This is a genomic window from Vibrio sp. ES.051 (assembly GCF_002563795.1).
Taxonomy (GTDB): domain Bacteria; phylum Pseudomonadota; class Gammaproteobacteria; order Enterobacterales; family Vibrionaceae; genus Vibrio.
On the sequence record NZ_PDJL01000003.1, the window covers coordinates 1,153,290 to 1,210,960 of the forward strand.

49 protein-coding genes and 3 pseudogenes (2 of these 52 cut by a window edge) are annotated in these 57,671 nt (G+C 45.7%); 24 read left to right on the top strand and 28 right to left on the bottom strand.

Going from position 1 to position 57,671, the window contains the following annotated elements; translation table 11 throughout:
- From ATG66_RS05920 to ATG66_RS05945, 6 genes are all read right to left on the bottom strand, one after another.
- Positions 1–1,694, bottom strand: partial view of a type I secretion system permease/ATPase gene (locus ATG66_RS05920; protein WP_098414417.1) — the 5' portion only. Its footprint begins 424 nt before the window's first position; the window shows 1,694 of its 2,118 coding nt (coding positions 1–1,694); its start codon is at positions 1,692–1,694; its stop codon lies off the left edge, out of view.
- Between the two features lie 15 nt (positions 1,695–1,709).
- Positions 1,710–3,623 carry a bifunctional diguanylate cyclase/phosphodiesterase gene (locus ATG66_RS05925; RefSeq protein WP_098414418.1) on the bottom strand — a complete coding sequence of 638 codons (1,914 nt, stop codon included), beginning with the start codon at positions 3,621–3,623 and terminating at the stop codon, positions 1,710–1,712.
- Positions 3,624–3,628: 5 nt separating this feature from the next.
- Positions 3,629–4,312 carry a transglutaminase-like cysteine peptidase gene (locus tag ATG66_RS05930; protein WP_098414419.1) on the bottom strand — a complete coding sequence of 228 codons (684 nt, stop codon included), beginning with the start codon at positions 4,310–4,312 and terminating at the stop codon, positions 3,629–3,631.
- Between the two features lie 114 nt (positions 4,313–4,426).
- Positions 4,427–5,818, bottom strand: coding sequence for an HlyD family type I secretion periplasmic adaptor subunit (locus ATG66_RS05935; protein WP_098414420.1), 1,392 nt, complete (start codon positions 5,816–5,818; stop codon positions 4,427–4,429).
- 151 nt (positions 5,819–5,969) lie between these two features.
- Positions 5,970–7,196 (bottom strand): sigma-54-dependent transcriptional regulator, encoded by a 1,227-nt coding sequence (locus tag ATG66_RS05940; RefSeq protein ID WP_098414421.1) that lies wholly within the window; start codon positions 7,194–7,196, stop codon positions 5,970–5,972.
- A complete protein-coding gene (locus tag ATG66_RS05945) occupies positions 7,189–9,042 on the bottom strand; it encodes a sensor histidine kinase (RefSeq protein WP_098414422.1) in 1,854 nt (617 codons plus the stop codon). Before ATG66_RS05945 ends, ATG66_RS05940 begins: the two co-directional genes overlap by 8 nt.
- Before the next feature lie 143 nt (positions 9,043–9,185).
- Between ATG66_RS05945 and pdxH the strand changes: the two genes are divergently transcribed.
- A complete protein-coding gene (gene pdxH, locus ATG66_RS05950; RefSeq protein ID WP_098414423.1) occupies positions 9,186–9,821 on the top strand; it encodes a pyridoxamine 5'-phosphate oxidase in 636 nt (211 codons plus the stop codon).
- A 117-nt stretch (positions 9,822–9,938) separates the two neighbouring features.
- On the opposite strand, the gene ATG66_RS05955 is transcribed toward pdxH, so the two are convergent.
- Positions 9,939–10,325 (bottom strand): thiol-disulfide oxidoreductase DCC family protein, encoded by a 387-nt coding sequence (locus ATG66_RS05955; protein WP_098414424.1) that lies wholly within the window; start codon positions 10,323–10,325, stop codon positions 9,939–9,941.
- Between the two features lie 716 nt (positions 10,326–11,041).
- Between ATG66_RS05955 and gltS the strand changes: the two genes are divergently transcribed.
- Entirely contained in the window at positions 11,042–12,277 is a 1,236-nt protein-coding gene (gene gltS, locus ATG66_RS05965) for a sodium/glutamate symporter (RefSeq protein WP_098414425.1), read from the top strand.
- Positions 12,278–12,352: 75 nt separating this feature from the next.
- On the opposite strand, the gene ATG66_RS05970 is transcribed toward gltS, so the two are convergent.
- The gene (locus ATG66_RS05970; RefSeq protein ID WP_179885600.1) at positions 12,353–13,072 is read right to left on the bottom strand and encodes a helix-turn-helix transcriptional regulator; all 720 of its coding nucleotides are present in this window, start codon (positions 13,070–13,072) and stop codon (positions 12,353–12,355) included.
- A gap of 935 nt (positions 13,073–14,007) precedes the next feature.
- Here ATG66_RS05970 and ATG66_RS05975 point away from each other — a divergent pair.
- From ATG66_RS05975 to putP, 4 genes are all read left to right on the top strand, one after another.
- The gene (locus tag ATG66_RS05975) at positions 14,008–14,820 is read left to right on the top strand and encodes an AraC family transcriptional regulator (RefSeq protein ID WP_098414427.1); all 813 of its coding nucleotides are present in this window, start codon (positions 14,008–14,010) and stop codon (positions 14,818–14,820) included.
- 384 nt (positions 14,821–15,204) lie between these two features.
- Positions 15,205–18,336 carry a bifunctional proline dehydrogenase/L-glutamate gamma-semialdehyde dehydrogenase PutA gene (gene putA, locus ATG66_RS05980; RefSeq protein WP_098414428.1) on the top strand — a complete coding sequence of 1,044 codons (3,132 nt, stop codon included), beginning with the start codon at positions 15,205–15,207 and terminating at the stop codon, positions 18,334–18,336.
- 11 nt (positions 18,337–18,347) lie between these two features.
- Positions 18,348–19,055 (top strand): 1-pyrroline-5-carboxylate dehydrogenase, encoded by a 708-nt coding sequence (locus ATG66_RS05985; protein WP_098414429.1) that lies wholly within the window; start codon positions 18,348–18,350, stop codon positions 19,053–19,055.
- A 127-nt stretch (positions 19,056–19,182) separates the two neighbouring features.
- On the top strand, positions 19,183–20,676 hold the full coding sequence (gene putP / locus ATG66_RS05990; RefSeq protein ID WP_098414430.1) for a sodium/proline symporter PutP: 1,494 nt from the start codon (positions 19,183–19,185) through the stop codon (positions 20,674–20,676).
- Positions 20,677–20,739: 63 nt separating this feature from the next.
- On the opposite strand, the pseudogene ATG66_RS21020 reads toward putP, so the two are convergent.
- Positions 20,740–20,876: pseudogene (locus ATG66_RS21020) on the bottom strand (GNAT family N-acetyltransferase); the annotation flags it as partial.
- Positions 20,877–21,023: 147 nt separating this feature from the next.
- On the opposite strand from ATG66_RS21020, the gene ATG66_RS05995 reads away from it, so the two are divergent.
- From ATG66_RS05995 to ATG66_RS06010, 3 genes and pseudogenes are all read left to right on the top strand, one after another.
- Positions 21,024–21,263: an RNA recognition motif domain-containing protein gene (locus ATG66_RS05995; protein ID WP_098414431.1), complete on the top strand. Its 240-nt coding sequence runs from the start codon at positions 21,024–21,026 to the stop codon at positions 21,261–21,263.
- Between the two features lie 437 nt (positions 21,264–21,700).
- Positions 21,701–21,949: a hypothetical protein gene (locus ATG66_RS06000; RefSeq protein ID WP_098414432.1), complete on the top strand. Its 249-nt coding sequence runs from the start codon at positions 21,701–21,703 to the stop codon at positions 21,947–21,949.
- A 314-nt stretch (positions 21,950–22,263) separates the two neighbouring features.
- Positions 22,264–22,542, top strand: a pseudogene (locus tag ATG66_RS06010) (Lrp/AsnC ligand binding domain-containing protein); the annotation flags it as partial.
- An 85-nt stretch (positions 22,543–22,627) separates the two neighbouring features.
- On the opposite strand, the gene ATG66_RS06015 reads toward ATG66_RS06010, so the two are convergent.
- Both ATG66_RS06015 and ATG66_RS06020 read right to left on the bottom strand, forming a co-directional pair.
- Entirely contained in the window at positions 22,628–23,335 is a 708-nt protein-coding gene (locus tag ATG66_RS06015; protein ID WP_098414434.1) for a DUF445 domain-containing protein, read from the bottom strand.
- A 638-nt stretch (positions 23,336–23,973) separates the two neighbouring features.
- A complete protein-coding gene (locus ATG66_RS06020) occupies positions 23,974–25,824 on the bottom strand; it encodes an ABC transporter ATP-binding protein (protein ID WP_098414435.1) in 1,851 nt (616 codons plus the stop codon).
- Between the two features lie 681 nt (positions 25,825–26,505).
- Between ATG66_RS06020 and ATG66_RS06025 the strand changes: the two genes are divergently transcribed.
- The gene (locus ATG66_RS06025) at positions 26,506–27,201 is read left to right on the top strand and encodes a VC0807 family protein (protein WP_098414537.1); all 696 of its coding nucleotides are present in this window, start codon (positions 26,506–26,508) and stop codon (positions 27,199–27,201) included.
- Between the two features lie 326 nt (positions 27,202–27,527).
- Positions 27,528–27,881: pseudogene (locus tag ATG66_RS06030) on the top strand (MOSC domain-containing protein); the annotation flags it as partial.
- Positions 27,882–27,925: 44 nt separating this feature from the next.
- Here the strand turns inward: ATG66_RS06030 and ATG66_RS06035 are convergent.
- The 4 genes from ATG66_RS06035 to ATG66_RS06050 all read right to left on the bottom strand — a co-directional run bounded on the left by ATG66_RS06035 (position 27,926) and on the right by ATG66_RS06050 (position 32,569).
- A complete protein-coding gene (locus tag ATG66_RS06035) occupies positions 27,926–29,164 on the bottom strand; it encodes a DEAD/DEAH box helicase (protein WP_098414436.1) in 1,239 nt (412 codons plus the stop codon).
- Positions 29,165–29,371: 207 nt separating this feature from the next.
- Positions 29,372–30,559, bottom strand: a complete 1,188-nt coding sequence (uxuA, locus tag ATG66_RS06040) for a mannonate dehydratase (protein ID WP_098414437.1) — start codon at positions 30,557–30,559, stop codon at positions 29,372–29,374.
- A gap of 127 nt (positions 30,560–30,686) precedes the next feature.
- A complete protein-coding gene (locus tag ATG66_RS06045; RefSeq protein ID WP_098414438.1) occupies positions 30,687–31,478 on the bottom strand; it encodes an FCD domain-containing protein in 792 nt (263 codons plus the stop codon).
- A gap of 107 nt (positions 31,479–31,585) precedes the next feature.
- Entirely contained in the window at positions 31,586–32,569 is a 984-nt protein-coding gene (locus ATG66_RS06050; RefSeq protein ID WP_098414439.1) for a TRAP transporter substrate-binding protein, read from the bottom strand.
- Positions 32,570–32,891: 322 nt separating this feature from the next.
- Between ATG66_RS06050 and ATG66_RS06055 the strand changes: the two genes are divergently transcribed.
- From ATG66_RS06055 to ATG66_RS06080, 6 genes are read left to right on the top strand one after another with little or no spacing between them, the layout of a single operon-like run.
- Positions 32,892–33,404: a TRAP transporter small permease gene (locus ATG66_RS06055; RefSeq protein WP_098414440.1), complete on the top strand. Its 513-nt coding sequence runs from the start codon at positions 32,892–32,894 to the stop codon at positions 33,402–33,404.
- A 14-nt stretch (positions 33,405–33,418) separates the two neighbouring features.
- Positions 33,419–34,720: a TRAP transporter large permease gene (locus ATG66_RS06060; protein ID WP_098414441.1), complete on the top strand. Its 1,302-nt coding sequence runs from the start codon at positions 33,419–33,421 to the stop codon at positions 34,718–34,720.
- A gap of 51 nt (positions 34,721–34,771) precedes the next feature.
- The gene (locus tag ATG66_RS06065; RefSeq protein ID WP_098414442.1) at positions 34,772–36,235 is read left to right on the top strand and encodes a mannitol dehydrogenase family protein; all 1,464 of its coding nucleotides are present in this window, start codon (positions 34,772–34,774) and stop codon (positions 36,233–36,235) included.
- Positions 36,236–36,247: 12 nt separating this feature from the next.
- Positions 36,248–37,660 carry a glucuronate isomerase gene (gene uxaC, locus ATG66_RS06070; protein ID WP_098414443.1) on the top strand — a complete coding sequence of 471 codons (1,413 nt, stop codon included), beginning with the start codon at positions 36,248–36,250 and terminating at the stop codon, positions 37,658–37,660.
- Between the two features lie 3 nt (positions 37,661–37,663).
- On the top strand, positions 37,664–38,626 hold the full coding sequence (locus ATG66_RS06075; protein ID WP_098414444.1) for a sugar kinase: 963 nt from the start codon (positions 37,664–37,666) through the stop codon (positions 38,624–38,626).
- Positions 38,627–38,635: 9 nt separating this feature from the next.
- The gene (locus ATG66_RS06080) at positions 38,636–39,265 is read left to right on the top strand and encodes a bifunctional 4-hydroxy-2-oxoglutarate aldolase/2-dehydro-3-deoxy-phosphogluconate aldolase (RefSeq protein ID WP_098414445.1); all 630 of its coding nucleotides are present in this window, start codon (positions 38,636–38,638) and stop codon (positions 39,263–39,265) included.
- A 157-nt stretch (positions 39,266–39,422) separates the two neighbouring features.
- On the opposite strand, the gene fghA is transcribed toward ATG66_RS06080, so the two are convergent.
- Both fghA and ATG66_RS06090 read right to left on the bottom strand, forming a co-directional pair.
- Positions 39,423–40,262: an S-formylglutathione hydrolase gene (gene fghA, locus ATG66_RS06085; RefSeq protein WP_098414446.1), complete on the bottom strand. Its 840-nt coding sequence runs from the start codon at positions 40,260–40,262 to the stop codon at positions 39,423–39,425.
- A 69-nt stretch (positions 40,263–40,331) separates the two neighbouring features.
- Complete coding sequence (locus ATG66_RS06090; protein WP_098414447.1) at positions 40,332–41,480, bottom strand: S-(hydroxymethyl)glutathione dehydrogenase/class III alcohol dehydrogenase; 1,149 nt, start codon at positions 41,478–41,480, stop codon at positions 40,332–40,334.
- 316 nt (positions 41,481–41,796) lie between these two features.
- Here ATG66_RS06090 and ATG66_RS06095 point away from each other — a divergent pair, with 316 nt between their 5' ends.
- A complete protein-coding gene (locus ATG66_RS06095) occupies positions 41,797–42,540 on the top strand; it encodes a dienelactone hydrolase family protein (RefSeq protein WP_098414448.1) in 744 nt (247 codons plus the stop codon).
- Between the two features lie 131 nt (positions 42,541–42,671).
- Complete coding sequence (locus ATG66_RS06100; protein ID WP_098414449.1) at positions 42,672–43,541, top strand: LysR family transcriptional regulator; 870 nt, start codon at positions 42,672–42,674, stop codon at positions 43,539–43,541.
- A gap of 85 nt (positions 43,542–43,626) precedes the next feature.
- Here the strand turns inward: ATG66_RS06100 and ATG66_RS06105 are convergent, their stop codons facing one another.
- Together ATG66_RS06105 and ATG66_RS06110 are read right to left on the bottom strand one after the other, a co-directional pair.
- Positions 43,627–44,400 (bottom strand): siderophore-interacting protein, encoded by a 774-nt coding sequence (locus tag ATG66_RS06105; RefSeq protein ID WP_098414450.1) that lies wholly within the window; start codon positions 44,398–44,400, stop codon positions 43,627–43,629.
- A gap of 342 nt (positions 44,401–44,742) precedes the next feature.
- Positions 44,743–45,327: a LysE family translocator gene (locus tag ATG66_RS06110; protein ID WP_098414451.1), complete on the bottom strand. Its 585-nt coding sequence runs from the start codon at positions 45,325–45,327 to the stop codon at positions 44,743–44,745.
- A 114-nt stretch (positions 45,328–45,441) separates the two neighbouring features.
- On the opposite strand from ATG66_RS06110, the gene ATG66_RS06115 reads away from it, so the two are divergent.
- Positions 45,442–45,882 (top strand): Lrp/AsnC family transcriptional regulator, encoded by a 441-nt coding sequence (locus tag ATG66_RS06115; protein ID WP_098414452.1) that lies wholly within the window; start codon positions 45,442–45,444, stop codon positions 45,880–45,882.
- Positions 45,883–46,000: 118 nt separating this feature from the next.
- On the opposite strand, the gene ATG66_RS06120 is transcribed toward ATG66_RS06115, so the two are convergent.
- Positions 46,001–46,621 (bottom strand): HAD-IB family hydrolase, encoded by a 621-nt coding sequence (locus ATG66_RS06120; protein ID WP_098414453.1) that lies wholly within the window; start codon positions 46,619–46,621, stop codon positions 46,001–46,003.
- Positions 46,622–46,687: 66 nt separating this feature from the next.
- Positions 46,688–46,999, bottom strand: coding sequence for a cupin domain-containing protein (locus ATG66_RS06125; protein ID WP_098414454.1), 312 nt, complete (start codon positions 46,997–46,999; stop codon positions 46,688–46,690).
- Between the two features lie 561 nt (positions 47,000–47,560).
- On the opposite strand from ATG66_RS06125, the gene ompW reads away from it, so the two are divergent.
- Positions 47,561–48,205, top strand: coding sequence for an outer membrane protein OmpW (gene ompW / locus ATG66_RS06130; RefSeq protein ID WP_098414455.1), 645 nt, complete (start codon positions 47,561–47,563; stop codon positions 48,203–48,205).
- A gap of 185 nt (positions 48,206–48,390) precedes the next feature.
- On the opposite strand, the gene ATG66_RS06135 is transcribed toward ompW, so the two are convergent.
- The 6 genes from ATG66_RS06135 to ATG66_RS06160 all read right to left on the bottom strand — a co-directional run bounded on the left by ATG66_RS06135 (position 48,391) and on the right by ATG66_RS06160 (position 52,903).
- On the bottom strand, positions 48,391–48,816 hold the full coding sequence (locus ATG66_RS06135; RefSeq protein ID WP_098414456.1) for a VOC family protein: 426 nt from the start codon (positions 48,814–48,816) through the stop codon (positions 48,391–48,393).
- 168 nt (positions 48,817–48,984) lie between these two features.
- Positions 48,985–49,470, bottom strand: coding sequence for a VOC family protein (locus ATG66_RS06140; RefSeq protein WP_098414457.1), 486 nt, complete (start codon positions 49,468–49,470; stop codon positions 48,985–48,987).
- 136 nt (positions 49,471–49,606) lie between these two features.
- Positions 49,607–49,936, bottom strand: coding sequence for a DUF4144 domain-containing protein (locus ATG66_RS06145; protein ID WP_098414458.1), 330 nt, complete (start codon positions 49,934–49,936; stop codon positions 49,607–49,609).
- Positions 49,937–49,960: 24 nt separating this feature from the next.
- Entirely contained in the window at positions 49,961–50,497 is a 537-nt protein-coding gene (locus ATG66_RS06150) for a DUF924 family protein (RefSeq protein ID WP_098414459.1), read from the bottom strand.
- Between the two features lie 65 nt (positions 50,498–50,562).
- Positions 50,563–52,410, bottom strand: a complete 1,848-nt coding sequence (locus ATG66_RS06155; RefSeq protein ID WP_098414460.1) for a M3 family metallopeptidase — start codon at positions 52,408–52,410, stop codon at positions 50,563–50,565.
- A 319-nt stretch (positions 52,411–52,729) separates the two neighbouring features.
- Positions 52,730–52,903, bottom strand: coding sequence for a hypothetical protein (locus ATG66_RS06160; RefSeq protein ID WP_098414461.1), 174 nt, complete (start codon positions 52,901–52,903; stop codon positions 52,730–52,732).
- 234 nt (positions 52,904–53,137) lie between these two features.
- Here ATG66_RS06160 and ATG66_RS06165 point away from each other — a divergent pair, with 234 nt between their 5' ends.
- The 3 genes from ATG66_RS06165 to ATG66_RS06175 all read left to right on the top strand — a co-directional run bounded on the left by ATG66_RS06165 (position 53,138) and on the right by ATG66_RS06175 (position 56,942).
- A complete protein-coding gene (locus ATG66_RS06165; RefSeq protein ID WP_098414462.1) occupies positions 53,138–54,280 on the top strand; it encodes a sugar diacid recognition domain-containing protein in 1,143 nt (380 codons plus the stop codon).
- 156 nt (positions 54,281–54,436) lie between these two features.
- Positions 54,437–55,789, top strand: coding sequence for a GntP family permease (locus ATG66_RS06170; RefSeq protein ID WP_098414463.1), 1,353 nt, complete (start codon positions 54,437–54,439; stop codon positions 55,787–55,789).
- A gap of 16 nt (positions 55,790–55,805) precedes the next feature.
- Positions 55,806–56,942, top strand: a complete 1,137-nt coding sequence (locus tag ATG66_RS06175) for a glycerate kinase (protein WP_098414464.1) — start codon at positions 55,806–55,808, stop codon at positions 56,940–56,942.
- Between the two features lie 95 nt (positions 56,943–57,037).
- Here the strand turns inward: ATG66_RS06175 and ATG66_RS06180 are convergent, their stop codons facing one another.
- A protein-coding gene (locus tag ATG66_RS06180; RefSeq protein WP_179885601.1) for an aminotransferase-like domain-containing protein crosses the window boundary here: on the bottom strand, positions 57,038–57,671 show its 3' portion. It continues 803 nt past the right edge of the window; 634 of the gene's 1,437 nt are visible here — the last part of the coding sequence; its start codon lies beyond the right edge, outside the window; its stop codon occupies positions 57,038–57,040.

Here is a 57,671-nt window from a genome sequence, read left to right on the forward strand (position 1 = left end):
GTAATATTGTCGCGAATAGAGCCAAAGAATAGATTCGCATCTTGCGCGACACAACCAATGTTGCGTCGGATATCGACATGATGAAGCTGCGCGATGTCGGTATCGTCAATACGAACATGGCCTTCTGTTGGCTTGTATAAGCCCATAACCAAGCGTTCTAATGTCGTTTTACCCGAGCCAATTCGGCCTATAATGGCGACTTTCTCCCCTGGATTTATCGTTAAAGAAATCTCCCGAATAGATGCCACTGGGGAATCAGGGTAATGAAAGCTTACGCGGTCAATTTCAATCTTACCTTGTATGATTGGGCGGTGAATGTAGCGTTTTCCTTCTTCTTGCTCGTCTGGCATCTCCATCACTTGATTAATAATTGTCATGGAAGATTTCGCTTGATTATAGCGAGTTGAGAGCAAAGAGAGCTGAACTAACGGGCCAATCGCACGACCGCTCAGCATGGTTGCCGCGATCAAGCCGCCCATTGTGAGCTCACCTTCAGCAATCAGGTAGACACCCAGAATGATCATCCCGACATTACTGCTTTGTTGTACAAAGCCAGCGGAGTTTTGAATACTGTCGGTAATGCGGCGACTTTTAATGTTCCAATTTGCCATGTGTGCGACCGCCTCTTCCCAACGGTATTGGAATTGGCTTTGCGCGCTGAGCATTTTCACGGTTTCTAATCCGGCTAGGCTTTCTATCAAGTTAGCGTATTTTTGCGAGGCAAGACGAGAACCCTCTTCGATAGAGCGGCGAAGAGGTCCTTGAATCAGCAGTGAGTGAATGATCAAAATCACGACTCCTACCATTGGGATATACACCAGTTCGCCTGCCATTAACCAAATGATAATTAGAAACAAAATAGCAAAAGGTAGGTCGATGAGCGCGCTGACGGTCGCTGAGGTGAAAAACTCTCTAATGGACTCAAACTCTTGCAAGTGACGTGCAAATGCGCCGACCGAAGGCGGCTTAGACTCCATTCTTATCCCCATCACTTTACTGAACAATTTAGAGGAGATCAGAATATCGGATTTCTTACCAGCGACATCGATAAAGTAGTTTCGTAATGACTTGAGTATGAAATCAAACAGGAAGACCACAAAGATGCCGCTTGCTAATACCCACAAGGTTTCAAATGCGAGATTTGGTACGACTTTGTCGTACACCAAGCGAGTGAATAATGGCGCGGCTACGGCAAAGAGGTTGATGAGAAGTGAGGCAATCAGAACATCACGGTAGATGCGTTTTGACTGCCAGAAGGTTGACCAGAACCAGTGACCTTGTTTGGTTTTGAGTACTTCAGGAGAGCGCTCATCGAAACGGAATAACTTTTTCACTAAAAAGTAGCGTCCGCTGTATTGCTCGAGTAGGTCTTGTAAGGGAATGGAAACGGGGACCATTCCACTTTCTAAGGTCGTGACTTCGGCTTCTCGCGTTTCTGTATTGATACTATTCAAAACGCATGAGTCGCCCCCTTTAAGCACTAAGATTGCCGGCAGAATAAGGCTGGAGATTCTCCCCAGCTCTGAACGATTTTCTTTAGCAACTAATCCAGCCCTCTCTGCTGCTCGAGGAAGCAGAAACGGAGTTAGCTTGCCATCAGACAGTGGAAGCCCGTTAACTAGGGCTTCTGGCGAGTTGGCTAACCCATGGTAACGGCTTACATAGATAAGCGAATTCAGCAAAGGGTCTTTCATCGTTGATAAACCTTTTTATTCCTTGTCGACGATGAATCCTTGGAATACCTCTACGAAATGTTCGGTGAGGAAGTCCAACTGGATTTGAGTTTCAATACGCGAAGCAATCGTCGTAATACCTAGATTGTGGGCAGTACGCGAGATCGACGTTAGCGTGAACTTCTGTTTTTCGTCGTGCAAATTGTGAGTGAATAGATAATCGAGCTTCACATAGTTTGGGCGGAACTCTTGGATATATTCCAAAGACTGGAAGTGACGACCGTAGTTATCAACACCGAACTCTGCTCCTGATTGACGAATGGCATTACACAATAGCGCCGCATGGTGAGGTTGTTCGATGAAACACTCTTCTGGAATTTCAAAGTGTAATTTAGACGCGGCTTTGGGGTGTTTTTCCAATATGTTGGTGGTCCAACGAATGAACGAAGGTTGAGATAAACTGCTTTGCGCAATATTGATGGCCACTGGGTCAGTAAGTTCTCCGCTTTCTAGCATCCTAATCATCGATTCAATAACGTATTGGTCGAAGATGTTGGTCGCGTCTAACTGTTCTAGTGCAAACAGGTATTGGTTAGCGTGAAATGGTTCTCCCTCTTTCTCTATGCTAGAGAAGACTTCGTTATGGAATACTTTGCCCCAAGTATTCTTTGCTGCTTGGAAACGAAATTTAACCCAGCCACTGTGAATGGCTTCTTCAACCAGTGCTTTCCACTGCTGTTTACCCATCAAGTTAGACGGCGTTTCACTGCCAATAAAGCCGTAAGCCTTATCTGGCTGAGCTTTGGCTTTAGACAATGCGTTATCCACCATTGATAGGACTTCTGAACGTGTTATGTGGTCTTTGCTGTGCGCAACACCCAAGGCGGCTTTGGGGTTTGTCAGACCAGTAGGATCGGTATTTAAACCATTAACACAGTTCATAATACTGTCGGCGATAATGCGCAATTCGCTTTCATCCATGTGCGGAAAAAGTAAGCCGAATTCATCAATAGATAGGCGAGCGATGGTTGCCCCTGGTACATCGATGGTGTTTTTAAGGCGTAGAGATAACTCTTTTACGTGGGCATCAGCACGTTGGTAATCTTTCGTCTCGTAAATATCACCGATGTACTCAGCGTGGAGAAGCGCGATCCCCCCTTGTGTTTTTTCTGCCAACCATTGATCAATCTGGTTAATGTAGAACGAGCGATTACCCAGTTTGGAAATAGGATCGAGATAAGCCTGAGCTCGAAGACGTTGTGCTTCTTTCGCTTGTTCTCTAAATGACAATTCAATCTGAGCAGACATCATGTTGATGCCATCCACAACGGCGATGAGATCTTTGGTTTTAGGACGAGTTAATGGCTCACCAAACTGATTATTAGTAATTTGATGCATCTTATTTACGATCGCGGTCAATGGTTTTAGTGAACGACGCAAAATGTAAGAAATGGCCGCTAAACCCGCTAGGAAGATAATAGCGAATGCTGATAACAAGCCAACAAAGCCTTGCCAAAGCTGTTCATACGCGGCACCAGGGTGGCTGATGATTTCCACTTCTGCCAGTTGCATCCAACCACTGGTCACCACGCGTTTATCGTGAATTGCTTTGAAAAGGTTCATGTTGATAAACCACTCTGGCACCGCGGTTGGTTTTACAGGGTAAGTACGCACAATCTGGTAATCTGAATCCAATGCGGTGAGACGAACGACCGAGTAGGTGCTACCGTCAAACAACGCGTTGATCACCGACTCGACGGCTACCTTGTCTTTGTCTTTTAGGTAAGGAGCCAATGCCAGACCTACGGTGTTGATGGTGTTGTTGACCTCTGAACGTTGCTGTTGCTCTAAGCTGTCTCGAGTCGTATTGAATTGGATTACGAATACTGATGTCAACAAGAGTATAAAGACCGTCACCATTCCCACTACAAGTTTCTTATATAGGGTCATGTTTCTCACTCGTTATAGTTAATTTTAGGTTTATTTAACTGTAACTTACGTTCGCGCGAGCGTAAGTCATTCCAAAGGCTCAACCTTGATGCTTTCCCTGCTAGCTCTCCAGTGCCAGCAGAAGACTTCATCAACCACAGGTTGGTACCATTAAAACTGTATATCGGTAGCAAATCGCTACGCTTAGAGGCTCGGACAATATCAGGATTGATATTGTCGAGAATGAACGGCTCGGAACTTAAGGTAGGGTAGTAGGCGAGTACCATATGAAATTGATTCAATTGGATGGCTTTAACGTAAATTAAGCGCATTTTTGAATCTGGTATTCCTAGCTCGAGCAACGAGAAGTACTTAGCGATGGTGAAATCTTCACAATCTCCGCCATTACTTCCTAAAAACTCGAGTGGCGTCGCCCAATAATCTGTCTTGCCCCACATCTTAATGTCGTCAACGAAATACAGTTGGTTAAAAAAATCGTTAACGCCAGCGAGCTGTTCATGAGTCTCTAATGTTTTAAAAAGGTCGAGGTTTTCTCGCCATGTGTTTATGCGCAATCCGGCGCGTTCGCCATACACAGTGGTGACTGCCTCAACCCATTGTTGTTCTTCGGTGTTCAATGCGCCAAGTTGGAACGAAAAACAACTTAAACTGATTAATAATGTAACTTTACGCTTCAAATTGGATCGCATAATCGACTCACATCACAAGTGTACTCTTCTAATGGAAGCATTCGTGAGAAATAAGTGCTTTTTATTTAATTACTTATCATCCTCTTTTGCCCATTATGAGTGCCTTGGTGTTATTTACTCCTTCAAAGCGTTGGTTTTGGCACTTAAAATTGGTTTAAGCAGATATTCCAAAACGGTTCGTTTTCCTGTGATGATATCGACCGATGCCGTCATTCCGGGAATGATGGGTAAATCTGCACCTTGTCCAAAGTTGGTTTTATTAGTACGAACCCGTACGATATAGAAACTGTTACCCTCTTCATCTTGAGTGGTATCGGCACTGATGTGTTCCAGCTCGCCTTCTAAACCGCCGTATTTCGTAAAGTCGTAAGCCGTAAATTTCACGATAACATGCAAGTCTGGACGTAAAAAAGCGATGTCTTTTGGTGCAATTTTTGCTTCTACCAATAAAGAGTCTTCAGTCGGTACAATTTCGACGATATCCATACCTGGCTGAATCACTCCCCCCACGGTATTGATATTCAATGTTTTGATTTTGCCAGTAACTGGTGAATTGACAACGGTCCGATTTACTTTGTCTTCTAATCCAACCGCAGATTCTACTAAGGCGGAGAGCTGATCTTGAGCGTTGTTGAGCTTTTCTTGTTGTTCTGAACGAAACTTTAACGCGACATCAATACGATTCAGCATCGATTCTCTGATCGCTGATTTTAATACGGGGCGTTTGAGTTCGCTGGAGATCATTTCACGGCGAGTGTCATTCACTTGGCGTTGCAATTTGAGCAGTTCGATACGAGGAACCACGCCTTCATCAGCGAGTGGTTGGGTGATATCTAGCTCTTTCTTCGCATATTGATAACTCTGACGTAAGTTGCGTACTCTCGCTTCAATTTCGACCAAATCTTGTTGCTTTTGTTGTACTTGTTGATCAATGACCGAGAGTTGATTACGTAAGTTATCTAAATCTTCGCGGTATTCTGCTTTTTGACGCTGAGTCAGTTTGGGCCGATTTTCTTCTAAGATAGGTGGAAAGGTCAGTTTGCCGTAATCCAGAATCACACTTTGTCGCCAGTCTTTCGTTTCAAAATCACGATTGACTTGCACGCTAGTGATGGAAGCGGAAAGTTGTAACACTGATGCGGTTAAGTTGGCCACTTGTTGTTCACGTTCACGGAAGTCGGAGCGAAAGCGTGTGTCATCAATGAGAATGAGTTGCTGGCCTTTTTCGACCAATTGACCTTCTCTTACTAGGATTTCTTTAATCAAGCCGCCTTCTAAGTTTTGCACCACTTGGATTTGTGAAGAAGGAATGACCTTACCTTGACCTACCGTGACTTGGTCTATTTCTGCCCAAGAAGCCCAGCCAATAGCCGCAACAAAAAACAACACCATCACCCAAAGCATCAATCGTGCGCTGTTGGGGGTGTTGAGTAGCAATGCGGCCGTTTTGTCATCGACAAAATCCAACTCATCATTGCTGAGTTTGCTGTAGTTATCTCGGTTCATCACTGTTCCTGATTGTATAAAAACGGATTACCTTTTTGAGCGTATTATCTACCGATCATGCTCGGCGAATGCCAATGTAAGACGAGGTATTTCTGTCTCGCATAACGTCAGTCGCTTTTTGAGTTTGAGAAAAAGTGGTTGTGGAGCATGGTTATTGTGCCTTGAACTTAGCTTTATCCAACTGATGTTTTTTTAGTTTGTCGTACAAGGTCTTACGTGATACCTGTAATTCTAGTTGAACCTCTTTGAGTCTGCCTCTATGTCGTTGCAGTGCATCAAATAAAAGACAATATTCAAAGTATTCTGTGCGTTGAGTCATACTCTGAATCTCAATACTTTTTTCACTGCTCCAGTCTTCCATTCGAAAGGTATCCGGTTTAAGTGCTCGCAGTTCGGCAAATTGGCGTAACTGTTTAATATTTTCTGGCCATTCTAAGGTTGTTAGGTGTTTGACTTCTTCTAAGCTGATGTGCGGAGGTTGAAGTTGGTAGCGACTCGCCGTGTGGCGCACAAAGTGTTTGTATAGCGGTCCAATGTCTTCTTTTCGTTCATCGAGGGTGGGTAAATGAATCAGCGTTGCCAGCGACGTTAGAGCTGGGCCAATGTGGGTGGTGGCACCAAATACGCGTTCGATGTTGGGATGGTTAAACAAGCACTGCCATTGTTCAAGTGATATCGATTCAGCGCTATGTAAGTATAAGCTGCAATGGCTTTTTCTTTCGGTTAAACGATGTATGGCTTTGTCGAGCGCTTCTAATGAGAGTTCATCTAAGTCTTCACCAGATACCGCGACTAATTCGCTGTCAGGTGTTGCATGTATATCGTGGGCAAATTGTGCAGCCAGCCGACGCCCTGTTCCATCTTGACCAACAAATATGAGTGGTTGATTCGTTGGAGCGCTGATCAAAGCACGGCGAATGTTCACCATGATTTTACTGTGGCCAATCATTTTAGGACCCACATGCGTTTGCATATCTAGCTCTTTCTTTAACCAAATATTCTCTTGTAAGAGATCCAGTTTATCACTCGCGTTATTGAGCGATTTCATTAATTTCTCTGTTGAAAAAGGTTTTTCGAGAAAGTCATACGCGCCACCTTTCATTGCATCGACTGCGGTTTTGACATCACCGTGCCCTGTCAGCACGATAAATTGAAAGTGCCCGTTTTTGCTGAGCAATGTCCGCATGAATTCCAAGCCATCCATCACTGGCATGTGGATGTCGGTGATGATAATCGCTGGCGTGTTTGGGTCGATAAGGCGTAAGGCTTCGACCGCATTCGGCAAACTGATGACGTCTATCCCTTCGATAAGCAATGCTTGAGAGACGGCATCACGAATATGTGGTTCATCATCAACAAAGAATACGGGATTATTCATGGTTGTTTTCCGTTTCTTGGGTAAGGTTATACTGGTTTTCGATAGGTACCGTCACGATGAACGTCATGCCACCTGCTTGTTGTGATTCGGTACTCTGGTGATTATGCGCACTGAGTGAGCCGTGATAGCTTTCTAAAATACGTTTTGAAATGGTCAACCCTAATCCTAAGCCTTCCGGTTTGGTGGTAAAGAAAGGATCAAACACTTTGGCGAGTGCGTCGTCTGACATGCCTGGTCCATTATCAGAGATCAGAATGTCGCAACTGGCGTGGTGACATTGAATGGCAATGGAGATTTGCGGGTCGATACAGTAGCCTTCCATTGCTTGTGCCGCATTATGGAAGAGATTGATGAGCACTTGCTCTAACTCGACGTTGTGAATCGCCAGTTTTACATCGTAATCAATCGTTGGGACTTTTAATGTTACCCCCTGCTTAATGAGTTTGTTGCTCAAAATGCTGGTGGCATTGTGCACGGCGTCGTGAAGCAACGACACTTCATTATGTCGGTTGTGATGAGAGGTTTTTCGAGTGAATATTTTTAATCGTGCGATCACTTCTGAAATGGTGTCATTGAGCGTCAACATTTTCCCCAAGTTTTCTGCAACCATAGAGTAGCGTTCCATTGCTAATAATCGTTGTGAGTTTTCGGTGTACGTTCTTAACGCAGCAAGAGGCTGATTAATCTCGTGGTTAATACTGGCGGAGAGCTCGCCCAATAAGGCTAACTTCGCCGCTTGGGTGAGTTCTTGTTGCGTTTGTTTCAGCTCTTGTTGGCTTTGTTCATATTGACGAACCGTTTGTTGCAGCTTGTGGTTGGCTTCACTTAATACCAGCGTTCGCTGCACGACTATTTCCTCTAAGCTCACATTTAGGTTTGCTAAGCGTGCTTTGTTTACCAGCGTTTGAAACCATGCCAGTGCAATGAGTGCGATGAGAGCGTATAAAATCAGATAAACGGCATCGGCTTGCAGTACCGCAGCAAGCACCGTGTCGTGATTGATTAGCGCGACAACGCGAAAGCCTTTATCCAGCAGGTGAGTAGCGTAAGCAAGGTAGTCTGGTGATAGAAGCAGTTGGTTATCCGCAAACTCATAAGCATTGCTCTGCGCGGTCAGCTCGCCGTAATACTTGGGTAAGATGTCGCCGTATTGTCGAGTTTCAGTGAGTTCGTTGATGGCGGCGGGTGATAGTGGGAACAGTGCACGATAACGCCAATCAGGTAGATTACTCATAAAAACGATATTGTGCTGATCGGTGATCAGTATGTCCGTCGTGGTTTGAGAAAGACGTTGTTCTAATTGTTCCAAATTCACTTTGACGGTGATCACGCCAGCTACCTCTTCATTTACCCAGAGCGGTGAAGAAAAAAAGTAACCGCGTTTGTTCGAACGAACGCCTAATCCCACGTACTGAGCAGATTCGCCGCGTCGCGCATTTTTAAAGTAGGGACGATAGCTAAAACTAGAACCCACAAACGTATCCGTTTGCTGAAAGTTGCTAGAGGCGATAACTAACCCTGTGCGGTCATGGACGTAAATCGTATCCGCCAAGCTTTGTTTTAACCAATCTGACAGTAAGAGGTTCAGCTCATTGGTTCGCGCGCCACGCTCTACTGCTTTGAGTAATCTTGGATCGTGACTTAAGAGGTTGGGGATTTGCTCAAATTTGGCCAGTTCGTAATCGACTTCTTGTGATACTTGAGCGGCTTGCCTCTCAAGTTTTTGTTGCCACTGATCGTGTTGGTATTGCGTTGCGTAATGGTGGGTAAGAGCAAGCCCTGTAATGCCAATAGCAAATAAAAGCAGTAGAAAATGACGTAGGGCTTTAGGATTAAGTAAGTTCACGATTAGCTCATTGATTTTTTAGCGTCATGATATCAAATCATACTCTGTAATGCTGTGAGCCGCCGCGATAACAAGACATAAGGATGTCCTTGTATTTCCTCATTATCGGGAGCACAATCGAAAAAAAGAGTAAAGGAATAAAGATGGAACTTGCTGATATTCGTCGTGAGTACACCAAAGGTGGGCTGCGTCGTAAAGATTTAAAATCTGATCCGATTGACCAATTCAATCTATGGTTAGCGCAAGCGGTTGAAGCGGGTTTAACCGATCCGACAGCAATGACAGTTGCCACGGTAGATGAAAATGGCATGCCGTTTCAGCGCATTGTGTTATTAAAAAACGTGGATAACAATGGCTTCGTATTTTATACCAACTTAGGCAGTCGCAAGGCACAACAGCTGGAACATAACAGTAACATTAGCTTGCATTTTCCTTGGCACCCGCTCGAACGTCAGGTTCACATTACGGGTGTGGCTGAAAAGCTCACGGCGGTAGAGAACATGAAATATTTCACTTCTCGCCCGAAAGAGAGCCAGTTAGCAGCAATGGCGAGTAAGCAAAGTAGCCGAATTTCAGCACGAGGCATATTGGAAGGGAAGTTCCTTGAGCTAAAACAGAAGTTTGAAAAAGGGGAGATTCCTGTCCCAACGTTCTGGGGCGGTTTTCGCGTAAAACCACAGAGCATTGAATTTTGGCAAGGTGGTGCGCATCGTCTGCACGACCGCTTCCTCTTTTCTCAACACGATGGACATTGGGATGTTGACCGCCTCGCACCATAAGTGTGTCGACTCTACAAACGAAGCTGCACCCAACCTAGTCACGTAAATTGAGCGGGTGGTTATCTTCTTCAAAGCGGAGTCACCTAACGGCTCTGCTTTCTTTAATCAAGACCACTGTTAACGAGAGCAGCGACCTGAGTCACATCGAGAAGTGCCTGTAAGCCAGTATGAGACTCGATACCTATTGTTAGCAAAGCGCAGATAAACCCAATCGGCGATTGGTTTGACCAGCGACCAACGCAGTGGCGCATACAGCCATCCTCTTCCTACCAACTGCCACGCTCGATATGTCACATCAAGACCGAGTATTAGCTCGTTATTGTCATCTAACCCATGCAAAATCGTATTTGCTTTTTCAGCATCAATTTGTGGGTAGGCAGAAAACGCTTCGCTGTAGATATCAATAATTTTAATGTCATGATTCGTATCTCGCTGTGTCAATGCGTTCATCTCTTTGGCGCACAGTGGACAAGTACCGTCGAAAAATATGGTGAGTTTGGTCATGGATCCGCTCTTGGTTGTAATGTGACTTGCTGTTTGTACGTGAAGATTTTTCTTTTAGTTCATTACTTTGCATCATGTGCACTTAATATGAGGCATTGTTTTTTTTAATCTGTGTTTTCTCCTTAAGCTAGTTAATAGCGTTGGTGTTTTGCGGTGAGAAAAGCGAATGCCACTGAAATGAAGAAAATTATCAGTGATATGTTATAATCCGGCTCCGTTGTGACGAAAACTTTTGTTGCAGCTTGAGAATTTCCTTGGATTCGGTTCGTATACCTCACCATGAACCAGAGTTGAAAAACTACGACAGGAACAAGCAAACCCAATTGTTTGAGCGCGATCTCGGCGTTTAAAGGTTATAACGGGAAGGAACTTTGTTCGATATAGCAATCGACACATTCTGTTTTAGTAAGGGAGCCCATAGTGGCTCAGAAAGTGTCACCAGAACATACTCACAACAGCCCAGCGCATTAACTTGACAATTTTTGTTACTGCTAAGGGTATTAAGGAGCTTGATAGGCTCCTTTCACATTTAAGGGCTAGCCTAACAGCGAACACAGATACGTCGCTTAAGGAGCGCCCTTGAACTAGCCTAAGGCGCACTTCCAACACCTCTTGAGTATTTTCGAAAATGAAAGCGAGAAAATTTGCTAGCGAACGAAGGTTAAACTAACACTCGATCATTATGGAGGATGAAGAGAACAATAATAAGAGGCGATATGAATCATTTAATATCTGTAGGTGCACTGGAGTCCTTCTTGGTGGCCATCAGTGTGCTTTTTCTGGGGCATTTTATTAATGCTAAGCTACCGATTTTAAAGAAATTCAACATACCTGAGCCAATTGTAGGTGGCCTTATTGTGGCCTGCATGATTACTGCTCTTCATTTCAACGGCATCGACTTGGAGTTCGACTTGCCGTTACAAAATACATTTATGTTAATGTTTTTTGCGACAGTTGGTTTAGCCGCAAACTACACTCAGTTGATGAAAGGAGGTGCGAAGGTTTTCATCTTCTTAGCTATCGCATCGGTCTATATCATCATCCAAAACGGTATTGGCGTATCCCTTGCGACAGCGCTCGGTTTAGATCCTTTGATGGGGTTAGTCGCCGGTTCGATTACTCTATCTGGTGGGCATGGCACTGGGGCGGCATGGGCACAAACATTCCAAGACGTATATGGATTGGATAATGTTTTGGAAATTGCTATGGCGGCAGCTACTTTTGGTTTGATTATTGGTGGCATCATCGGTAGTCCAGTCGTGCAACGCCTAGTGGAAAAAAATCGGATTGAATCGGAATATGGTCGTGGTGGTCGTGATGCGAAAACTCACGAGAAATTCCCTGAGTTAGTCACCTACAACGAGTATGAAGAGGATAAAGTCACCGCTAAAAAAGTGGTTGAGAAACTCTTCTTCCTTTTGATTTGTGTGACGGGCGCGAAATATGTAGAGCAATGGGTAAGCACATATGAAATCTCATGGTTGATGATTCCGGATTTCGTTTATGCGCTATTCATTGGTGTGATCATTACTAACGTCTTAGAAGTGACGAAACTTCGCAAACTGGATACAGAAACCATCGATATGCTTGGTACGGTATCCTTATCACTGTTCTTAGCGATGGCATTAATGAGCTTAAAGCTATGGAATATCTTTGATTTGGCAATTCCGTTCTTGGTCATTTTGGCTGTGCAGTCAGTGGTTTTGGCTATCTTCACCTACTACGTTACGTTTAAGGTGATGGGAAGTAACTATGACGCTGCGGTTATTGCTGGTGGTCATTGTGGTTTTGGTTTAGGGGCGACGCCAACGGCTGTCATGAACATGGGCTCGATAGTGAACCGATTTGGTCCGTCGCCACAGGCATTTATGGTAGTCCCAATTGTTGGTGCTTTCTTTATCGACATTGTTAACTTAATTGTCCTGCAGGGCTATATCTCTTTCATCGGTTGAGCTGAGCAAAATGGAAAAACGGTCACAACAGTTGTGTTGTGACCGTTTTTTTATCTCATCTCATCACTGTTGTAACTAACGCTCTCCATTCAAAACCACAGAGAGCTGATGTTTTAGCAGCGTTTTTGGCACCACAGAACCATACCCAGCTTCCATCGCTTTATCGACTAGCTCGTTTTTACTGTTCGCTTCAAATTTATTGCGCAAGCGCGCAACATGGCCTTCGACGGTTTTGGTTGAGATCCCCATCACCATGGAGATGAATTGTGGTTTTTTACCGTACAGCAGAAGAAAAAGCGTTTCTTGCTCGCGACACGTTAACTTTTCTGGTTTGGGCTGTAAGTTTGAAAAGCGGAAGATAGATTCTTGATTAGGGTTGTTGCTGATTGCGCGGCAAACCCAATAACCAACTTCTATCACGGCGGTGTCGGTCAGTTCTCGTCCATAGAAAATGGTGCCCATCATTTTACCGTTGTCATCTCGCCACGGGGTTTTTGTAAAGATATGTGCGCGCCAACGACCATCTGGATAAGGGTGGATATCAAGGATTTTAAGGGACTCTCCCGTTGTTAGAACATGTTTATCCTGACGTTGAAATTCTTGCGCACATTCAGTGGTCGGACTCATCATCTCAAAATCCGTTTTACCGATGCATTCTTCAGGAGAGGCGTGCCCCAATAGCTCTGCGTATTTTTGATTAACGTACTGGAATACCGAGTTTTTATCTTTGCACCCCCAACAACCAGGTAGTTGTTTAAGAAGTGACTGTTCTATGGTATCAACTGAAATATTCACAAAAGGACTCACTACATACTGCTTACACCAATTCAGAGCAGTCAGTGTTTAACGGCATTGTTTCGTTTAGCATGAAGGTTAAACACGTTTTGCTAATTGGTATTCAATCCCAAAAAGCTCAAGCTAATCAGAGTTTTTAGGTAGCCATATTTGGCAAAAAACCATCTCATACTAGGAACTTAAGAGGGAGTATTGTCTGTTTCATTACAGTTATGTGCACTCACTAATGTCTGGCTGCAACTCGTATCGTCCTTGATCATGCTTTCTACAACTGAATTGTAATTTGGTTTACATCTACAGCAATCACTCAGTGACAAACATAGCGCCGAAATAATATGAGAGGTACTGCAAAACGACAGCGATAGTATCAGCTTATGCTATTGATTTTATTTTTAAATAAAAAAAAGCCAGCCTGAAGACGGGCTGGCAACACAAGATATAATCTTGTCGACATGCAGAAGAGGTTCTAAATTACCGAGCAGACCTGCCAAGTAAGTTAGAGGTATCAATAAGATACCGAGATGTCAGGGTTCGTATGAACCTTGATCTCTCGATCAATATATAAAATCTGAAGCATATAAGTAAGGAGGGAAATCCCTCTACGTTTATATCTAAGCGACCATTTTTCGTAACAACGTGATCATGATGTGTTTTGAATGTCATTGTTGTCTCGAATAATGGCTTGTTCGACGTTGATATAAATGCGTTATATCAGGACAAGGTATTTTCTATCTACCCGTTTTTGTTAGTAAAGTTGGTTGTTCATTGACCGTAAGTTAACCTCGCATGATCATCGTTCCGGAGCTATGATCATGTCAGATGGCTTGATCATATTGACTTGATCTTATGCGATTAGCTCGGGAGAATTTGCAACCCAACAGAGAAGGTATATGATGCCAAGATGTAAGCTGACCGTGTAAAGACGACTGTTCAAAATGAGTGATTCAGATAACCCCAAAGCTTTGCCATATAAGGAGTTCATGCTGCCTAAACCTGCAGAGTTGATCACGCTTCCATCTTATATGGATTGCCATGATCATGCTTACACCCAGATCGTGATTGGGTTAAAAGGGCAAGCTGAATTTGAAGTGCGTGGACGTGGTAATCTCGTCGGCCCAGGCCAAGGTTGCGTGGTGACAGCGTGCTCTGATCATGCTTTCGGTGGAGTGATTAACCAGTCGGATATTTTGGTACTTAACATGCCAAAGCCGGCCAATGATGACCCTGAAATGCTCCATAAAATCAATAGTTTGGAGAGAAAGCATGTGTATTTTCAACTTGATGGTCAAATTCAAAAACTGATACAGATGTTGGTACAGGAAATGCGAAATCATCCGGATGATCTGTTATTGAGCCGCGCTTGCAACGATACGGTCATTGCTCTGATGCAACGCCATATCTCGGTATTTGAAACCAGTCGAAAAGAATCACGTTTTGATCTAGAAGTGATTGATCGTTATATCGAACAGCGACTTAGCCATAAGATCAGCGTTGCTCAATTGGCGGGGCGAGTTTTCCTCGGAGAAAGTCAGTTTCACAGCTTATTTAAGGAACAAATGGGTATTACGCCACATCAGTATGTACTGGGTAAGCGTATTGACATGGCCCGTGAACTTATCGAGCAAGGGCACTTATCCTTGGGACAAATTGCTGAGTTTACCGGTTTTTCGAGTCAAAGCACTTTCACTCACACTTTTACTCGCCTACAAGGTATATCACCATCTAAATATAAGAAACAAATTGGTTAACAAAGCCATGAATTGAATAAACCTTCTGCTTTGTATGGTTTTGTTGCTTGTAATTCACGTGATATATCTCTCACTTTGTTTATTTTTACTTCACGTTGCGTGTCCATCTCGACTTTATCCCTAATTTATCTTCCCTTAGCTGTGAACTGACAAAAAATCTTATTGATATTCCTAACATTTTGTTGTGAATGAAATGAAAATATTAAAATATCCAACACAAAATATTGTCCATTTGAACGTGACTTTGTGGATGTTTTGTTATAAAAGCGAGTTTTTGGCAAAAATACCGTAGTTTTTGACAAGTATTCTTATCGGCCTCAAAATACACTCCAGCCATTGATAATCCTCGAAGCGGTTTTCGAGGAGTGAGATTGAGGAACACACATGTTTACAGCTACGCACGTGTTGACACCGGAATTTATCGGGCAGCCGCTTGATAAATTGTGGTCACTGATCTCGCCATTATATATGGTGGACGAGTCTCAATGGCTAGAGCAACTATTGCCACTAGCGACGCCGACAGAGGATGAAAAGTCGGCGATCACTACCCAAACAACCCAGCTTATCGAAGCCATTCGTGCCGATAAGAAGTCAATCCAGATGATTGATGCTTTACTGCTGGAATACAGCTTAGATACTCAAGAAGGTATCTTACTGATGTGTCTGGCAGAAGCATTAATGCGTATCCCTGATGCCGCGACGGCAGATTCTTTGATTAAAGATAAGTTGAGCGTTGCAGACTGGAAATCTCATCTGAAAAGTTCTGATTCAGTGTTTGTTAACGCATCAACATGGGGATTAATGCTGACAGGTAAAGTGGTTGGACTTGGTGAGCAAGGCACCCAGAGCCCAAGTCAGGCTGTAAACCGTCTGGTTAATAAATTTTCTGAACCTGTGATTCGTAAAGCCATGTATCAGGCAATGAAGATCATGGGTCACCAGTTTGTTCGTGGCCGTACGATTGAAGAAGCGCAAAAGAATGGTCGCCCAATGCGCGATAAAGGCTTCACCTACTCATTTGATATGTTAGGTGAGGCGGCGCTAACAACCGCTGACGCGAACAAGTACTTCAAAGATTATCTAATGGCCATCGAAGCCGTGGGCCGAGAGACTTACGGCAACGACACCAGCCCAGCGCCTTCAATTTCAATTAAGCTTTCAGCATTGCACCCGCGTTACGAAGTGGCAAACGAAGAACGTGTAATGACTGAGCTGCATGACACGTTAATGCAACTATTAAAGCGTGCGATAGAAGTGGATGTTGCCATTACGATTGATGCAGAGGAAGCCGATCGTCTTGAACTTTCTTTAAAACTATTTGAGAAAGTGTACCGCAGCGACCTCGTTAAAGGTTGGGGCAAGTTCGGCTTGGTTATTCAGGCGTATTCGAAACGCGCTCTTCCTGTGCTGGTATGGTTAAACGCGCTGGCAAAAGAGCAGGGCGACCTTATTCCACTGCGTTTAGTGAAAGGTGCCTACTGGGATAGCGAAATTAAGTGGTCTCAACAAGCGGGGTACGAGAACTACCCAGTTTACACTCGTAAAGAAGGGACGGACGTCGCGTTCCTAGCGTGTGCTCGCTTCCTATTGAGCGAAGGCGTGCGTGGCAATATCTATCCGCAGTTTGCGAGCCATAACGCTCACACAGTGACCGCGATTGCTGTTATGGCAGAACATAAGGAGTATGAGTTCCAACGTCTACATGGTATGGGAGATTCACTGTATAACCATGTTATGGAAATGTATGGTCAGCCAGTACGTATTTACGCTCCTGTCGGTAGCCATGCTGATCTTCTTCCTTATTTAGTTCGTCGTCTGCTTGAAAATGGCGCCAACAGCTCGTTTGTACATCGATTGGTTGATGCGCGTTGTCCGATTTACGAGTTGACGCATCACCCTGTTGATGTGTTAACGAGTTTTGACACGCTACACAACGACAAAATCCCATTACCGGCGGATATTTTCCCTGAACGTAAGAACTCATATGGCGTCAATATTGACATCGACAGTGAAGCGAAGCCATTTGACGCGCAGGTAGAAAGCTTCATGGACAATCAGTGGGTTGCAGGCCCGATGATCAATGGTGAACGTTTTGCCGAAAGCATGATCAAGGCGAACGCAGCAGAGATCATCACCGCACCATACGATCGTCGAATAGAAGTGGGTCAAGTGGCGTTTGCTACTCTTGATCATGTTTCCGCAGCCATTGAAGCAGCGCAAGCCGCTTTCCCTGATTGGAAAGGGGTTAGCGTTGAGCAAAAAGCAACATGCTTAGAAAAGCTTGCGGACTTGATGGAAGAAAACCTCGCTGAACTGGTGGCAATTTGCCATAAAGAAGCAGGTAAGACGATTCACGATGGTATTGATGAAGTCCGCGAAGCGGTCGATTTCTGTCGTTACTACGCGAAACAAGCACAAAATCTGCAACCATTTGAGCTGGAAGGCTTCGATGGCGTGAAACGTATTTCGAGCCGTGAAGGTCTGGGTGTGTTTGTGTGTATCAGTCCTTGGAACTTCCCGCTTGCGATCTTCCTTGGTCAGGTGACCGCAGCGCTGATTGCCGGTAACACTGTTGTTGCAAAACCCGCGGAGCAAACCAGCTTAATTGCCGCTCGTGCTATTGAGTTGATACTTGAGGCCGGTTTCCCTGCCGGTGCTATTCAACTGATCACAGGTCGCGGTGGGGAAATTGGTCATGCACTGACTTCTCATGATGCGATTGCAGGTGTGGCGTTTACTGGATCTACTGCGACTGCACAGCGGATTAATGTCACGTTAGCGCAGCGCACGGCTAAACCGGTTCCGTTTATTGCGGAAACGGGTGGTCAAAACGCGATGATCGTGGACAGTACGGCACTGCCAGAGCAGGTTGTGCGTGATGTGATTCGCTCAGCGTTTGCTTCGGCAGGTCAGCGCTGTTCTGCTCTGCGTGTTTTGTTTGTGCAAGAAGATGTCGCAGATCGAATGATCAACCTGATTCAAGGTGCGATGAAAGAGCTGCATGTTGGTCTGCCTTACCTACATCAAACGGATGTAGGTCCGGTTATTGACTGTAACGCCAAACAAAAACTCCTTGCTCATCTAGAGCACATGAGTAAAACACAAACTAAAGTGGCTCAACTACAGCTTGACGAACTATGCCAGCATGGCGATTTTGTTTCGCCAAGTGCGTTTGAAATATCAGGTATTCATGTACTAAAAGAAGAGCAATTTGGTCCTATCTTACACATTGTTCGCTTTAAAGCTGCTGAGTTACCAAACGTAGTCGCGCAAATCAACCAAACTGGATTTGGCTTGACGATGGGTATCCATAGCCGAAATGAAACCACTTACCGTTGGATTGAGAAGCACGCTCGCGTGGGTAACTGCTATATTAACCGAGATCAAGTCGGTGCCGTGGTTGGTGTTCAGCCATTTGGTGGGCAAGGCTTGTCAGGTACAGGTCCGAAAGCGGGTGGTCCACACTACCTGTTCCGTTTTACTCAGCATCTTCTTGCTCAAGCAGAGAACGCATAAGGAGTCGTATTATGGTTCATCAGATCACCTATTTTAAAGATGCATTTTCTGCGTGGGAGCAGTGGAATCTGACCGATTTTGATTACAAATGCGAGCATATGCTGGCATTTAAATCTGCACTAGAAGCGCAACAATCTGCTGTTGCTAAAGTGGTTTCGTATCACTTGCAGCAAGCGTCGGCTCTTCTTGCAGAAACTCACCAATTAGTGGGCCCTACGGGTGAAACTAACGAACTGTATACCGCAGGCCGTGGTGTGGCTTTGGTGATTTGTGAAAACAACATCGAACCCACGGAAAACGCATTATACAGTGCATTTGCAATGATCACCTGTGCCCTGATTGCAGGTAACAGTGTGATTGTGTGCAGTGACAATGCAAAGCTAAACCAATTGGTTAAGCACGCTGTATCGTCGATAAACTTCCCATCTAACTTAGTCCAAGTGGTTGCGTACGATGCGTCTGCTCCGTTGCTTGAGAGTGACGTACGTAGTGTGGGTTATGTTGGGTATTCACAGGTTGAGCATGCGCTCAATCTTCAACTGGCTAAGCGCGATGGCGCGATCGTCGGCTTAGTTTCTGAAACGGATTTAGAGTCATTGACATTGGCTCACGATCCTCATCTTTCGTTGCGCTTCATTACCGAGTGCACTAGAACGATAAATATTACCGCGGTGGGTGGTAACGCGACTCTACTCGAGTTGGGGAACGACACTCACTAACCTGACTTGTGATATCCATCTGGTTTGATAGCTGATCCTGATGGGTGTCTCTTACTTTGATGTATTACTGAGCCGGTAAAATATTAGAGCAGGCAAGGAAGGAAATTATTATAACGAGGACTATCTAATGATAGAAAATAGCTTTGCTATCACGTCCACTTTTGTGGCGTATTTACTGATTATGGTTGCTATTGGCGTTTACGCGTATAAGAGGACTTCCAATTCATCTGATTACTTCCTAGGTGGCCGTAGCCTAGGTCCGTGGCCAGCGGCATTATCTGCAGGTGCATCAGACATGAGTGGTTGGTTGCTATTGGGTTTACCGGGTTATGCATATGCTGCGGGTATCGAAGCTTTTTGGCTCGCTGGTGGCCTGCTTCTTGGTACATGGGCAAACTGGTTGATCAGTGCTAAACGTTTGCGTACTTATAGTATCCAAACTGATTCGTTAACGTTGCCAGAGTTTCTGTCACGTCGATTCAATGATAAATCGAAACTGATCCAGACAATCTCTGCGTTTTTCATTCTTTTATTTTTCCTTTTCTACACCAGCTCAGGTTTGGTTGCAGGGGGCAAACTGTTTGAGACGGTATTCGGTCTAGATTACACCTATGCGGTAATCATCGGTACAGTATGTGTGGTTTCTTACACGCTATTCGGTGGTTTCCTCGCGGTATCTTGGACTGACTTAGTACAAGGTCTGTTGATGGCAGCGGCACTAATGATTGTTCCTGTTACGGTTATGGACGGTGGACTAGGGCAGCTAACTTCTGATCTACGTGACATCAACCCAGAGCTTGCAACGCTATGGAATGACGTAAAAGGTGAACCGCTATCGGCCATTGCGATTATCTCTTTAGCTGCATGGGGGCTGGGCTATTTTGGTCAGCCACATATCTTAGCGCGATTTAAAGCGACTCGTTCAAACAAAGACCTCACGACTGCACGCCGTATCGCTGTGATTTGGACTGCACTGTCTATGGTTGGCGCGATGCTGGTTGGCTTAGTGGGACTGGTTTGGGTGACGGGTCATCCGGGTACTCAGCTAGAAGATGGTGAGAAAGTCTTCATGCTATTAGTGAACGCGGTCTTTCATCCCGTGATTGCAGGCATGTTGCTTGCTGCAATTTTAGCCGCAGTCATGAGTACGGCTGACTCTCAGCTTCTTGTGTCTTCTTCCGCCCTTGCCGAAGACTTCTATAAGCAAGTATTCAAACCAAGCGCGTCTTCAGAAGAGATAGTTATGATTGGCCGTATCGGTGTTGTCGTGATTTCTTTTGTGGCGTTATTCTTGGCAATGAATCCAGACAGCTCTGTACTTGGCCTTGTTTCTTACGCATGGGCAGGTTTTGGTGCTGCATTTGGTCCAGCCGTTGTGCTGAGCCTTTACTGGAGTGGCATGAACCGCAATGGTGCCCTAGCCGGTATTCTTGTTGGTGGTATCACTATCGTAGTATGGAAGCAGCTAACAGGCGGTTGGTTTGATGTTTACGAAATCGTACCGGGTATCATTTTCTCTACGATTACTATCATAGCAGTCAGCAAGCTAACAGGTGGTGCAGGACAAGACGTGCTAGATCAGCATAAGTCATACCAGAAGAAATTGATTGACTTAGACTAAGTACTACAAGCGTCATCGTATCAAAAAGGCCCGCTCATCCAGCGGGCTTTGTTTTATCTGCTCCATCGCTTCTAAAGTCAGCGCATGAGGGAGCCAAGGTAGGTAGACTTCGAGATTTCTTGTCTACGAACAACCGCTTGATGTGCTTCTTCCATTCGCTCTAAGCAAGTTGGGATGAGCTTAAGGCGTTTGGTTTCCATAGCGGGTCTCCTTGAGCATAATTATTACTAAAAATCATTTAAACAGAAACACTTAGTCACACCTAGTTATCTTAAGAACATTAATCGCTTGGTTTGCTGGAGAGAAGCTGCGAGAATTGGCGCGTTATAAACATAAAATGGTTTAATATGAAATTTCTAGTAAGAAACTTAGCTCGTGAGACAACAGAGCAAGATATCCGTACACTGTTCTCCAACTACGGTAAGGTTGAGTTGTGTACATTAGTGCTTGATCAAGAAACGGGTCTATCGAAAGGGTTTGGTTTTGTGAGCATGCCTGATGAAGCAGAGGCTTCAGCAGCGCTGGAGGCTCTAAACTTGTCTTCGGTTCATAATAACAAGATTCGCGTGAAAGTGGCGCAAGACTAGTTTTACCTCCACAGCTGAGACTGAGGCGCTATCTGTCCGTCCACTACTCAAGTGGACTAAAAACCAACGGTGATGTTGGTTTAACTAGTATATGGCGATGCTCTTCAATCAGAGACGTCGCTATCACTTCAATTCACACTGTAAATTGCACTTATCAAGTGAAGTGAACGTCTGATTTGAGTGACTTCTTACCGAGTTAAGTTGTGAGTCACCACCATCGTCTATGTGTGATGTGTCGTAATATTGCACATATAAATACGTTTTTTATAATAACGGAATAAAAGTTGAGGTCTGACCAATGTCTCAATTTGTTTAGACGTTAGTTCAATTTTTTGAAGATAGTACACAAAAAGTTAAAGGGGCTTTTTTATTGTGGAATTATTTTGAACAAAATATGTCAATTGTCAGTAGTTCATAAAAAAGCAGGGAGAAAAGAAATGCCGGATATATATTGCTCAACTTGTAGAAAATCAACACAACACAAGGTGATCATGAAGCGTTGTGAGTCACAACCCGTTGAAACTTTAGCAGGTAAAGTGGTGAGTTTTACACAGTTGATGGCGAAATTTGTATCGGGCGAGCACTACTATGAAATGGAACCGCAATACTACTGCCGTTGCTGCAATAATCGAGCGATTGGTGAAGTGATTCCACACCCTGCAAGACACACCTCTGCAATACTCTAATTGAGCCGCTATGCTGCTAATGGTTGCAGGCTAGATACGGGCGAACCGTCGAGAATCATTGGGCGTTCATAAAAGCGTATCTATGTACTAAAAGTTTTACGATCTCGTGATAAACCGTAGTGAATGTCGATTGGTCGATACCAACCGGTTTTATACGCGTGTTGTAACGTTAATATTGCTTTCCCTTCAGTCACTTTCCTTATTATTGTCTTACCTCTACCACATTGCCTCTGTTTGACGCTTACTTTTACTTTGTTGGCTGCAAAAATCATAAGTAAAGGCTTTTTACGAACACGCCTTGAGCCGTATACCATTTGGCTCTGCCAGTATTTATCCATATGCGTCTTGATCAAACCTGTTTCTCGATCTTCGGAAAGTTTGCCAAAGCGATTGAATTAATGCCGGAAATTGAAGAGTGTTACTCACTTTCTGGTGGCTTCGATACTATGGTTAGGGTTAAGAGTATAAAAGCTTATCAGGAATTCATGTCGGGTAAGCTTGGAACACTGTTAGGAGTCATTCAAACGTGCAGTGAGGTCGTGATGGAAGAGCATAAAATTGAGTTTGGAGTGAATCCTGAGTTAATAAGCTAGCGTGTGGAGTCTCAACAGTAACGAATTATTTTGAGATCAAAAAAGGAGCTGTGAAGCTCCTTTTTATCGTTTTGACAAGCAAAGGTTATGCGCTGATCAGCGTGCTAATAACACCTATCAAACCACCAAACACACCACCCCAGACAACGAGCCAGCCAAGGTGTTCTTTGATCATTTTTTGCACCATTTCTTTGACCAATGCGGGGGTTAATTCACTCAAGCGTTGATCGATAATCCCTTCAATATTTTGCTTAATTTCATCCATCATCGCTGGCGATTCAAACTGTTCTTTCAACGCTTCTTTGACGGCATCGCTTTGGCTAAGCTCGGTTAGAGACGTTTGCATCTTTTCAACGAAAGGTTGTTTCATTGGCTGCAGAGCTTCTACGCCACCAAACATCGTCAGCATGCCGCCAAATTGAGAGGCTTCAATTACTTCCACCAAAGAGTCGAATGCTGGGCTGAAATCGACTTTATCGATGACAGGTTGAAGATTAATACTTGCGCTGCCAGTCATCTCTTGATTTAAAAAACGATCGATATTTTCTTCGGTAAAAAACTGCTCCATCATTAGGTTTTTGATGGCAAGTTTGAACGCTTCAAAGCGCGCTGGAATGACACCAGACCCGTATAAGCCAGGCACTTTTTCAAACAGCATGTGTATTGCAAGCCAGTTGGTGATGGCACCAGAAAACGCAAACAGTCCCGCATACCAAAGATAATCGTGTTGTAGTTGATGACCTGCCCCCATTAAAGCGATAGCGAGGAGATTCGTTAGCAAACTTTTGTTCATAGTGATCAGTTATTCATGAATGAAAGAAGAAATAAGTAGGCATGATTCTATACCTAAGTTACACCGAGATGCTAGGTTGAGGGAACAAGGGGTAGGGAGTATTGGCAAAGATTCACGTTATTTATAACCGGCCAAAAAGAACAAAACCCGACAATTATTGTCGGGCCACTGCTTTTTCTTAGTAAAACTAAGATAATTTTTTTAGAGACGGTAAATCTTATCGCAAAGCTGGCATTTCCATCTCTCTGAATAGCCAAAGAGTTTGTCAGCCCAACTTGTTTTTACTTGAATGATCTGCATTGAACCACATTTACACATAAGCTAATTACCTTATTGTTAACCTAATAACCCACTAAGTATAGCTGCTTCTTAAAAAGTGAAATGACAAATGAAGCCAGTTTGATACTCAACATGTATTCTATGCAATAGGTATACACTATCAGGGCAAAGTGTGATCGTTGTCATAGTGAACGATCCACATATGAGAAGCCATCCTCGCCACTTGAACATATTCATGTGGTTATAGGTCAAATAATCTTATGAGGTAACACTCAGTTCGTGGTCGCGTTTGCAACCTGAGTCATTTTGGATACACAAAAAACGGCGCATAAAGCGCCGTAGTTATTGATTGCTGCCGTTTAGGAAACCTGTTGATTTTCCAACTCGTCAGCAATGAATCCCCCCGTTTGATGGGACCAAAGTTGAGCATAGATTCCATTATTTGCGATCAACTCTCGATGCGTTCCTTGCTCTACAATGTTGCCTTTATCTAGGACTATCAGGCGATCCATCTGCGCGATGGTCGAGAGTCGATGCGCGATAGCGATAACGGTTTTACCTTGCATCAGTTCATTCAAGCTTTCTTGAATGGCGGCTTCGACTTCCGAGTCTAATGCTGAGGTGGCTTCATCTAACACCAACAATGGTGCGTCTTTTAATAGCACCCGAGAAATGGCAATACGTTGACGCTGACCGCCAGAAAGCTTCACGCCGCGCTCACCTACTTGAGCATCATAACCGACATTCCCAAATGGGTCGGTTAAGGTTTCGATAAACTCATGAGCGTGTGCTTGCTTAGTGGCTTTGAGTAAATCTTCTTCTGTTGCGTCTGGGTTACTATACAATATGTTATCGCGAATCGAGCGATGCAATAGCGAGGTATCTTGGGTAACCATGCCGATCTTTGCACGCAGAGAGTCTTGCGTCACTTCGGAGATATCTTGTCCATCGATTTTTATGCTGCCATCTTCGACATCGTGGAAACGCAGCAACAAGTTTACTAGCGTCGATTTCCCCGCGCCGGAACGGCCAACGAGGCCCACTTTTTCTCCTGGTTTAATATTGAGATTAAGGTGACTGATTACCTCTTTATTTTCACCATAATGAAAACTCACGTCGTCAAAATGAATGCCACCCTCGGTGACGACTAACTCCCTTGCGTTCGGTTTGTCTTTAATATCAATCGGTTTAGAGAGTGTCTTCATTCCATCGACAACGGTGCCCATATTTTCAAAGAGGGCGCCAACCTCCCACATTATCCACATCGACATGCCATTGATACGTAGTGCGAGGCTGACCGCAATAGCAATCGCCCCGACACTGATCGCACTATCAAGCCACAGGTAGATCGATAGCGCTGCAACGGCAAATACGAGAACGTAATTAGAGATCTCGACGGCAATATCAAAACCCGTTACCAAGCGCATTTGACGATATACCGTATTCAAGAATCCTCTCATTCCTTGTTCAGCATATTGGGTTTCACGCTGGCTATGAGAAAAGAGTTTGACCGTTTGAATATTGGTATAGCTATCCACGATGCGCCCTGTCATGGTGGAACGAGCATCGGCTTGGTCGGTGGCGATAGCTTTGAGTTTAGGAACGAAATGAATCTGAATGGCGACATAGGCGAGTAACCAGACGACCATCGGAATCATTAAGCGCCAGTCTGCAGTCGCTAACATAATGATCATGCTGGTGAAGTAAACCGTGACGTACACAAAGACGTCCATGGTTTTCATCACGGTTTCACGGACTGCAAGCGACGTCTGCATGACCTTAGTCGCGACACGGCCTGCAAAGTCATCTTGATAGAAGTTCAGGCTTTGATTGAGTAAATAGCGATGCGCAAGCCAGCGGATCGACATCGGATAGTTACCCAATAGTGTTTGGTGAACGAGCAAAGAATATACGATAACCAAGATTGGCATCACCACGAGCAGTAAAGTGCCATAAAAAATCAGGTCCGCTTTATTGTCTTGCAAAAAAGTCTCAGGGTTACTGGTGGAAAGCCAGTCAACCAGTTGTCCCATTGCACCAAACAACATCACTTCTACCACCGCGACAATCGTTGCCATCAAGGACATGATGATCAGAGGTTTTTCATAGCCACGGGTATAGTAACGCAGAAAAGCGAGCATCCCTGAAGGGGGCTGGTCAGGCGAAGATTTGGGGAACGGCTCTGTAAAGCCTTCAAATCGTTTAAACATAACTTATCCTAAAGTTTAAAAGGCCATTTGGGGTGGCTGAATCCATCGATTAACGCTGCTTAGACAAAGCTGAGCGTGTAAGAGTGTTATTGTCTGCTAGATGAAAAGCAAACAAGTTTATGAGAGGAGGCGAAAAAACGAGTCTAACCGATTGAGGGGGAAATGTAACTAGTTGGTTATGGACGCTATTGTCTATTGGCCTGATAAGTATGCGAATTTTTTCTAATTTTCATGGCAACACACCACACCTTAAACCCGCAAGGTAACACGAAAAAATCGGACTCAATCAAATAATGGCAGTGAAAATAGCACAACTGAAGGTAACAATGAATTTACAGTAGGTTCACATCTAGTGAGAAGGGATGTATTGATGTTATTACTCGACTCAGTGCCCCAACTCTGCGGCAATATTCTTTAACTGGAAACCGTGAATGATGGCGACGTGATGGCGATATCACCATCGGCGTACGATACTTCTACCATAGAATCCATTGGCGGTGGCTCGGTGCGCTGTATGCTCAGAGACGTGTTTATACCAAGCTGTAAAGCGGTAATATAATTTAAACTTCATAAGTCGTTACATAACTCGGCGCTTTAACGCTTTACATCTGGCGCGACTAGATGAACACTCCTGCACAGAGTACAATGGTAGTCGACACACAGTAGAGTCAGTAAAACATGATGAGCAACACGACGGCGAAAAAGCCGAATCCTTTATTCGAGATCCTCTTTAACGTATTCATTCCTTCATTCATCTTGATGAAATTTAGTGGTGATGAGCACTTAGGGACAGCAATGGCACTGGTTGTGGCTTTGCTATTTCCTATTGTTTACGGCGGTATGGACCTCATCCGTAACAAGAAATTCAACTTTATTGCTGCCCTCGGTTTTGTCAGTGTGTTACTGACGGGTGGTATTGGCTTACTTGAGCTCGATACACGCTGGCTGGCATTGAAAGAAGCATTGATTCCCGGTCTTATCGGTTTAGCGGTGTTGGGCTCAACCCTTACACGCTACCCGTTAATGCAGAAAATGCTGCTGAATGACACCGTGTTAAATCTCTCTTTGATCAAGGAACGTTTAAAAGAAAACAACCAATCAGAAGCGTTTGAGCGTTGCCTAATGTCATCAAACTACCTTTTCGCGAGTACCTTTGCGTTTTCCTCTGCGATGAATTATTTCTTAGCAACGTGGATCGTCACCAGCCCTGCAGGGACGCCAGCATTTAATGAAGAGTTGGGTAAGATGACGCTATACAGTTACCCAATGATTGCGATTCCAAGTATGCTGATGATGTTCGGTATTTTTTATTATGTTTGGCGTCAAATTCGTTCTATGACCGCTCTTGAAACCGAGCAAATTTTCCACATAAAGTAAACCTCAACACTCTGAACACTAAGGGGAAGAGCTCTCTTCCCCTATCTTCTTCACACACTCTTCTATCTCATTGTTCTGCGCTTAAATTCTCTTATCCATCGTTCAGTGTTGACCTCGCTCACCATGATAGGGGCGACTTTCGCTCTTTTTATGAGAGCCCACACAAAAAGTATGATAAAAATGAACAAGTATATTAAGTCATGGTGCATTGCTTATCCATCTGATTTAACATGATTTTTTTAAAACCTTGCTGCATTTATAAAAAACATGTTCGGATCAAAAAAATTAAAAATGAGGCGCTAAAATAAGAATTCGCGAGACTTAAAGAAAAGTACCAAACCGACATGCCTTGTTGGAAGCTTAACGTACGATTTGACCAACACGACATGGCGAGAAGACTGCAAGATACGCTTCGAGCAGGCTGGTATTTCCGAGTGTTGGAAGAAGGCGATATCGGTGCAGGTGACGAGATTATTCTGTGTGAAAGACCATTATCCAAAATGGCCACTGGCTCGTATTTTGGGCGCGGTTTTCAGATAGAGAAGAACTCACTAAACTGTTTGTGAACTGCCGTTAGTCGAGTCTTGGGGCCGCTCATCGAACGCCGCCTAGAAACCAGTCAAGTAGAAGACTGCGAAATGCGCTTGGTTGGCCCAACTCGGGTTTATGCCCAACAGTGAAACGCTCTGAACTGGTTATGGCGTTAAGAGCGTGGCTTTTTTGTTTACTTCGCGCTCGGCGCTGAACGTTTCGGCTTACCTTGGAACTGCTTAATGCTCTTCTTCGCATTAGTCCGGCGGTTGGCTTTTTTATCGCGAGGCGCGCGGTTGCTCTCGCCTGTCGAAGGCTTGTCTGTCACAGGAAAACCTTCCAGATCTTGCACTGGCAGTCCACGTTGAGTGAGGTTACGAATCGCGCTCAGTGCGTCCATTTCACCATGGCATACCAGCGAAATGGCCACACCTTGCTTTCCTGCTCGAGCTGTACGCCCTACTCGGTGAACGTAAGTTTCTGCATGCATTGGCAATTCAAAATTGATCACCACAGGCAGTTGTTCAATGTGAACGCCGCGCGCTAATAGATCGGTGGCGATAAGTACCTTTGTCTGCCCAGATTTAAACTGCGCCAGTACTTCTTCTCGCTCATCTTGGCTCTTGTTACCATGCAGCGCATTGGTTGAGATTCCAGCTTTATTCAACTTCTTCGCCAAACCATCGGCGTTCTCTTTCGCACTGATAAAGACCAATACCTGCGTCCAAACATTTTGCTTGATAAGTTCAACCAACGCCTTGATCTTACTGCCTTTATTGACCAAATATAGCGTTTCAGTGATGTCTTGGTTGGTGCTGTTTTCTTGATGCGCAGTCACCTGTTTTGGGGCGTGCATCAACTGCTTGGCTTTTTCCTTCAACTCTTCAGAGAAGGTCGCTGAGAACATCGCGGTTTGGCGCTGATTTGAGGTTTGCATCGCGATGTTTTTTACATCTGGCCAAAAGCCCATATCAAGCAAACGGTCAGCTTCATCCAACACTAGGTAATGAATATTGCTCAAATCCAAGCCGTTGTCTGCTAGGTCAACCAAACGACCTGTCGTCGCGACAAGGACATGAGGCTCGTTCGCCAGCGCCTGTTGTTGTTGCTCTTTATCAACGCCACCACACAAACACACTGCTTTAAGACCAATAGCTTGACCGACTTGGTTGATCGCTTCACTCACTTGCATTGCCAGCTCACGCGTTGGCACTAGAATCAGCGCTTTTTGCTGAGAATTTACGTTGAGTTTTTCTAACAAAGGCAAAGCATAAGCAAGCGTTTTGCCGCTGCCCGTATTCGCCAATGCCAACACGTCTTTGCCCGCTAACAGTTCAGGAATCGCTAACGCTTGAATATCGGTCGGCTTCTTGAAGTCTTTTGGCAGTGCGTGAATCAGCTCAGAACTTAATGAGAGAGTAGAAAATGGCATTAACTTAACCTTGTGCTTTTGGTTGAAGAGGCAATAAAAACAATGAAGATGCGGTAGAGCGCAGGCGCGGACTTTACCACAATCTGCTAGGTGAACCATCCTATTTTAGGCGCTTAAACCAAGCGTCGCCTGTGTAAATCGTCAGAAAACAAAAAAGCGCAGAGCCGAAACTCTGCGCTTTTTAAATGACTTTTACATTGTAAATTGTTACTTGGTGTAGAAAGCGCGTTTAAGTGCCATCTCTAGACCGCGAACTTCTGCCAACCCTTTCAAGCGCCCAATGGCCGAATAGCCAGGATTGGTCTGCTTGTTCAGGTCATCGAGCATTTGATGGCCATGATCTGGGCGCATCGGGATCAAACGATGGTCGCCAACCTCTGCACGACGTCGCTCTTCGTCTAGAATCGCCATCACCACATTGTACATATCGACGTCGCCATCAAGGTGAGCCGCCTCGTGGAACGTCAGTGGGTTGCTTTCTTCACGCTGGGTGGAACGCAAGTGCGTGAAATAAATACGATCGCCATGCTTTTTGATCATCTTTACCAGATCGTTATCACCGCGCACGCCGTAAGAGCCTGTACACATGGTTAATCCGTTCATTTTGCTTGGTACTTTTTCGGTTAACCAATCAATATCTTCGATAGTAGACACCACTCGCGGTAAACCAAGAATTGGGCGTGGTGGATCATCTGGATGTACCGCAAGCTTCAAGCCGTGCGCTTCACATATTGGCATCAATTCTGAGAGGAAGTAAGCCATGTGCTCGCGCAGTTGATCTTTGCTGGTGCTTGCGTAGCGATCAAGCTGAGCTTGGAACTCTTCAAGCGTATAACCTTCTTCGGCCCCCGGTAAGCCTGCAATAATGTTGCTGGTTAGCTGTTGGATTTGCGCAGCGGTCATGTTGTTGAAGTATTCTTGCGCTTGCGTTTGCTCAGCTTCGGTATAATCCGCTTGTGCCCCTGGACGCTTTAAAATATGCAGTTCAAATGCTGCGAATGCGATTTGGTCAAAACGTAATGCTTTTGAGCCATCTGGCATTTCATATTCTAGATCCGTACGCGTCCAATCTAATACTGGCATAAAGTTGTAGCAGACCGTATCAATGCCGGATTCTGCAAGATTGCGTAGTGTCTGTTTGTAGTTATCGATCCATTGTTGGAAGTCACCCGTTTGAGTTTTGATTTCTTCGTGAACAGGTACACTTTCAACCACTGACCACGTTAAGCCTTTCGCTTCGATGATGGCTTTACGCTTTAAAATCTCTTCTTTTGACCACACTTCACCATTTGGAATGTGGTGTAGGGCATTCACGATGCCTGTTGCGCCAGCTTGACGAATATCGTCTAGCGACACTGGGTCGTTCGGGCCGTACCAACGCCAAGTTTGTTCCATGACTCTCACCTTTTTTAAGACGCACTCAACCCGCTCGAATTGATCAAGCTAAGTGCAACGACTTCTTATAATGCAGCTACGGTAATGCAGCTGCGCTGACTATATCCGACCAAAGCCGGTAATGTGGTTAACGGTTTTCAGCTCCCTGTAGAACAACAGGGTTGGAGCTAAACAGATAACCATCAAAATTGGGGTCATCGATGTCAGACAGCTCCAATAGGCGCTGCTTGACGTTTTCAAGGTGTTGCCACATGGCGTTCTTTGCAGCAATAGGGTCTTTGCGCTGCAAGGCGGCGAGGATTTTGGCGTGATCGTCCAACCACTCTTCGCGGTAGTCTTGACCTACAATACGAGAATGAAGTTTCTGCCACATCGGACTGTTCTCGCGTCGCTCCCAAGAGTGCTTCAACATGTCCACCAGAACAGAGTTTTGGGTTGCCTCTGCAATGCACATGTGAAACTTCTCATCACCGTTACAATCTGTCGTACCGCTCGCCAGTTCCTCTCGTTCTAACTCTAGGGCTGCACGCATTGTCACGATGTCACTAGGCGTGACTTGCATTGCTGCAAACTCGGCAATGTTGCTTTCAAGTAACTGACGAGCTTGAAGCATTTCGAACGGGCCTGCATCATCACTGAGCACGCTTTCGTGGGAGTTCGGTTGAGATGGGACATTGATAACGTATACCCCAGAACCTTTCTTTACTTCGACAAGGTTTTCCAGTTCAAGCATGATGATCGCTTCACGCACAACGGTACGACTAACGTCAAGGCGTTCTGCGATATCGCGCTCAGGTGGCAGTCTGTCTCCGACCTTGTAGTGGCCGTTGATTAACTCTTGTCTTAAAACTAAACCGATCTCTTGATACGGTCTTTTCGGTTCAAAAGGCATCATGATGATATTATCACTGTATTCCATTTAACTTCTCACGCCATCATAACGACCAATAAAAATTGGTCAACCTCTATGTACCAGAATGTGGTAACACCTTGTTTTCGATTATTTGTTACTGATTTTTTTATAAATTATTGAACGGCTTTGATCTTCTCAACCAGTTCATTTAATTCAGGGCTTGTCTTTACTAAATCCGCATACATAGGCTGAACGGCTTCTACGAACGCCGCTTTATTTGGTTCAACAAAAGTCACGCCCATTTTTTCTGCTTTTGCACGCTCTTTCGCTTCAGACTCCGCCCATAGTTGCTTCATGTATTCGGAAGAGTCTGTCGCGGCTTTCATCAGTGTTTTTTGTTGCTCTGGCGTGAGCTTGTCATAAGTTTTCGTTGAGATAACCAATACATCCGGCACCATAGTGTGCTCGTCTAGACTGAAGTATTTTGATACCTCACTGTGACGGCTCAAGCTAAATGATGGGATGTTGTTTTCTGCTGCATCTACGACACCTTGTTGCAATGCGGTGTATAGCTCTCCGTAAGCAAGCGGGGTCGGGTTGCCGCCAAGTGCTCTTACCATTGCGATCGCTGAGGGGCTTGGCTGCACACGTACTTTCAGGCCTTTTAGATCGTCAGGTGTGTTGATTGGTTTGTTGGTGTAGAAGCTACGCGCGCCGGCATCGTAGTAAGTCACGCCTATAAAGCCGCTGTCTGCCGAAGAGTTTAGGATTTCACGACCTACTTCACCATCTGTCACGGAGTAGTAATGGTTTTTATCACGGAATAAGTAAGGCAGGTTGAATGCTGCATAAGCTGGAGAAAAAGCTTCCAATTCTGCCGCGTTACTCTTCACCATGTCCAGTGCACCGTTTTGCATCAGTTCCATGGATTCACGCTGTGTGCCTAGCTGGGCATCAGGGTAAATACGGATACGTACTTCACCATCGGTCATTTCACGAACTTCTTTCGCCATAAAGCTCATTGCTTTATGTACTGCATGGTCACGAGGGTGATTGTGACTCAGCTTTATCGTCGTTGCAGCATAAGCAGAAGCCGTGGCGCCGAGGGTCATTGCAGCACCGACTATAGCGCTTAAAAGAGTTTTACGCGTCATCATTGTTCTATTCTCCTTGGATTGGTTGTCCAATATGTAGGGTGATTTTAATTTTTTCACGGTATTGCTTGTTTCAAGCTCATTATTAGCGATAGGAAAACCGAGCGTCAAAGCAAAAAAACAAATTGGTTGACCTTAATCACAATAATAACCCTTGTTTTGGTTGACCAATGTGGTTGTGAGCCAGCTCACATGACAACCAAATCGGCTAACTTATAATCTCCTCAGTAAAATAGCGTATGTTACTGCCCTACACAGGAACACTTTCTATATTGGTAAACCAATTGTTATGAGATGCGCACATATTGATTGAAAGGAAAATAAAATGAATAAATTGGTTAAATGGATCAATCGGGGACTGGCCGCTTTTACCATCTCTCTCTCGACCTTCCTCGTCTTTTGCGTAGTTTGGCAAGTGATATCACGTTATGTGATTGGCAAACCAAGTACCGTAACAGATGAACTCGCTCGTTATCTCTTTATGTGGGTTGCCCTTATCGGTGCGGCTTACACCACAGGTCTAAAGCGTCATCTTGCCATCGACTTACTCACGATGAAGCTGCAAGGTAAACGTAAACTCATCAATGAAATTATCATCCAAGTCGCCATTGCGCTGTTCTCTTATGTGGTTTTGGTCCATGGCGGCACTCAACTGTCCTTAAAAACGCTAGCGACCGGCCAGTTAACACCTGCACTTAGCTTAGAAATGGGCTACATCTACTTGTGTCTTCCACTTAGTGGCGCCCTGATGATCTTTTACTCGGTGGTATTTGCTTTCGATCGCATCAAACAATTGACGTCTGGTGAAGCCCTACTCACCAACACCCAACTTGATTAATAGAGGTTTCCACAATGGAATGGCAATTAATTCTTACCTTGTTCGGTAGCTTCGCGGTTTTGCTCGCGATTGGTGTGCCGGTTTCTTTCGCTATCGGCTTGTCGTCGCTAGCAACCATTTTGATGAGCTTACCGTTAGAGCCTGCAATCGCGGTAGTGGCGCAGCGTATGGCGGCTGGCCTTGATAACTTTGCTCTATTGGCAATCCCGTTCTTTATTTTGGCGGGCAACATCATGAACCAAGGCGGTATCGCCTTGCGCCTGATTAATTTGGCGAAAGTGTTGGGGGGGCGTCTTCCTGGCTCACTAGCGCACGTTAACGTGATGGCGAACATGATGTTTGGTTCAATTTCAGGCTCAGCGGTAGCGTCAGCCGCTGCTGTGGGTGGGACGATGTCGCCATTGCAAAAGAAAGATGGTTACGATGAAAATTTCTCTGCGGCAGTCAACATCACTTCATGTCCTGCAGGCTTGTTGATACCGCCAAGCAATACGCTGATCGTGTTCTCACTCGTATCCGGTGGTACTTCTATTGCCGCGCTATTTTTAGCTGGTTACATTCCTGGCATCTTGATGGGACTGAGCATTATGACTGTGGCGGGTGTTATTGCTAAGCGCCGTGGCTATTCAATTGCGGCTCGTCCTTCTTTGACAATGGTTTGGGATACGTTTTTAAAAGCCGCGCCTTCATTAGCCCTTATTGTTGTGATCATGGGCGGCATCATTGGCGGTATCTTCACGGCAACCGAAGCCTCTGCGATTGCAGTTGTCTATACATTCGTGTTGGCGGTTCTGGTTTACCGAGAAGTAAAATGGCGTGATCTTCCAAAGATAATCCTAGAGTCTGCAGTAACGACGTCTATCGTATTACTGCTTGTGGGCGCTTCCATGGGGATGTCTTGGGCTATGGCTAATGCGGATATTCCTTACATGATTGCGGACGCGCTTCTCGCCATTTCAGACAACCCAATGATCATTCTACTTATCATTAATATCATCCTGCTGATTGTGGGTATCTTCATGGATATGACGCCAGCGGTGCTGATCTTTACACCTATCTTCCTGCCTATTGCATTAGATATGGGCATCGATCCTGTGCACTTCGGCATCATGATGACCTTCAACTTAGCTATCGGTATCTGCACCCCGCCAGTGGGTAGTGCATTATTCATCGGTTGTTCTGTGGCTAACATCGCGATTGATAAAGTCATTAAGCCACTATTGCCATTCTATGCTGCTCTGATTTTAGCGTTGATGGCAGTGACCTTTATTCCTGAGCTGAGCCTTTTCCTACCGAACCTAGTCCTTGGCTATTAATTATTAAGATAAACAATTCCGCGGGTTCGCCTGCGGAAAAGGGATACAACAATGAAGACTATTTCGAACTCCATCCTGAATGAAAACGTGCTAATGCCGAGCTACGACCGTTCGGCGCTTAAAAGCCGTATTGTTCACCTTGGTTTTGGTGCTTTTCACCGCGCTCATCAAGCGCTGTTGACCAATGAAACGCTGAGCAAGACAGGTTCTGATTGGGGCATTTGTGAAATCAACTTGTTTGGTGGTGAAGAGCTGATTAAGTCACTGCGCACGCAAGATCACCTTTACACAGTGGCAGAAAAAGGCGCAGAGTCGACGGAGGTGAAAGTGATTGGGTCAGTGACTGAGTCGCTACATCCTCATCTCGATGGTATCCAAACCGTGCTGGAAAAAATGGCAGAGCCGCAAGTCGCAATAGTGTCGATGACGATAACAGAGAAAGGCTACTGCGCTGACCCAGCAACCGGCACGCTAGATAGAAACAATCCACTTGTCATTGCAGATCTTGCGCAACCAACAGAGCCGAAATCCGCCCTCGGGTACATTGTTCAAGCTCTGAAGATGCGTCGTGATCGCGGTCTTACACCGTTCACGGTGATGTCTTGCGATAACGTGCAAGAGAACGGTCACGTCGCAAAAACAGCAATTCTAGAATTCGCTCAATTGCGTGATCCTGAGTTGTGCGATTGGATTGAAACCCATGTTACTTTCCCGTGTACCATGGTTGACCGCATTGTACCGGCGGCAACCGAAGAGACATTGACAGAAATCGCTGAATTACTTGGCTGCGAAGATCCTTGCGGCATTGCGTGTGAGCCTTTCCGTCAATGGGTGATTGAAGACAACTTCGTTGCTGGTCGTCCAGATTGGAACGTTGCTGACGCTGAGTTTGTGGTAGACGTAGTGCCTTACGAAGAGATGAAGCTGCGCATGCTTAATGGCAGTCACTCATTCTTGGCTTACTTAGGCTATTTGGGGGGCTACGCGTGCATCTCCGATACCATGACGGACGAAGGCTACCGTAAAGCCGCGTTTGATATGATGATCAAAGCTCAAGCGCCATCACTGACGATGCCAGAAGGCACCGATTTAGAAGGGTACGCTAAGCTGTTGATCGAGCGTTTCACTAACCCAAGTTTGAAGCACAGAACATGGCAAATTGCGATGGACGGTAGCCAGAAGATCCCACAACGCATGGGGGGCAGTTTGCAATTCCATCTTGCACAAGGGTCTGATTTCTCATGGCTTGCGACGGCGATCGCTGGTTGGATGCGGTACGTTGCTGGCGTGGATGAGCAAGGTCATGAAATTGAGGTATGCGACCCCATGGCAGAGACTTTACGCAAAATTTGCGACCAACACGGTTTAAACGTTTCAGTCGTACCTGCGCTGCTCTCTGTCGAGGCGATTTTCCCTGCCGAGCTGGGCCAAAACCCACAAGTGATCAAGGCGGTGAGCCGTGCTTACCAATCATTAATTGATCACGGTGCTCGTGCGACCGTGGCTGAGCTGTAAGAGGAATTAACGATGAAGAATTTTTTATGTGAAGACTTTTTGCTCTCCAATGAAACCGCGCGCCGCTTGTATCATGAGCATGCTGTCCACCAGCCAATTTACGATTATCATTGCCACCTTAATCCAGCAGAAGTGGCACAAAATCGTCAGTTCGATAACTTGGGGCAGATCTGGCTTGAAGGTGACCACTACAAATGGCGCGGTATGCGCTCTGCTGGCATCGAAGAACGTTTGATCACGGGTGATGCAAGCGATTACGATAAATATATGGCGTGGGCTAAGACGGTTCCGCAAACATTAGGTAATCCACTGTACCACTGGACACACCTAGAGCTGCGACGTCCATTTGGCATCAGTAATACGCTGTTTAGTCCAGCCACCGCCAATCAAATTTGGCATCAATGTAATGAGCTATTGGCAACGCCAGAGTTCACCGCTCGTGGCATCATGCAGCAAATGAATGTTGTGATGGCGGGGACAACTGACGACCCCATTGACTCACTAGAACATCACAAAGCGATCGCGGACGACGATACCTTCAACATTCAAGTGCTACCGAGTTGGCGTCCAGACAAAGCCTTCAAGATCGAGCTGGAGGTGTTTGCTGATTACATGCAAACACTCGGGGAAGTAGCGGATATCGAGATTCGTCGTTTCAGCGATTTATTAAGTGCGCTTGATCAACGCTTGACACATTTCGATGCACACGGCTGCCGTGCGGCAGACCATGGCATTGAGGTCGTCCGTTATGCACCGATCCCAACGGAGGCTGCTCTAGATGCACTGCTGACTCGCCGTCTTGATGGCGAAGTGCTCTCTGAATTTGAATGTGCCCAGTTCTCTACCGCTGTTCAAGTGTGGCTTGGCAAGCGCTACGCGCAATTGGGGTGGGTCATGCAACTGCACATCGGTGCGCAGCGCAATAACAGTACTCGTATGTTCAAACTGTTAGGGGCCGATGCGGGTTTTGACTCCATTGGCGACCGCCCATTTGCGTTTGAATTGGCGAATTTATTGGATGAAATGGATCAAACCAATGAGCTACCACGCACGATTCTCTACTGCTTGAATCCTCGTGATAATGAAGTGATGGCGACCATGATCGGTAATTTTCAAGGTGGCGGCATTGCAGGCAAAGTACAGTTCGGCTCGGGCTGGTGGTTCAACGATCAAAAAGACGGCATGCAGCGCCAGATGGAGCAGCTGTCTCAACTTGGTCTGCTTAGCCAGTTTGTTGGTATGCTGACCGACTCACGTAGCTTCTTATCTTACACGCGTCACGAATACTTCCGTCGTATTTTGTGTGACGTAGTGGGGCGTTGGGCAGAAAACGGCGAAGTGCCAAAAGACATGTCGCTGCTTGGCGCTATGGTCGAAAACATCTGTTTTGGTAACGCAAGACGTTACTTTGAAGAGAGGGAGTAACCGATGAAGCACATCGCCATTATAGGTGAATGTATGATTGAGCTGAATGGCAAACCGTTTGGCTCAATGCATCAAACATTTGGTGGTGACACGCTCAATGCTGCGATTTATTTAAGTCGCGGCTGTGAAGCAAATCCCGATCCTGAAGACATTAAAGTCTCTTATGTTACCGCACTCGGCACCGACCCGATCAGTACTGGTATGCTGACTCGCTGGGAAGAAGAGCGCGTTTCGACTGATTTGGTACTGCGAGATGAGACTCGCACTCCCGGCCTGTATCTTATTCAACTCGATGACCAAGGCGAACGAACGTTCTTATATTGGCGTAATCAATCCGCTGCGCGTTATCTACTTCAACATTTAAGCTTTGGTCTGATTAAGCAGGCGTTAACTCAAGTTGATGCGGTGTTTTTAAGCGGTATTACGTTAGCAATCTTACCAAAAGAAGACCGTATTGCATTGCTCAACCTGTTAGTCGAACTTAAAGCACAAGGCGTTGAGATCGCTTTTGATAGCAACTTCCGACCTGCGTTGTGGCCACAAGATGACAATCATACGGTTAAACAGAGTTATCAAGCCATGTACCAACTGACCGATATTGCCTTGGTTACGTTTGATGATGAGCAACGGATTTGGGGCGATAACACGCCAGAGCAAACGATAGAACGCCTTACATCGCTGGGCGTCAAGAACTGCGTTATAAAATTAGGGGCCGATGGCTGCCTAATTCAAGACTCTGCTACGGATTTGGTCCCACAACCAGTGCCAACCCAACCTGTGACAGAGGTGGTAGATACCACTTCGGCGGGCGACTCGTTCAACGGTGGCTTTTTATCGGCATATCTTGCGGGCGCAGATTTAGCGACCGCATGCCAGCGAGGTAACGCACTGGCTGGCGCGGTGATCCAGCATCGCGGAGCCATTATTCCCAAAGCATTCACACAACCGGCGCTGGGCGTCGAATAAGGAACACTCATGTCTAGTATTAAAGAACAACTCAAAGCTCTAAAAGTCATCCCTGTTATCGCAATCGACAAAGCCGAAGACATCATTCCTCTAGGTAAAGTATTGGCAGAAAACGGACTGCCAGCCGCCGAGATCACTTTCCGTTCAGAAGCGGCAGCAGAAGCGATTCGTCTATTGCGTGAATCTCAACCGAATATGTTGATTGGTGCGGGTACGGTGCTAAACCGTGAACAAGCTATCGCAGCAAAGGAAGCAGGCGCAACGTTTATCGTGTCACCAGGTTTTAACCCTAATACGGTAAAAGCATGTCAGGAGATTGGTATTGATATCGTCCCGGGTGTGAACAACCCAAGCACAGTCGAAGCGGCGCTAGAGATGGGCTTAACGACGTTGAAGTTCTTCCCGGCAGAAGCGTCAGGTGGTATCAACATGGTGAAATCACTGCTCGCGCCTTACACCGACATTGAACTGATGCCGACGGGAGGTATCCATTCAGGCAATATCAAAGACTACCTAGCGATCCCACGTGTAGTAGCATGTGGTGGCACTTGGATGGTGGATAAGAAGTTGATTGAAGCCGGTGATTGGGAAGAGCTAGCAAGGTTGACTCGTGAAGCGGTTGCGTTAGTGAATGAATAATCGTTGCCACACCAAATAAACCGACAACACAGCCCTGCCTTTTGGAGGGCTGTGTTGTTAAGGGTAGCGCTCAATAAATACGACGCTACATGCTAATATTTCGCGATTTATTTTTGTAATCTTAAGTGTTTATTTTTAGCCCATCAGCTTATAGGGATTATGCAAATAGATACTTCGCATGGAAGTTTAGGTGGTCATCAATAAAACTTGAGATGAAATAATAGCTATGGTCGTAACCTGCTTGCATTCTTAAGTTCAGCTCTGAATGATGCGCGTTTGCGGCGGCAATCAGAGTTTCAGGTCTAAGCTGCTCGTTTAAGAAACCGTCTGCATCACCTTGGTCAACGAGAATAGGTAATGGTGAGCGGCTTTGTTTTAACAGCTCGCTAGCATCGTATGGTTTCCAACTTTCGATATTTGTACCCAAATAAGCGGTGAATGCTTTTTGTCCCCATGGACACTGCATTGGGTTGCTAATTGGGCTAAATGCCGAAATAGAACGGTACTGGTGCGCATTTTTCAAACCGATCGTCAATGCCCCATGTCCACCCATGCTGTGGCCCGAAATAGACTTCACGTCAGAGACCGGGAAATTGCTTTCAATGATTGCAGGCAGCTCTTTAGTAACGTAGTCGTACATGTGGTAATGCAGTGACCAAGGCGCTTGTGTGGCATTGAGATAAAACCCCGCCCCTTGGCCTAAATCGTAACCCTCGTCATCTGCTACTGATTCGCCGCGTGGGCTCGTATCGGGTGCGATAATCGCAATGCCAAGTTCTGCCGCCATCCGAAAGGCGCCTGCTTTCTGCATAAAGTTTTCGTCGCTGCAGGTCAAACCAGACAGCCAGTATAAGGCGGGAACCGGGTTAGATTTAGTGGCATTTGGCGGTAGAAAAATCGCAAAACGCATCGTGCAATTCAGTGCTTTAGATTCGTGAGTGTATTGTTTGTGCCAACTGCCACAAACCTTGGCTTGGCTTACGTTTTCAATGCTCATAGATAAACTCCCTAACAGCAAAACAAAAAATCAGGCTCCCCATAAGGGGAGCCTACGGCAATCACTAGGTTATTTATCCATGTGGATAACAGTACGAATACTCTTACCTTCGTGCATGAGATCAAACGCTTGGTTAATGTCTTCTAATCCCATGGTATGAGTGATGAACTCTTGCAGTCCAAACTCACCGGCCATGTAGCGTTCTACAATTTCTGGCAGTTCTGAGCGGCCTTTTACACCACCAAATGCGCTACCGCGCCATACACGACCCGTTACGAGTTGGAATGGGCGAGTGGCGATCTCTTGCCCCGCGCCTGCAACGCCAATAATGACCGACTCACCCCAACCTTTGTGACAGCACTCAAGTGCTTGACGCATCACGTTGACGTTACCGATACATTCGAACGAGTAATCAACCCCACCGTCTGTCATTTCCACGATCACTTCTTGGATTGGTTTGTCGAATTTCTGTGGGTTGATCACATCTGTCGCACCAAGTTGCGTTGCTAGGTCGAATTTACTTTCGTTGATGTCGATACCGATAATACGGCTCGCACCAGCCATGCGAGCACCGATAATCGCTGACAGACCAATGCCACCTAAGCCAAAGATAGCAACAGTATCGCCTTTTTGAACTTTTGCAGTATTGAGTACCGCGCCCATGCCGGTTGTGACGCCACAGCCAAGCAGACACACTTCTTCAAGAGGGGCTTCTTTGCTTACTTTTGCTAGTGAGATTTCTGGCAAAACCGTGTACTCAGAGAAAGTTGAACAACCCATGTAATGGTAAATGGTTTCACCGTTGATAGAGAAACGGCTGGTCCCATCTGGCATTAAGCCTTTACCTTGCGTTTCACGCACGGCCTGACACAGGTTGGTTTTGCCCGATTTACAGAACTTACATTCGCCACATTCTGCAGTGTAAAGAGGGATGACGTGGTCGCCAACTTCAACGCTAGTAACCCCTTCACCAACCATTTCTACAATACCGCCACCTTCGTGACCAAGAATAGAAGGGAAAATGCCCTCTGGATCATCACCGGATAAGGTGAAAGCGTCAGTATGACAAACGCCCGTTGCAACGATGCGGACTAGCACTTCACCCGCTTTAGGCAGTTGCACATCGACCTCTTCTCTTTTTAATGGTTCGCCAGCCGCCCACGCCACCATCGCTTTTGATTTGATGTGAGTTTGGCCAGGTTTGATTTCAAGTGTCATTGGATTTCCTCTTACTCTTATATGTATACCCAAGCATCCCGAAGTGACTTGGCTATAAGCGTAGTAAAGGTTGGCTCACTACGCTGCGTTGTTTTGTTGGTGTGTATTTTATCTATTTCAATAAAAATGATAATACCTCTATTTTGAAAATGATTTTTACATATCAGTAATAATTGGTGATGGAAATGCAGTTTAATTGGTTAATTCTATCGGTACCCGCCTTTTACTTTTTTGCGTTTTTATTCGTCTTTCTGACATGTGATGTATGTACTAAGCTTCCAACGTACCCCTGCAAACAATACAAAAAGGAATGACTATGAAAATCAAGCTCATTGGATTGGCTCTTTTGTCTGCTTTTGGCTGCTCCTCCGCTCTTGCTGGTGAAAATATTCTTTATCAGATAGATGGTAATTCATATGAAGGCTATTGGGCTAAAGTGGATGATAAGGCGCCGCTTGTACTCCTAGTGCACGATTGGGATGGCTTGACTGATTACGAAGAACAGCGAGCGGATATGCTGAACAAGATGGGCTACAACGTATTCGCAGTCGACCTCTTTGGTGAAGGAGTCAGACCCACTAAAATGGAAGATAAACGCCAGCACACCGGTGAGTTGTACAAAGACAGGAACAAATTAAGAAGATTAATGGCTGGGGGGCTCGATGTCGCCGGAAAGCTCGGCGGTAATCTCGATAACACGGTTGCTATGGGTTACTGTTTTGGTGGCGCTGCCGTTCTGGAATCTGTGCGCGCAGGAATGAAAGCGAAAGGTTTTGTTACTTTTCACGGGGGGCTTCAGACGCCAGAAGGGCAAAGTTACGCGATGACAAAGTCGCCAGTATTAATTCTGCACGGCACCGCCGATGATGCTGTGACGATGAGCGATTTTGCTCAATTGGCCAACGAATTGGAATCACAAAAGATCCCGCACGAGATGATTACTTACGGCGGCGCGCCTCATGCATTTACGGTTTGGGGTTCAGAACGCTATCGTAAAGATGCCGATGAAAAATCTTGGCAGGCGTTTTCGAACTTTTTAGCTGAAAATACCCAATATTAGATCACGATATTCTGATACTTAAATGGCCATCTTGCTCATAAAGATGGCCATTTTCGTTTTGCTGGACAGTTTCTCCTTGCTGGAGTTTGTGTGACAATCTTGTCGATACATAGACTGACGGGAACAGGTTCATGGCGAATTGGGAAGGGGTAACTGAGTTTGTTGCCGTGGCAGAAACAAACAGTTTCACTGGTGCTGCCAGCAAACTGAAAACATCGGTTGCACAGATAAGTCGTCGAGTCTCTGCGCTTGAACAGCGCTTAGCGGTGAAATTGTTGCATCGTACAACGCGAAAAGTCTCCCTGACAGAAGCTGGACAACTTTATTATCAGCAGTGTAAACATTTGGTGGAAGGGCTTGAGTTGGCCGAGCTCGCCGTGACGCAAACGCAGACCGAGCCGCGAGGTTTGTTGCGCGTGACCGCGCCAGTAACCTACGGGGAGATGAACCTCGCGCCTTTGCTGCATCAGTTTTTAGAGAAATACCCGCAAGTAAATCTCGACTTGGTGTTGACCAACCAAAAACTGGATTTGATTGAACAGGGCGTAGATGTGGCGATTCGTCTCGGTCGCTTGCAAGACTCCAGCATGATTGCCAAGCGTCTTTCGTCACGGCAAATGTACGTCTGTGCCAGTCCGATGTATTTGCAACGATTTGGTGAGCCACATACCTTGTCAGAACTGGGGCGGCACCAGTGCTTAGTTGGCTCCGTTGATTATTGGCACTTTAAAGAAAATAAGCGAGATAAGTCGCTGCGCGTGTCGGGACGGATTAAATGTAACAGCGGTTTCGCTTTGGTCGATGCGGCCAAACGTGGATTGGGTTTGATGCAGTTGCCGGATTATTACGTTCAAGAGGCGTTAGATAGCGGCGAGTTGGTTGAGGTGCTTTCAGATTATCGCGACGATCGCGAAGGCATTTGGGCGCTGTACCCGCAAAGCCGTAATTTGTCGCCAAAAGTGAGGTTGTTAATCGACTTTTTAGTCCAAGAGCTGTCTTGATGAACTGCCCAACGTGCTCAAAGCGATGTGTTGTTACTAAAACGCCCAGTGTTGCTGGGCGTTTTTTTGGATGATGACTGAAGGGCTATTGGTTGGATTCTGAATCTTCACGTTTGATCACTTTGTGTCCGTCTTCGGATACGCCTTGCTTCCAGTAGCTGCTGATGTAGATGTTCTCGCGTTCGACTTCTTTCTCGTTACGGAAGTATTGACGTAACGCGCGCATTGAATCGAATTCACACGCACACCAAACCGCGGCGTCACCATCTAACCATGGTTGTTCGCGTACTGCTTCTTCCAGTGCTTGACCTTCAGTCAGCCAAATTAGGTCTATACCTGCGGGGGCGTGTAGAGGTTGAATATCGGCAGGCGAGAGTACGCTGATCACGGCGTAGCCTTTCGCGTGTTCCGGTAATGTGCGAATTTTGGCGGACAAGGCAGGGAGTGCCGTCATATCTGCGGCCATAAAGAACCACTCTGCGTCGGTATTCAAACGAGCGATATTGCCTGGACCTACGATATTAATCGTATCGCCTTTTTGTGCGGCCATCGCCCAACGCGCGGCAAAGCCACATTGTAAATCTTGTGTGGTGTGGCGGACAAAATCGACGTCGATCGTGTTTGTTTCTGGGTGGAAGCGACGAATCGTGTAAGTACGCATCAGCGGTCGATCATCTTTTGATAGCGTGCTCAGATCGGTACCGCCCATATCGTTAAACAACAGCTTGATATAACTGCCTTCGCAGTCGTGTGGAAATTGGCTTAGCGCGTCACCTTGCAAAGTAATACGCTGCATATTTGGGGTAATAGTGACGGTGTCTATGACCACCAGTGTTTTAAGTTGCGGGTTCTTTTTCATTTTAACTCTACTCGATAATTGTTCTCTTTCTCATTTGAGATTATCAAGTTCTCTACTAAGAGGGTAGTCTCTTTAAACAAATTTACACTGTGAATTGAGGTAGGATCATCGGGCACAGGGACAAAGCATTATTCGAGTGGCTGTCGGTGGCGCGTGGCTAAAATAATAAAGGGCACAGTATCAGCCCTTTGGTAAAGGCATAAGGCTACTTGTCTGCCCTTGCAAGCGTGCTTTAGAAATTTGTCCATCGCGTGACGCGGATCGGGTTGTTGAGTCATCACAGTTGTTACGAGCAAGTAATGGACACTAAAAACGTAGCGGTAGCCTATCACTAATGTGCTTTTATATCATTGGGATAGTAGATAAAAGCAGTAGTGCGGCCATCCCATAATTAAACCCTTTCACGCGTTTGGGTGTGGTTAGCCAGCGCTGAAGTTGCATGCCGGCGGCGGTCCAAAATGTCACCGATGGCAAGTTGGCTAAGCAGAAGATGCCAGCAATAAAGGTGAGTTCCAGCCAAGCCCCGCCACTGCTGTATACCGTAATAGCAGTTAAGGCCATTGACCAACCCTTTGGGTTCACCCACTGAAAGGCAACGGCTCCCCAAAAAGACATCGGACGGAAATCGTGTTTTGTTTCGGTTTTGCCGCTGGTGGCAATTTTGTACGTTAAATACAGCAAGTAACTTAAGCTGAGTACTTTCAAAATGGAGTGCGAGACGGGGTAGGCGTTGAAGAGGCTCATTAAACCAATGCCCACCAAGATCAGCATGGCTCCGAAGCCGAAGGTAATGCCCAGCATATGTGGAATGGTGCGTTTAAAGCCGACATTGGCGCCGGAGGTCATTAACATAATGTTGTTAGGGCCAGGGGTAAACGTGGAGACAAAAGCGAACAACGCCAATGCGACCAGTTGATGATATTCCATAGCTTGTTCCTTAAATGAATTCCTGATTGGTTGAGAACAACTATAAGTAGAACTGACATCAATATTGTGCTTTTATTTGATGAAAGGAGAGTTAATAGGCAATGAAATATCATTATGGATAGATTTGACGAGAGAATATTGCAAGAGCTTAAGCGAGGCGGAAGAATCTCCAACGTCGAGCTGTCTGAGCGAGTCGGATTGTCACCGTCTGCGACGCTTCGCCGCGTACAAGATTTAGAACGCAAGGGCGTGATCAAAGGTTACCGAGCCGTGTTGGATAATCAACAACTCGGCGTGGGTTTTGTTGCGTATGTATCGATTGGCTTGGCCTCGCACGCTAAGCAAGCACAGCTCGGTTTCGAGGAACACGTGCGTTTTGTCGATGAAGTGGTCGAGTGCCACAACATTACGGGATCTAACGAATATTTAATACGCGTAGAAACCCAAGATTTAGCCGCTTACAAAGCTTTTCATGCCGATGTGCTAGGCGAATGTGAACACGTCAAATCGATCACAACCATGGTGGTAATGGATTCGCCAAAAGACGAACGTTAGCGATCAAAGTTGGCCCTGTATTGTGGCTCATGAATGTGAAGTGACGCGGAAGAGCCGATCGAGCATGAGAGTGGCTCGTCATAAAGGGTAGGTTATTGTATCAGGCTCGCTCACCTTATTATTTGTTGGGTTGCCACTCTACCCAGTTGAGCATCGCGTAGTCGGCAAGTTTGAGCATTGGGATGTCTTCATGGGTATCGCCGTAGGCATAAATAGAAGTAAACTCGTTGAGCGAAAACGCCGCCTTCACGCGCGACACTTTTCTTTCTAAACTGCAATCGCCTTGCTGGTACAAGCCACTCAGTTTTGGTTGTTGTGAAATCAGTTCGCTGCATAACAAATGGTAGCGATTAGCGTCACACCAAGGTGTCAGATAAGCATTGAGTGACGCGGAGACCACCACAATGGTATCACCTCGGCGTTGATGCCATTCCAATTTTTCCACGGCTTCCGGGCGTAAATACAATGGGATCACATCATGCGCAAATTGAGCGCCAATCATTGCAATTTGTTGGGTTTCTTTGCCAGAAAAAGCAATGAAGCTGCTTAAAGGTCGTATTAGGCGAGCGGGTAAAACACCAAGTTTGTACAATGCATAAAACGGCATGATGACCATTTTTCCTACCCACTTGCGCAGGCCATAGGCGGAATAATGGAGAAAAAGGCGAAACATATCCTCTCGGGTGATGGTGCCATCAAAATCAAACAGTGCCAATGACGGCTTATTAGTCTCTTGCAAACTTAGCACCTATATTTCGGTCTTCTTTTGTCTTTTCGGTGTGGTTATACTGACGTGATTTCGGTTTCATTGATAAAACACCGCCAGCCAAATCGTTTCTTGTGTTGGATCAGTCCAGCTTACTTTGTGTTTTGTATGAGCCGGAATAGTGATGTGATCACCAGCCTCTAGTCGTTGCACTAAGCCGGTTTCGAAGGTCAGTTCTCCCATTCCTTTTAGAACCAGCACCCATTCATGCTCTTCTTGATCGTACCAGCCACTTTCAGGTGAGATTTGTCCTGTCGAGACAATGCGCTCAATGCGCAGATTATTGTGAGTCAACAGATCTTCGAAGACTTCCTCGTTGAGGTTATTCGGTAAGTCGTTAAACAGGTTCATGGTATTTCCTTTAACTTTGCATAACGAAAGCGATAGCCTTCTGTTGATTTCGATTCGATAAAGCGGGCGTCGATAAACTTGGCATTGTGCAAGTCGGCATGGGCGGAACTATACCTATAAAAATGACAATATTGAAAGGTGGCGGTGTGAAAATCGTGATGAAAAAATGTAAAGTGAGATAATTTTTAGACAGACGTTCTATTTAAATTACTGATGTTATGAGACTAAAAAAGAAGAGGGAAAAGTGTTGCGCGAATATGAGCGACAAAGGCGAGGTTGGTCGAGCTCGGACCTTCTCGCACGCACAGTTTGCATTACATGATTGTATTCTATTTGCATGATTTGTTGATCGGTTTGGCGTTTCTCCGTACAAAAAATCTATATTTTTCACAAATTGATTTCCATCAAAATAGTAGGGTTTCTATGTGCTAGATTGCGCACAGCTCAAAAAAATATAGATATCTACGTGCTTCAACATTCTGACTTTTATCAGAATTACCGAGTATCGCTAAAAAGCACGGTTGGGTATCGCATAACAAAGCCCTAAAAAGGAAATAAAAAATGAAAAAAACAATCTGCAGTTTAGCAGTGGTTGCTGCGCTCGTGTCACCAAGTGTTTTCGCTCATCAACAAGGTGATTTCGTTCTTCGTGTTGGTGCTGCCTCTGTCGTTCCAAATGACAGCAGCGATAAGATCTTGGGTTCTCAAGAAGAATTGAAAGTAGATTCAAATACCCAACTTGGCTTAACGTTTGGTTACATGTTTACCGACAACATCAGTCTAGAGGTGCTCGCAGCAACCCCATTTAGTCACGATATTTCAACGGATTTATTGGGGTTGGGTGATATCGCGGATACCAAACACTTACCACCAACGCTGATGGTCCAGTACTACTTTGGCGAGCCACAAAGCAAGTTCCGTCCATACGTTGGTGCAGGTCTTAACTACACCATGTTTTTTGACGAAGGTTTCAACAGTACAGGTAAAGGCGCTGGCTTATCGGATCTAAAATTGGATGATTCATTTGGTTTGGCTGCAAACATTGGCGTGGACTACATGATCAACGACCAATGGTTCCTAAACGCGGCAGCGTGGTACGCAAACATTGAAACAGAAGCCACCTATAAAGCAGGCGCAGACAAGTATAAAACGGACGTGAAGATCAACCCATGGGTATTTATGATTAGTGGTGGTTATAAGTTTTAATTAGAATCATTATTACTGGTATGGCATTGGGGGGCGGTTACGGGGACTGCCCCCTTTTTGTGTTTCCATCTAATGATAATCATTTGTTTGCATATTTAGGGTATGTTGTGAAACTTTATTGGTGGGGGATACCTGTACACCGCAACGAGAAACAAACAAGCCGTGATGATAGTTGAATTCACCGTTTATTCATGAGTGATTTGAGGCTTTAATTCGACGACATTGCCCTCTGGGTCATGGATATAGAGGGTGCGACTAAAACCTTGCGCGCCGTAGCGCTTTGCAAACTCTTCAGTCTCAATATTGTGTCGATGTAGATAATTAAGGAGTGCATCCTCAGAAAAAGGCGCTAGTTGCAGACAAAAGTGGTCAATATTACGACCATTCTGAACTGGTGGCTTTCCGCCAAGTTGTCCCAATTCGCTGTCTACCGTCACCACATCGATTAATGCGTTGCCTGCCCTAAGTTGGGTTAAACCAAGATCCGTTACTTCGCGTTCGACAGGGCAGCCCAAAATATCTCGATAAAAATGCAACATGGCGTCGAGGTTGCTCGTTCTTAATACGACGTGGTCAAGGGCTTTGATTTCAATAGGATTGTTGGTCGGCATGCTTCACTCCTTTTTCGCAACGATGAAAAAAGTATACGACGAGCATAAGAATAAGGAGCGAAATGATCAAACCGAAAAGGGACCGTTACTTGTTAGAGAGTCATTAAGCGGACTACTTGAAGTAAAAAGGTTAGCGTGTTGCTAACCTTTTAGGGATGGGTTGATTAATTATTCGTAATCAGAAGCGTAAGTTTCTTCATAAGTGTGCGAGTAAAGCTCGAATAAGTTGCCGAATGGGTCTTCTAGGTAGACCATTTTCGCGGGTTTGTTCTCGTCTTCTGGGTGGTAACGCATGATGTCCATACGTACTTTGCCGCCGAACGCTTCGGTGCGCTTGATTGCACCTTCAAAGTCATCCGTTTGCAAACAGAAATGGAAGATGCCGATGCGAGAAAAATCCACTTCATGGCGCTCTTGACGCTCTTTCATTTCGAATAACTCAAGGCCGATGCCATCACTTGTCACAAGGTGGGCGATGTTGAAGCCTTTAAAGCCTTCGCCAAAGACCGCAATACACATTCTACCAATTGCGGTTTCGCGTTCTTCAATCACTTTCGTGTTGCCCATAACGACTTTTAGACCAAGCGCTTGGGTGTAAAACTCAACCGCTTTATCCATATCTCCGACCATAATACCGACATGATTCATTTTCATTTGTTTGCTCCCAACATGTGTTTAATTGTTGTGTTGTTTCGATGTGGGAGAGTATATGGCGCGATTTTAATTACATGAAATTATCATAAATTATAAAAACAATAATATTTTGCAATTAAGGTGGGTGGAGTTCGAGCTAATTGGCCAAGGCCTCAACCGCTTGCTGTACCGAGGTGAAGTGAATTTTGATGATGCACCTTTGTGCGAGACTAAACTCATGCGACTGGATGAGCGACGTAACTTCCTCGACGGACAGAGTGCGTTCTTCCGGTTGTAAAACGGTGGCGGTCGAATCGTTGTATTGCAACCCGAACGTGTTGCCATTTGAGTCAATTACGTAATCATCTGGCCCCGAAATGAGCGCTTCGCATTCGGAATCAAGATCGGCGTGCGAACGCAAGTAGATCAGCTCATCGTCGCCGTCTAGTTTTAGTAAGCACGGCCAGCATACAGAGTGGTTTGTCATGGTTAACTCATTATTTATAGGACTCTAGAAGCTCGATCCTGGTTGCTGCAAAAATGCTAACTCTTCAGGCGTGCTTTCTCTACCTAATATCGCATTGCGATGTGGGTAACGTCCAAATTGGTCGATGATGGCTTTGTGTTTTAGCTCAAAATCGTAGTGATATTCAAGTCCTGGTGCGCGAAACAATTTCTCAGCTTCGACATGAATGAGGCGAGATTCGCTGTGCATAAACGGCATGTACAAAAAGCTTAGCTGCTCGGGCGCTAATTCTTGATCGTGTCCTAACCGAATCGCTTCTTGAGCCAATGCTAATGCGAGCGGGTCTTGTGCGAATGCTTTTGGAGTATTGCGATACACATTTCGTGAAAACTGGTCGAGGACGATGATTTCGGCTAATCGTCCTTGTGCGCTATCGCGCCAACTAAACAGCTCACAGCGAGCGGCTTGTTCTAATACGGAGGCAAATCGCGACGCAATGTGTTTGTCCTGTTCTGGGTTGTTTTCAAACCAGTTTTGAGGTGTCAGCTCTTCGAACCAGAACTTGATGATTGGTTGATGCATGGCGCTTCCTTTTGTTGTGCCTTAATAGCCAAGAGCCAGAAGCGTGGCTTCTGGCTCTTGGCGTGTTATCGGCCGTAATTCTCTACGATGTAACATTCAAAATCGTCACACATTTGTTCGTCAGAGATGGCATTGTTTGCCAGTTCTTTACTGCCGTCGACAACTTTAATCGTCGCGTTTAGGGAAGCGACTGGTGCACGTTCACGTGTCGCAAGTGACTCGATTTTCTTCTGCTGTACTTTCCACGCTTGCTCTGGCGATAGATTACATACCTCTGCCAAGTACTTAGCATTAAAACCCTCACCAGTTAAGCTGACAATGGTTTCATTGTGCGACAGATGATTGCCCGCGTGCCAATAGTGTTTAGCCAGCAGTGGACCAATCTCTGGGTTATCGGTCAGGTAACCGAATGTATCGAGGAAGTAAGCACGGGTCTGATACACCGCCATATGCGCGAGTAGATAACCTTGATACGCACAAGCCGCTTCATCGGAGAGTAAATGCGGAATTGCCATCAGTGGGCGAGGACTGCATTCCAAACCAAGGATCTGTTTTTCACAATCACGAGCTAGTTTGGTGATGTGCTCTGGCGTTAACTCATCATCGCTGAGTTGATACAGTGCGCGTTCAAAGTACGGCACAACCAAGATGCTGCGTTCTTCGTAGGCTTTGAATGGCTGACGGCTATTGATCATCGCTTGAATGATCTCGTCAGGAACCGACTTCCCTTCATCATCCAGTGCGTATTGTTTTAGCCAATCAGCATCGGTTAACAAGCTGTCACAGAACATTGACTGAGTTTCTGCATAAGCCATCGACGTCGGCGCAAACTCTTGCGAGAAGCATGGCGCGTTCATTTTTACATTGGCAAAGTGCGCTGCGTGGCCACCTTCATGGAAAAGCGTATTAATCCCATCGTAGCCGCTGCCCACTTGGTCTGGTTTGGCATTGCTGGTGAAGTTCACCTGCGCTGCAACCCATTCGCCTTGATTGTAGAAAGAAGGGATCGGGCCGTGGCAGAACCCGTTCGGGTACTTACCTTTACGGTCTAGTAAATCCAGCGTCAGTGTCGCGCCAGAGTAATCAATATTCAGACGGCCAAACGATTCTACCCAGCGTCGTAGAGATTTTGAGAACGGTACGTACGGGTCAAAGTCTCGCATCACGTCGCCCGCGAACGAGTATATAAAGTTATGCCCCGTTAGTGCGGTTTTCCCTTTCTCTTTTGCCAAATTTTCTAGGCTATTAAAATGAGCATCACGAGTTCGTCGTTCGAAATCTTCCAGAATATTAAACAACTGCTCCGAACTCATTTTCTCGGTTTTTTGCACGGAGTAGTCAAAGAAGGTGGTGTAACCGAGTGAGCGTGCAAACTGATTACGCAGTTTGATCAGTTCAATAAAACCGTTTTGCAGTAACCATTGCTCAAGATCCAGCAACGCTTGGTGAGCCGATTGGCGTACCGCTTCATGATTGCTGGTGCGAATGGTTGAGCTTAATACTGGCAGCGAACCTTCTACTTGCTCACCGTTTTCGTCGGTAAACGTTTGTACGTGGTTCTGTTTTTTCTCGAATAATTCAGCTTCAAAAGCGATCAATTGATTCTTCAGTGTCTGAGCTTCTTCACCTTCAATCGCGTGAGATTCAAACATCGCCAGCCAGCCGGATAGGCCTGTAATGGTTTGCTGTTTCTGTTGCGGGTCGATAATGGAATCAGCAGCTTCAAGCTTTTGTTTTATTGCGGTAATGTGTTCTTCATTGCTTAAGAAATTGGTCCATTCGGTTTGTGCTTGTGTTGAGCCGTCATGGTCATCGCTGATCCCCATGTAAGTTTGCCAAAAGAAATCTTCTTTGGTGCGATGAATCGCGAGATAGCGTTGGTTGAGGTCGGTAAGATATTCTGTTGCGGTCATGTTGAACCTTCGAATGGTTGCGATGTATCGAGTGATGATTATTGCACGCTTGGTTTCTGGAAAGGAGTGACACAATAATCCATTGGTTTTGTATCGCGTAAACGTGGCTTTACTATTTGTTTACATTTTAATGCGTTAGCTGGGCGGTAGTGAGTTCCGAGCGAGCGACTTTAAAACAAGCATGGAGGGTAAATACCCTCAGGTGACAAGCCATGCGTCAAGTTATTTGGGTATAGAAGTACCACAATCAATAAACCGAGCGATCGCTCACTCGGCTTATTTTACCCTCATCTTTGTTCAATAGCGTGCTCCCGCTGTATTACTCTTCTGGGTACTCACCCATGCCTTGAGTTTTAGCTTCCGCTTTCCAGTGCTCACCGGGTTCAAATGCTTCATCGCATAAATCTATGGTGTAGCCCATTTCTGTAATTTCTTTCAAAGTGAGGTTATCAGCAATGTTTGCAACCTCACCCGATTTATTACGCAGTTCCATGTGGTTTCCTCCTCTGTCAGTAGACGAGCGGTATCGATGCACAGCGACGAATGCATCGACGACCTTTGTTCTAAGTATATAACCCTCAGCTAAAAATGAGGGTTTAATCCATTTTATTAGTGTGGTTAATGGAATAATGCTTTGAGCTGCTTCAGTTATTTTTAACCGCATCATCGCGATAGTTGGCCATTTGTGATTTATTGAATGATTAAATTGTCAATCTGGAAAATCGAAATGGTGATTCTCGATCACTCCTTAGCACAGCAAATTGTCGATAGAACCATGTCCATCATTGGTCACAACGTAAATGTGATGAGCTCGGCTGGCATCATTATTGGCAGTGGCGACCTAAAACGTATCGGCCAAGTGCATGATGGGGCTGTATTGGCACTGAATTACGGTGACTCGCTAGAGCTGAATGAGCAACAGTGTTTGACGCTTCAGGGGGTCAAACCGGGTATCAACATGTTGCTTAAATTGCATGGTGACGTGGTGGGGATTGTTGGTGTGACCGGCGAACCCGAGAAAATCCGTGATTTCGCCAAGCTGGTCAAAATGACCGCAGAGCTGACCATCGAGCAAGCCGCGTTGGTAGAAAAATTCCAGTGGGACAGACGTCATCGCGAAGAGTTTATTCTGGCTTGGATTAATGGCAAATTGACCGATGAAGAGCTGAAAGATTGGGCAATGCGTCTTTCTATCGATATCACTCAGCCACGAGTGGCAACAGTGATTAAGTTATCGATGCCATCCGCCTCAAAAAGCATGAAGGGCGTGCGTAACATTGTTGAGTTGCTGGAATACCCAGAGCGTAACAACCTTGTCGCGATTGTCTCGGTGAACGAAATTGTGGTGTTAAAACCGTACTACTCCGCCAAACAATGGGATAGCCAAATCGAAAGTGAACGCATTGATAAGTTGATGTCGCGTTTAAGCGAACACGACTCGCATACTTTCCATATTGCCCTAGGGCAGTTGTTTGAAGAGCCCAAAGATGTGGCTTTGTCATATCAGAGCGCGAAGCAAGTATTAGCGATTGGCAAGCAATTCTACCCAGAGAAACGTAAGTACTTGTTTGATGAACTGCGTTTGCCAGTGCTGTTAGCGCCGCTGGCAGAGATTTGGCAAGGTGAACAAATTATTGATGGTGTGAAACGGTTGAAGAAGAAGGACAAGTCGGGGCAATTGCTGAAAACGCTAGACGCATTGTTCGAGTGTAATGGCAATGTAACGGAATGCTCTGAAATACTGTTTATTCACCGGAACACACTGCGTTATCGGTTGGGGAAAATTACGGAGATAACAGGGTTATCAACCACCAATTTTGTGGGATTAGCGGAATTGTATATTGCGACTCGGCTCTCAAAAATGACGTGATATTATGCAGTTGCACAATACGCGTCATTTTTTAACTTCATTATTTGTCATTCCGCCTAAAGGAATTCAAAAGCAAACGATTGATAATTATTGCGTCCCTACATGTTGAGTGAACCAAACGGGTTCCTCAACAAAATAAGAATAAATGGAGTTATCATGAACCTTATATTAATCCTGTTCGGGGTGATCGCATTCATTGTGCTCACGACCACCAAATTCAAATTACATCCCTTTTTAGCGCTGATCATCGCGGCATTCCTTGCGGCCTTTGCTTACGGCTTACCAGTAGATAGTATTGCTAAAACCATTGCTTCTGGCTTTGGTGGTATCCTTGGTTATATTGGTTTGGTTATCGTTTTAGGTACCATCATCGGTGTTATTTTGGAAAAAAGCGGTGCGGCGATCACCATGGCCGACACGGTTATTAAAGTGTTGGGTGAGCGTTTCCCAACATTGACCATGAGTATTATCGGTTACATCGTTTCTGTTCCGGTATTTTGTGATTCAGGCTTTGTGATTCTGAACTCACTAAAAGAATCACTCGCGAAGCGTTTAAAAACCTCAAGTGTTGCGATGAGTGTGGCGTTGGCAACTGGCCTATACGCAACACACACGTTTGTGCCGCCAACTCCTGGCCCGATTGCGGCTGCGGGTAACTTAGGCCTGGAATCTAACCTTGGTTTAGTGATTGGTGTGGGTGTGTTTGTTGCAGCGGTTGCGGCGTTAGCGGGTATGTTGTGGGCGAACCGATTCCAACATGTTGAACCAGATGGCATTGAAGCCGCGGACGAAATTCAGCATGACTGGCAAGCACTCAAAGCGTCTTACGGCAAATTGCCAACGGCGAGCCAAGCCTTCGCGCCTATTTTTGTTCCAATCTTATTGATCTGTTTTGGCTCTATCGCGAAATTCCCAAGCCTACCGCTGGGCGAAGGTTTTGTGTTTGATGTTCTGACTTTCTTAGGACAGCCATTAACGGCATTGGTTATTGGTCTGTTCCTTTCTGTTCGCTTACTAAAATCAGACAACAAGATTGAAGAATTTGGTGAGCGAATCAGCCAAGGTATTACCGCTGCTGCGCCTATTCTTTTGATTACCGGTGCGGGTGGCGCATTTGGCGCGGTATTAAAAGCAACGCCGCTAGGTGAATACTTGGGTACGACGTTATCGGCGCTGGGTGTGGGTATTTTCATGCCATTTATCGTTGCGGCAGCGCTAAAATCGGCGCAAGGTTCGTCAACGGTTGCACTGGTGACCACGTCTGTTTTAGTTGCGCCTATGTTGACGCAATTGGGGCTCGATTCAGAAATGGGCCGTGTATTAACAGTGATGGCGATAGGTGCAGGTGCGATGACGGTTTCTCATGCAAACGACAGCTTCTTCTGGGTGGTTTCGCAGTTTAGCCGCATGTCGGTGGGCTTGGCGTACCGTGCGCAAACCATGGCAACGCTGGTTCAAGGTGTTACGGCAATGACATTGGTGTACATTTTGAGTCTCGTTCTCTTATAAGTCTCTGGAAATACGTATGAAAGTGGTAATTGCACCTGATTCATTTAAAGAAAGCTTAACCGCCAAACAAGTCAGCGAGGCGATCAAAACGGGTCTTGCTCGCGTATGGCATGATGCTGAGTTTGTTACGGTTCCAGTCGCAGACGGCGGCGAAGGCACGGTTCAATCTTTGATAGACGCCACTCAAGGCGAACAAGTCTTCACAACGGTGACTGCGCCATTAGGGAATGATATTGAAGCGTTTTACGGCATCCTCGGTGACGGCGAAACTGCGGTCATCGAAATGGCGGAAGCCAGTGGACTGCACCTTGTGTCGAGTGACGCTCGCGATCCAAAACTGACCAGCAGCATTGGTACCGGACAGCTGATCAAACACGCGCTAGACCGCGGTATTCAACGCTTAATCATTGGCTTGGGCGGCAGCGCGACCAATGATGGTGGCGTGGGCATGTTGGCCGCGTTAGGGGTAATGTTTCTTGATGAATCTGGTCATGCAATTACCCCCAATGGAGGCGGTTTAGCGGCGCTTGCCTCCATCGATATTTCTGGTCTTGACCCACGCTTAGCAGCTTGCGAAGTGTTGGTGGCATGCGATGTTGATAATCCACTCTGTGGCGACACAGGCGCGTCGGCTATCTTTGGCCCGCAAAAGGGAGCGACGGCGTCAGACGTCACTCTGCTCGATAACGGGTTACGTAAGTTTGGTGAGCTCACCGAGCAAGCGACGGGCAAGCACGTTCTTACACGTAAAGGCGCGGGCGCGGCTGGTGGTATGGGCGCGGCCTTACTTGGGTATACGCCGGCACGTTTGCAACCGGGCATTGAGATTGTGCTTGAAACGGTCAAGCTCGCTCAGCATGTTGCGGATGCGGATATCGTATTTACAGGCGAGGGTCGAATCGACCATCAAACCGCACATGGCAAAACGCCGATGGGCGTTGCTCAGGTGGCCAAGCAGTTTAATTTACCAGTCATTGCATTAGCAGGCTGTGTGGGCGACAACTATCAGGCGGTTTATGAGTGCGGTATTGATGCGGTGTTTGCTTGCGTGCCAAGGGCGATGAGTTTGCTTGAGGCCATGAAAGAGGCCGACGTCAACGTTGCCAATTTAGCCGAAAACGTCGCGAGAATGTGGCAAATCAAGTCGCTCTGAGGGCGATGACGATATGAAAAAACGCCACCTTTGCGTGGCGTTTTTTTGTGGTTACCTGTTTGCGTGTGTACGTAAGTTCATTTGGCAAGAGCGAGTTAGCGGACATGCTCTGCTATCAACTTCGTCAGTGTTTGCATCGCGTGACTCCAGTCGGTTTCATGACCAAAGTTTGCCACGCTGAGGCGCACGCAATGTCGATACTGCGCTTGAGTGCCAAATACGGTGCCGGGAAGTAGGCTGATTCTGTGTTGATTACACGCTTGATACAACGCATAGCTGTCCGTTTCTTCGGGCAGGCGCAACCAAAGCAAGAACGAACCTTGCACGGCGTTGATCTGGTATCGATTTTTTAGAGATTCGTATTCATCCAAGTATTGATGAAGCATCTGGATAAATCGGCGCATGTTGCTTTGATAAACCCGACCCATTCGCGCAGTATGCGTTCGATACTTCCCTGACGTTAGAAATGTTGCCACGGCGGATTGCATCAGGTTCAAACTGCCCATGTTTTCACACAGTAGATATTGCTCAATGTGATCTCGATATCGCCCCGCCAACATCCAACCAATTCTCAAACGCGAATCGAGCGTTTTGGATAACGAATTCACGTAAATTACACGTTGCTTGTCATCGAGCAATCTCAAGCTTGGCAACGGCTTGTCATAACTTAACCCGCCAAACACATCGTCTTCGATAATAGGAATATTGCCAGACGCCAATAACAATTGC

Coding starts and splice junctions, on each gene's coding strand:
- ATG66_RS05925 (WP_098414418.1), bottom strand. CDS start 3,623: ATGACCCTATATAAGAAACTTGTAGTGGGAATGGTGACGGTCTTTATA.
- ATG66_RS05930 (WP_098414419.1), bottom strand. CDS start 4,312: ATGCGATCCAATTTGAAGCGTAAAGTTACATTATTAATCAGTTTAAGT.
- ATG66_RS05935 (WP_098414420.1), bottom strand. CDS start 5,818: ATGAACCGAGATAACTACAGCAAACTCAGCAATGATGAGTTGGATTTT.
- ATG66_RS05940 (WP_098414421.1), bottom strand. CDS start 7,196: ATGAATAATCCCGTATTCTTTGTTGATGATGAACCACATATTCGTGAT.
- pdxH (WP_098414423.1), top strand. CDS start 9,186: ATGGAACTTGCTGATATTCGTCGTGAGTACACCAAAGGTGGGCTGCGT.
- ATG66_RS05955 (WP_098414424.1), bottom strand. CDS start 10,325: ATGACCAAACTCACCATATTTTTCGACGGTACTTGTCCACTGTGCGCC.
- gltS (WP_098414425.1), top strand. CDS start 11,042: ATGAATCATTTAATATCTGTAGGTGCACTGGAGTCCTTCTTGGTGGCC.
- ATG66_RS05975 (WP_098414427.1), top strand. CDS start 14,008: ATGAGTGATTCAGATAACCCCAAAGCTTTGCCATATAAGGAGTTCATG.
- putA (WP_098414428.1), top strand. CDS start 15,205: ATGTTTACAGCTACGCACGTGTTGACACCGGAATTTATCGGGCAGCCG.
- ATG66_RS05985 (WP_098414429.1), top strand. CDS start 18,348: ATGGTTCATCAGATCACCTATTTTAAAGATGCATTTTCTGCGTGGGAG.
- putP (WP_098414430.1), top strand. CDS start 19,183: ATGATAGAAAATAGCTTTGCTATCACGTCCACTTTTGTGGCGTATTTA.
- ATG66_RS05995 (WP_098414431.1), top strand. CDS start 21,024: ATGAAATTTCTAGTAAGAAACTTAGCTCGTGAGACAACAGAGCAAGAT.
- ATG66_RS06000 (WP_098414432.1), top strand. CDS start 21,701: ATGCCGGATATATATTGCTCAACTTGTAGAAAATCAACACAACACAAG.
- ATG66_RS06015 (WP_098414434.1), bottom strand. CDS start 23,335: ATGAACAAAAGTTTGCTAACGAATCTCCTCGCTATCGCTTTAATGGGG.
- ATG66_RS06020 (WP_098414435.1), bottom strand. CDS start 25,824: ATGTTTAAACGATTTGAAGGCTTTACAGAGCCGTTCCCCAAATCTTCG.
- ATG66_RS06025 (WP_098414537.1), top strand. CDS start 26,506: ATGAGCAACACGACGGCGAAAAAGCCGAATCCTTTATTCGAGATCCTC.
- ATG66_RS06035 (WP_098414436.1), bottom strand. CDS start 29,164: ATGCCATTTTCTACTCTCTCATTAAGTTCTGAGCTGATTCACGCACTG.
- uxuA (WP_098414437.1), bottom strand. CDS start 30,559: ATGGAACAAACTTGGCGTTGGTACGGCCCGAACGACCCAGTGTCGCTA.
- ATG66_RS06045 (WP_098414438.1), bottom strand. CDS start 31,478: ATGGAATACAGTGATAATATCATCATGATGCCTTTTGAACCGAAAAGA.
- ATG66_RS06050 (WP_098414439.1), bottom strand. CDS start 32,569: ATGATGACGCGTAAAACTCTTTTAAGCGCTATAGTCGGTGCTGCAATG.
- ATG66_RS06055 (WP_098414440.1), top strand. CDS start 32,892: ATGAATAAATTGGTTAAATGGATCAATCGGGGACTGGCCGCTTTTACC.
- ATG66_RS06060 (WP_098414441.1), top strand. CDS start 33,419: ATGGAATGGCAATTAATTCTTACCTTGTTCGGTAGCTTCGCGGTTTTG.
- ATG66_RS06065 (WP_098414442.1), top strand. CDS start 34,772: ATGAAGACTATTTCGAACTCCATCCTGAATGAAAACGTGCTAATGCCG.
- uxaC (WP_098414443.1), top strand. CDS start 36,248: ATGAAGAATTTTTTATGTGAAGACTTTTTGCTCTCCAATGAAACCGCG.
- ATG66_RS06075 (WP_098414444.1), top strand. CDS start 37,664: ATGAAGCACATCGCCATTATAGGTGAATGTATGATTGAGCTGAATGGC.
- ATG66_RS06080 (WP_098414445.1), top strand. CDS start 38,636: ATGTCTAGTATTAAAGAACAACTCAAAGCTCTAAAAGTCATCCCTGTT.
- fghA (WP_098414446.1), bottom strand. CDS start 40,262: ATGAGCATTGAAAACGTAAGCCAAGCCAAGGTTTGTGGCAGTTGGCAC.
- ATG66_RS06090 (WP_098414447.1), bottom strand. CDS start 41,480: ATGACACTTGAAATCAAACCTGGCCAAACTCACATCAAATCAAAAGCG.
- ATG66_RS06095 (WP_098414448.1), top strand. CDS start 41,797: ATGAAAATCAAGCTCATTGGATTGGCTCTTTTGTCTGCTTTTGGCTGC.
- ATG66_RS06100 (WP_098414449.1), top strand. CDS start 42,672: ATGGCGAATTGGGAAGGGGTAACTGAGTTTGTTGCCGTGGCAGAAACA.
- ATG66_RS06105 (WP_098414450.1), bottom strand. CDS start 44,400: ATGAAAAAGAACCCGCAACTTAAAACACTGGTGGTCATAGACACCGTC.
- ATG66_RS06110 (WP_098414451.1), bottom strand. CDS start 45,327: ATGGAATATCATCAACTGGTCGCATTGGCGTTGTTCGCTTTTGTCTCC.
- ATG66_RS06115 (WP_098414452.1), top strand. CDS start 45,442: ATGGATAGATTTGACGAGAGAATATTGCAAGAGCTTAAGCGAGGCGGA.
- ATG66_RS06125 (WP_098414454.1), bottom strand. CDS start 46,999: ATGAACCTGTTTAACGACTTACCGAATAACCTCAACGAGGAAGTCTTC.
- ompW (WP_098414455.1), top strand. CDS start 47,561: ATGAAAAAAACAATCTGCAGTTTAGCAGTGGTTGCTGCGCTCGTGTCA.
- ATG66_RS06135 (WP_098414456.1), bottom strand. CDS start 48,816: ATGCCGACCAACAATCCTATTGAAATCAAAGCCCTTGACCACGTCGTA.
- ATG66_RS06140 (WP_098414457.1), bottom strand. CDS start 49,470: ATGAAAATGAATCATGTCGGTATTATGGTCGGAGATATGGATAAAGCG.
- ATG66_RS06145 (WP_098414458.1), bottom strand. CDS start 49,936: ATGACAAACCACTCTGTATGCTGGCCGTGCTTACTAAAACTAGACGGC.
- ATG66_RS06150 (WP_098414459.1), bottom strand. CDS start 50,497: ATGCATCAACCAATCATCAAGTTCTGGTTCGAAGAGCTGACACCTCAA.
- ATG66_RS06155 (WP_098414460.1), bottom strand. CDS start 52,410: ATGACCGCAACAGAATATCTTACCGACCTCAACCAACGCTATCTCGCG.
- ATG66_RS06160 (WP_098414461.1), bottom strand. CDS start 52,903: ATGGAACTGCGTAATAAATCGGGTGAGGTTGCAAACATTGCTGATAAC.
- ATG66_RS06165 (WP_098414462.1), top strand. CDS start 53,138: ATGGTGATTCTCGATCACTCCTTAGCACAGCAAATTGTCGATAGAACC.
- ATG66_RS06170 (WP_098414463.1), top strand. CDS start 54,437: ATGAACCTTATATTAATCCTGTTCGGGGTGATCGCATTCATTGTGCTC.
- ATG66_RS06175 (WP_098414464.1), top strand. CDS start 55,806: ATGAAAGTGGTAATTGCACCTGATTCATTTAAAGAAAGCTTAACCGCC.